Origin of the sequence: Phaeodactylibacter xiamenensis, assembly GCF_000759025.1 — a bacterium.
GTDB lineage: Bacteria > Bacteroidota > Bacteroidia > Chitinophagales > Saprospiraceae > Phaeodactylibacter > Phaeodactylibacter xiamenensis.
The window spans coordinates 1-57,671 of sequence record NZ_JPOS01000010.1 but is presented as its reverse complement, the minus strand read 5'-3'; the positions used below and the strand labels follow the sequence as shown (position 1 = coordinate 57,671).

35 protein-coding genes (1 of these 35 running past the window's edge) are annotated in these 57,671 nt (G+C 51.0%); 20 read left to right on the top strand and 15 right to left on the bottom strand.

Going from position 1 to position 57,671, the window contains the following annotated elements:
* The 5 genes in view from IX84_RS02710 to IX84_RS02690 are tightly spaced (at most 3 nt apart) and all read right to left on the bottom strand, a layout consistent with a single transcriptional unit that may run on beyond the window.
* Positions 1–235: the beginning of a GIY-YIG nuclease family protein gene (locus IX84_RS02710; RefSeq protein WP_044216362.1), read on the bottom strand. It extends 974 nt beyond the left edge of the window; 235 of the gene's 1,209 nt are visible here — the first part of the coding sequence; its start codon is at positions 233–235; its stop codon lies off the left edge, out of view.
* Entirely contained in the window at positions 228–2,279 is a 2,052-nt protein-coding gene (locus tag IX84_RS02705) for a DEAD/DEAH box helicase (protein WP_044216361.1), read from the bottom strand. The genes IX84_RS02710 and IX84_RS02705 overlap by 8 nt, the downstream gene beginning before the upstream one ends.
* Positions 2,276–2,455, bottom strand: coding sequence for a hypothetical protein (locus IX84_RS33830; RefSeq protein ID WP_044216359.1), 180 nt, complete (start codon positions 2,453–2,455; stop codon positions 2,276–2,278). The genes IX84_RS02705 and IX84_RS33830 overlap by 4 nt, the downstream gene beginning before the upstream one ends.
* 3 nt (positions 2,456–2,458) lie before the next feature.
* Complete coding sequence (locus IX84_RS02695) at positions 2,459–2,860, bottom strand: DUF1016 N-terminal domain-containing protein (RefSeq protein WP_044216358.1); 402 nt, start codon at positions 2,858–2,860, stop codon at positions 2,459–2,461.
* Positions 2,857–5,613 carry a class I SAM-dependent DNA methyltransferase gene (locus tag IX84_RS02690; protein WP_044216357.1) on the bottom strand — a complete coding sequence of 919 codons (2,757 nt, stop codon included), beginning with the start codon at positions 5,611–5,613 and terminating at the stop codon, positions 2,857–2,859. The genes IX84_RS02695 and IX84_RS02690 overlap by 4 nt, the downstream gene beginning before the upstream one ends.
* 192 nt (positions 5,614–5,805) lie before the next feature.
* On the opposite strand from IX84_RS02690, the gene IX84_RS02685 reads away from it, so the two are divergent.
* The 5 genes from IX84_RS02685 to IX84_RS02675 all read left to right on the top strand — a co-directional run bounded on the left by IX84_RS02685 (position 5,806) and on the right by IX84_RS02675 (position 9,697).
* Positions 5,806–7,509, top strand: a complete 1,704-nt coding sequence (locus IX84_RS02685; protein WP_202965196.1) for a DUF262 domain-containing protein — start codon at positions 5,806–5,808, stop codon at positions 7,507–7,509.
* 10 nt (positions 7,510–7,519) lie between these two features.
* Entirely contained in the window at positions 7,520–7,687 is a 168-nt protein-coding gene (locus tag IX84_RS33250) for a hypothetical protein (RefSeq protein WP_160213631.1), read from the top strand.
* 37 nt (positions 7,688–7,724) lie between these two features.
* Positions 7,725–7,877 carry a hypothetical protein gene (locus IX84_RS33245; RefSeq protein ID WP_160213629.1) on the top strand — a complete coding sequence of 51 codons (153 nt, stop codon included), beginning with the start codon at positions 7,725–7,727 and terminating at the stop codon, positions 7,875–7,877.
* A gap of 13 nt (positions 7,878–7,890) precedes the next feature.
* Positions 7,891–8,379, top strand: coding sequence for an anthrone oxygenase family protein (locus IX84_RS02680; protein ID WP_044216354.1), 489 nt, complete (start codon positions 7,891–7,893; stop codon positions 8,377–8,379).
* Between the two features lie 469 nt (positions 8,380–8,848).
* Positions 8,849–9,697 (top strand): NmrA family NAD(P)-binding protein, encoded by an 849-nt coding sequence (locus tag IX84_RS02675; protein ID WP_044216352.1) that lies wholly within the window; start codon positions 8,849–8,851, stop codon positions 9,695–9,697.
* Between the two features lie 274 nt (positions 9,698–9,971).
* On the opposite strand, the gene ccsA is transcribed toward IX84_RS02675, so the two are convergent.
* The 7 genes from ccsA to IX84_RS02640 form a co-directional block, all read right to left on the bottom strand.
* Positions 9,972–13,094 (bottom strand): cytochrome c biogenesis protein, encoded by a 3,123-nt coding sequence (ccsA, locus tag IX84_RS02670; RefSeq protein ID WP_044216351.1) that lies wholly within the window; start codon positions 13,092–13,094, stop codon positions 9,972–9,974.
* 19 nt (positions 13,095–13,113) lie between these two features.
* Positions 13,114–13,911, bottom strand: a complete 798-nt coding sequence (locus IX84_RS30600; RefSeq protein ID WP_052515708.1) for a GW dipeptide domain-containing protein — start codon at positions 13,909–13,911, stop codon at positions 13,114–13,116.
* Between the two features lie 118 nt (positions 13,912–14,029).
* Positions 14,030–15,667: a hypothetical protein gene (locus IX84_RS02660; protein WP_044216350.1), complete on the bottom strand. Its 1,638-nt coding sequence runs from the start codon at positions 15,665–15,667 to the stop codon at positions 14,030–14,032.
* 50 nt (positions 15,668–15,717) lie between these two features.
* The gene (locus IX84_RS02655; RefSeq protein ID WP_152604891.1) at positions 15,718–21,837 is read right to left on the bottom strand and encodes a hypothetical protein; all 6,120 of its coding nucleotides are present in this window, start codon (positions 21,835–21,837) and stop codon (positions 15,718–15,720) included.
* Positions 21,816–23,654, bottom strand: coding sequence for a cytochrome c family protein (locus IX84_RS02650; RefSeq protein WP_152604890.1), 1,839 nt, complete (start codon positions 23,652–23,654; stop codon positions 21,816–21,818). The genes IX84_RS02655 and IX84_RS02650 overlap by 22 nt, the downstream gene beginning before the upstream one ends.
* Positions 23,655–23,695: 41 nt before the next feature.
* Positions 23,696–25,024, bottom strand: a complete 1,329-nt coding sequence (locus IX84_RS02645; protein ID WP_044216348.1) for an NAD(P)-binding domain-containing protein — start codon at positions 25,022–25,024, stop codon at positions 23,696–23,698.
* Positions 25,025–25,042: 18 nt separating this feature from the next.
* Positions 25,043–25,912, bottom strand: coding sequence for a hypothetical protein (locus IX84_RS02640; protein ID WP_044216347.1), 870 nt, complete (start codon positions 25,910–25,912; stop codon positions 25,043–25,045).
* 321 nt (positions 25,913–26,233) lie between these two features.
* Between IX84_RS02640 and IX84_RS02635 the strand changes: the two genes are divergently transcribed.
* The 5 genes from IX84_RS02635 (at position 26,234) to IX84_RS02615 (ending at position 33,487) form a co-directional block, all read left to right on the top strand.
* Positions 26,234–26,932 carry a TIGR02117 family protein gene (locus tag IX84_RS02635; protein ID WP_044216346.1) on the top strand — a complete coding sequence of 233 codons (699 nt, stop codon included), beginning with the start codon at positions 26,234–26,236 and terminating at the stop codon, positions 26,930–26,932.
* Between the two features lie 86 nt (positions 26,933–27,018).
* Complete coding sequence (locus IX84_RS02630; protein ID WP_044216345.1) at positions 27,019–27,723, top strand: hypothetical protein; 705 nt, start codon at positions 27,019–27,021, stop codon at positions 27,721–27,723.
* Positions 27,710–30,478 (top strand): TonB-dependent receptor, encoded by a 2,769-nt coding sequence (locus tag IX84_RS02625; protein ID WP_052515706.1) that lies wholly within the window; start codon positions 27,710–27,712, stop codon positions 30,476–30,478. Before IX84_RS02630 ends, IX84_RS02625 begins: the two co-directional genes overlap by 14 nt.
* Complete coding sequence (locus IX84_RS02620; RefSeq protein ID WP_044216344.1) at positions 30,468–31,637, top strand: DUF4249 domain-containing protein; 1,170 nt, start codon at positions 30,468–30,470, stop codon at positions 31,635–31,637. Before IX84_RS02625 ends, IX84_RS02620 begins: the two co-directional genes overlap by 11 nt.
* Positions 31,638–31,675: 38 nt before the next feature.
* Positions 31,676–33,487 carry a hypothetical protein gene (locus IX84_RS02615; protein ID WP_044216343.1) on the top strand — a complete coding sequence of 604 codons (1,812 nt, stop codon included), beginning with the start codon at positions 31,676–31,678 and terminating at the stop codon, positions 33,485–33,487.
* 74 nt (positions 33,488–33,561) lie between these two features.
* Here the strand turns inward: IX84_RS02615 and IX84_RS02610 are convergent, their stop codons facing one another.
* The gene (locus IX84_RS02610) at positions 33,562–34,731 is read right to left on the bottom strand and encodes a Na/Pi symporter (protein WP_152604889.1); all 1,170 of its coding nucleotides are present in this window, start codon (positions 34,729–34,731) and stop codon (positions 33,562–33,564) included.
* A gap of 105 nt (positions 34,732–34,836) precedes the next feature.
* On the opposite strand from IX84_RS02610, the gene IX84_RS34775 reads away from it, so the two are divergent.
* The 7 genes from IX84_RS34775 to IX84_RS02575 all read left to right on the top strand — a co-directional run bounded on the left by IX84_RS34775 (position 34,837) and on the right by IX84_RS02575 (position 48,749).
* The gene (locus IX84_RS34775) at positions 34,837–35,136 is read left to right on the top strand and encodes a hypothetical protein (protein ID WP_238578220.1); all 300 of its coding nucleotides are present in this window, start codon (positions 34,837–34,839) and stop codon (positions 35,134–35,136) included.
* 107 nt (positions 35,137–35,243) lie between these two features.
* Positions 35,244–35,849, top strand: a complete 606-nt coding sequence (locus tag IX84_RS02600; RefSeq protein ID WP_044216337.1) for a Uma2 family endonuclease — start codon at positions 35,244–35,246, stop codon at positions 35,847–35,849.
* A gap of 166 nt (positions 35,850–36,015) precedes the next feature.
* Positions 36,016–36,597 carry a hypothetical protein gene (locus tag IX84_RS02595; protein ID WP_152604888.1) on the top strand — a complete coding sequence of 194 codons (582 nt, stop codon included), beginning with the start codon at positions 36,016–36,018 and terminating at the stop codon, positions 36,595–36,597.
* Positions 36,587–37,054, top strand: a complete 468-nt coding sequence (locus IX84_RS02590; RefSeq protein WP_044216335.1) for a hypothetical protein — start codon at positions 36,587–36,589, stop codon at positions 37,052–37,054. The genes IX84_RS02595 and IX84_RS02590 overlap by 11 nt, the downstream gene beginning before the upstream one ends.
* A gap of 683 nt (positions 37,055–37,737) precedes the next feature.
* On the top strand, positions 37,738–38,643 hold the full coding sequence (locus tag IX84_RS02585; RefSeq protein ID WP_044216334.1) for a hypothetical protein: 906 nt from the start codon (positions 37,738–37,740) through the stop codon (positions 38,641–38,643).
* A 373-nt stretch (positions 38,644–39,016) separates the two neighbouring features.
* Positions 39,017–45,814, top strand: a complete 6,798-nt coding sequence (locus IX84_RS02580) for a LamG-like jellyroll fold domain-containing protein (protein WP_044216332.1) — start codon at positions 39,017–39,019, stop codon at positions 45,812–45,814.
* Between the two features lie 61 nt (positions 45,815–45,875).
* Positions 45,876–48,749 (top strand): T9SS type A sorting domain-containing protein, encoded by a 2,874-nt coding sequence (locus IX84_RS02575; RefSeq protein WP_044216330.1) that lies wholly within the window; start codon positions 45,876–45,878, stop codon positions 48,747–48,749.
* A 39-nt stretch (positions 48,750–48,788) separates the two neighbouring features.
* Here IX84_RS02575 and IX84_RS02570 read toward each other — a convergent pair whose 3' ends face one another.
* Together IX84_RS02570 and IX84_RS02565 are read right to left on the bottom strand one after the other, a co-directional pair.
* Positions 48,789–49,151, bottom strand: a complete 363-nt coding sequence (locus IX84_RS02570) for a hypothetical protein (RefSeq protein ID WP_044216328.1) — start codon at positions 49,149–49,151, stop codon at positions 48,789–48,791.
* A 42-nt stretch (positions 49,152–49,193) separates the two neighbouring features.
* A complete protein-coding gene (locus IX84_RS02565; protein ID WP_044216326.1) occupies positions 49,194–50,108 on the bottom strand; it encodes a hypothetical protein in 915 nt (304 codons plus the stop codon).
* Between the two features lie 454 nt (positions 50,109–50,562).
* On the opposite strand from IX84_RS02565, the gene IX84_RS02560 reads away from it, so the two are divergent.
* From IX84_RS02560 to IX84_RS02550, 3 genes are all read left to right on the top strand, one after another.
* Positions 50,563–52,266, top strand: a complete 1,704-nt coding sequence (locus tag IX84_RS02560; RefSeq protein ID WP_044216324.1) for a tetratricopeptide repeat protein — start codon at positions 50,563–50,565, stop codon at positions 52,264–52,266.
* Between the two features lie 494 nt (positions 52,267–52,760).
* Entirely contained in the window at positions 52,761–53,195 is a 435-nt protein-coding gene (locus IX84_RS02555; RefSeq protein ID WP_052515704.1) for an NUDIX domain-containing protein, read from the top strand.
* A 368-nt stretch (positions 53,196–53,563) separates the two neighbouring features.
* The coding region (locus IX84_RS02550) for a LamG-like jellyroll fold domain-containing protein (RefSeq protein WP_044216322.1) at positions 53,564–57,671 on the top strand (4,108 nt) is incomplete at its 3' end.

Below are 57,671 nucleotides of genomic sequence, written 5' to 3'. Positions count from 1 at the left end.
TTTGGGCGCGGATCCGGTCGAGGCGTACGGCGTACAGGCGCTCGAAGATGTCCCGCTCTTCGCCGTGCTGTGGCAGCCGCCCGTGTTCTTCCACAAACTTCTGGATTTCCTCGAAACCGGCTATAATGCGCTCTTCCCGGGCGGTGTATTTTTTGACGGCCTTCGCCTCAACTTCTACGCCGAGTTCTGCCAGCAGGTCTTCATCTTCTTTCGTAAGCTTGTCTTTCTTAGCCATTCGATTGCTCTGCTTTTAGTCTTGCCAATACTGCGATGCCCTGTGCCATGCGCTGCTCCCAGGGGTCTGATGATTTCAGGTCGGGCAAGCGCCCGCGCTCCTGTTTGAATTGCAAGGCCCGCTTGGCCAGGTCACGGGCTTCGTCCAGGGAGATGTTGTGCTTTTTGGCGGCTATGACTTCTGCCATTGCCTTAAGGCTGCCCTCAGTCATCGCTTTGGAGAGGATAGAATAGGCCTCGCTAAAGGGGTTGATGCTGTCGATCCAGTCCACATTCAGCTCGCGCACGTCCATGGCGAATTTACGGATGCCGTCTATCAATGCGGTGTTGCCCTTTTCGCTCAGGCTTTTGTCGCCGTTGATAATCTCTTTGGCTTTTTGGGTCAGGTTTAGGGCGGCGATGGCGTGTTGCCGTACGGACTCGACATCTTCATTGTCCAGTTCCGGGTATTTGTCTTTGATGATCTTGCCCATGCGGATTTGGGTCAGCTCCTGTGGTACCACTTCTTCGTCAAATAATCCCCGGCCTACGGCTTCCTTGTCTTGTACGAAGGCGGCGATCACTTCGTTCAGGTCTTCCTTGCAGATGCGCTTGGCATCCTCGCTTTTAGGCTCGGTCAGCCCTTTGATTTCGATTTGGTATTGCCCGGACTCTTCGTTGAAGCCGATATTCTCCTTGTTCGGGCCATAACCTTCTTCCCCGTAATCGTAGCCCTCGACCGGGCCGCTGTCGGCTTTCTTGGGCGTGAAGTTGAAACGGGGCGCCAGTACCTGCTCCATCAGCAGGCTGGCGGAAATGGCTTTCAGGGTGTCATTGACCGCATCGGTCACAGCTTCCTCGGAGGCATCAGGCTCGGCGATCAGGTTGGTAAAACGGGCTTGGGTTTTGCCTTCTGCGTCCCGGGTGGCCCGGCCGATGATCTGCACAATCTCGGTGAGGCTGGAACGGTAGCCAATGGTCAAGGCGTGCTCGCACCATACCCAGTCGAAGCCTTCCTTGGCCATGCCCAGGGCGATGATGATGTCGACATAGTCCCGGTTTTTCTTGGCTTCGGGTGCGCGCAAGGCAGCGGCTACGCGGTTGCGCTTGGCCGGGTCGTCGTCGACCAGGTCGGCTATGCGGATGGTCTTGCCGGTGGCGGTTTTCACCAAATGGAAACCGGTCTCCGGGTCGGTGCCCTGCCAGTCGCCCAGCTCGTGTATGATGTGCTCCACTTCCTTGATCTTGTCGCCCATGCTCTCGCGGGAGTTGACGTTGGGGATGTGGATGATGGTCTTTTCCTCGGGATTGAGCACGGACAGTATCTCATCGGCGTAGGCCCCGCTGTAGAAATAGTAGCCCAGGTTGAGTGTCTTGAGGTGCTGATAGCCGTTGAGCTGCTCGTAGTAGGTGTAGGTGACGGTGTCGAATTTTGCCTCGTCCTCAGGCATGAGCACCGGATTGGCATCGCCCCGGAAGTAGGAGCCGGTCATGGCGACGATGTGGGTTTTGTCCCGCTCTATGAATTGCTTGAGCTGTGTGCCGAGCACGTTGTTCTCATCGGCGCTGACGTGGTGGAATTCATCAATGGCGATCAGGCGGTTGTCGAAGCACTCGATACCGAAGCGCTCTACGGCAAAACGGAAGGTGGCGTGCGTACAGACCAGCACCCGGTCTTCGCTCTCCAGGAAAGACTTTACGGCATTGACCTTGCTGCCGTCTTCCCCCGGTGCATTGCAGAGGTTCCACTTCGGTTCTACCTCCCAATCGTAGTAAAAGCCAAACTTCGTCAGCGGCTCATTGGCAAAGCTGGCACCGATGGACTTTTCCGGCACAGCAATAATAGCTTGCTTTATACCTTGCCGGTTCAGCTTGTCCAGGGCAATAAACATCAGCGCCCGGCTCTTGCCCGATGCTGGGGGCGACTTGAGGAGCAGGTATTGCTCGCCCCGCTTTTCGTAGGCTTTCTCCTGCATGGCGCGCATGCCCAGCTCATTGGAGGTGATGGAGCTGCCCGTGCTTTTGTAGGGAACGGATACGGATGGGATGTCTTTTTTAGGGGTCATGCTTGTACTTTTTTATGATAATTGCCAAAGGAGACGCTGTATCCAGCTTCGTCTTCAATTCTCATAAGTTTGAGATAATGTGACCAGCTTAGGAATGGTTCAATAATAAATAGCCATTCTTCTGCTGGTTCTTTTTTCTTTCTGCTACGTTGAAAAGCCTCGCCGATGCCCTGCATCGCCTACGTTTTTCGCCTTGCATAAAGAAAAAATAACGGCGCATAAGAAACAACTTTTATTATCGCACCATTCCTTAACCGAAAATCAGGACGTTCAGATTTCCGAGACAGTGTCTCGGATTTTGAGTACGTCAAATAGAACCGTCTCATGTTCTCCAGGTTATCCGTTGAAAAGCCTCTGCCAAAATCTTGAGACAAGCGCCTGGACAGCCCTTTTAGAATTCCTTTGCCATATTCTGCCCGCTCTTTTCCGCCTTGCTCATTTTCCACGATGATCCGCCCGATTTCGTAATAGGTGACGACCATCGTCTGATTGACCTGACTGACTACTTTTCTTCTCGCAAGGGAAAGCAATTCCCCTATTTGAGCGTAGAGCTTTTCTTCTAAATTACGGTGTGGGGTCATGGCCTATCTTTTTTTGCAGTCATTTCGGTGTACAGTTCAAAAAGCTTTTCCAGGCGCTCCGTATCGTTTTTGAAGCGCCGCCCGATGTAGATGCGCTCCAGCACCTCGTCGTTGCGCTCGTGGGCGTGGCGGAGGTCTTCGGGCATCTTTTCCGGGTCGTACAGATCGGCGATCGTGGCCGGGAAGTGGCGCTCGCGGGCCAGCAGGATGTCTTCGGCGCAGCGGGTGAGGTCTTCTTTGTTTTTGGTGGTCAGCTTGGGGACAGGGAAGGTGTTCCAGCCGAGGGTGTTGGAGTAGCGGATTCGGGTTTCCAATTGTCCGCAAACAGTAGCTATCCATACCAGGTGAAGTTTGGAGGCGATAAGGGCTAGGTTCCAGAGGGGGGCGTCGAACATTCCGAAAGCCAGATCAGTAATAATGGATCCTTTTGGCAAGATTCCGACAGGAAGGAATTCGCGCGATTCAGAGGAAACCTTTGGCATTATAATAATTTGCTCATCACCAAGTTGTTTAACCTCTTCAAATCTATGAGGCCATTCTGCTCCTCTATTTGTAGCTGCTTTAGGACTTCCTAGTCTTTTTTGGGCAACAGCCCTAAACCGATCTTGAAAATCAGCTATTTCCGAGGCTAATGATTTATTCTCGTCAGATACCCAGACACAATACCGTACATCACCTTTAATAAATTCACTGGAACCATAAACACGTTTAATGAATTGAATTGCTCTGTAATCCACATCAATTATGCGCCTAGCTTCCTCTGCATCAAAAAGTAGATTTCCTCCCTCCACAGGTTTTCCACCCGCCTCGATAATGCCGCGTGAATCCTGAACTGTAGATGACTTTTTAACTATAATATTTGAAGCTGGCACTAAATAAGCATTAATGTTTTCAGCCTTCTTTTCTATCGTTTCATTTTGTTCATCAAATGAAAATAAACGTCTCACTTTATTGGGCTGACGAGAAATCCCAACAATCACCACCGTCACCCCCGCATTATAACTCGCCAGATTCGCCCACTTGAAAGAAGTGTGGGCGAAACTGATTTCATGTTTCTTCTTGAAAATCAAAGGCCACAAAATCGGCACCTGTTGCCCCTGACAGATCGAATTGGTAGACACAAAAGCTGAAGCCGCATTGGTCTGCGTACCGTACTCCGCTGCTTTCATAAACCAGCCCGCTACATAGTCCAACGACTTCCAGGTCTTCGTGTACTTGGCAAAAATTTCTTTCAGGTCAGACTTTTGCTCTTTGGATTGCCAGGTCGAGCCCAAGTACGGCGGATTCCCACAAATAAACGTCTCCCCACCCTCATTCTCAAAGTCAATCTGTGCCTGTTGCAGGGGCGTACTAAACAAGTCGTCCCCACCCAATTCTACCCCTGTACCCGTAGGCGGACAGACCGTCAGCCAGTTGATACGCAGGGCATTCCCGCAGGTAATCCAGTTTTCCGCATCCAGCGGCAGGAACTCCGCCAGGGCCAGCTGCTGCCCCAGGTAGAGTACATCGCATTGGTACTCGGCTATGATAAGCGCAAGGCGGGCAATCTCAGCCGAAAAGCCTTTGATTTCTATGCCTCGGAAGTTGGTCAGGGGAATTTCGGTGGGGCGGTCCGGCTCTCCCCGCCTTCGGTTGATTTCGTGCTCAATTTCCCGCAGTTGCTTGTAGGCAATGACCAGAAAGTTGCCCGAGCCACAGGCCGGGTCAAAAACCCGGATACGGGCAATGCGCTTGCGCAGGTTGAGCAGTTTACGGGGGTTGTCGCCCGCTTCCTCCAGTTGCTCCCGCAGCTCATCCAGAAAGAGCGGATTGAGCACCTTCAGGATATTCGGCACGGAGGTATAGTGCATCCCCAGGGAACCCCGCTCATCCTCGTCCGCCACCGCCTGTATCATAGAGCCGAAGATATCCGGGTTGATCTGCTGCCAGTCGAGCCGCCCCACATGCAGCAGGTAAGAGCGGGCAATCTTGGTAAAGCGGGGGCAGTCGGTCGCCCCGGAAAACAGCTCCCCGTTGACGTAGGGGAATTTACGCGCCCAGGTACGGATGCCCTGTGCTTCCCGCTCCTCCGCTTTGACATCCATCGCCCGGAACAGCTCCCCGATGATCTCGTGCATATTGGAAGCATCCGGCGCGCTCATCTGCTCCACCGTACCCGTGAAGAGGTTGTCGCCCTCAAAAATATTCGTGTCTTCCGCAAAGAAGCAGAAGATAAGGCGGGCCATAAAGTGGTTCATATCCTGTTTGCGCTCCGGAGTCGCCCAGTCGGGATTGGCGCGCAGCAGCTCCATGTAGAGCTTATTGAGCCGCCCCGTAGCTTTGATGTCGAAGGAGCTTTCCCGTATCTCCTTCACCGTACTGATGCCCGCCAGCTCAAAGAAAAACGTAAAGTGCTGATGGAAATCGGGGTAAGCACAAGCCAGGGTTTCTCCGCTGTTGAGGTTTTCGGCCTGCAGCTCTTCGCCATCGGTAGCGAGTACGAATTTAGCTTTGTTTTTGGCGGTTTCCGGGGCTTCCTGCAGTTGCCGCAGCGTATCCGCTACCGCTCCCGGTTCGCAGGTCGCGATGTGGATGTTGTTGCGCTGCAGCACCCCGCCTTCCATCTTAGACTTATTGGAGTTGCCCTTCCGCAGGCGCTTAACGGTCGTTTCCTTATTCCCATAGGCTTCCAGGAAGGCAAAGGGGAACTCGTCTGGGTCAAAGGGTTGACTGACCAGCTGGGAGACGGCTTCTTCTATTTCTACTGCGTTCATGGTTGGCTCTGCAAATTAAAGGCGGTTGAGGGCTCCTCCGGTTTGGATATTTCAAACATGGGATCGTTGGGTTCGTCGTGTAAGGGTTGCCTGCCAAAATAGGAAAAACGGGGCAATTGCGCCTGTTTTTATTACGCTTTCCCTATTTTCACCCTATTAAACAGACGGTGACTGCACCATTAAGTGAGCGTGATGAACATAGGTGCCTCCAACAGAACCTACCGGCAGCTCATGGGAAACGGGCTGATTTACACCGTGCCCCGTTTTCAGCGCGACTACAGCTGGACGAGTACGGAGTGGGATGACCTGTGGCAGGATATTGAGGCGCTCTTTGAAGAAGGAGGAGAGCAGGAGCATTATATGGGGTATTTGGTCTTGCAATCGAGAGACAGCAAAAACTTTGATGTCATAGACGGTCAGCAGCGTTTAACGACTTTGAGCATATTGGTGCTGGCGGTTTTGGGCAACCTGCAGAACCTGATTGATAACGGTATAGAATCGGACCCGAATCAACGGCGCTTAGACCAATTGCGCAGTGCCTTTATTGGCTATCTTGATCCGGTTACGCTCATCCCCAAAAGCAAGCTCTACCTCAACCGGAATAACAACAACCTGTATCAGCGCTACCTGGTGCCGCTGGAACCGGCTCCAAGACGAAACCTGAAAGCGACGGAGCACCTGATGCGGAAGGCTTACGACTGGCTCTATGATCAGGTGAAAAAGCGCTTTGCCTCCAATCAAAAGGGAGCGGAACTGGCACAGTTTATTGATTCCTTATCGGACAAACTCTTCTTCACGGTCATCACGGTAAATGACGAGCTTAATGCCTACAAGGTTTTTGAGACCTTAAATGCGAGAGGGGTCAAACTCTCCTCGACTGACCTGCTGAAGAATTACCTGTTTTCGGTGGTGCACAGTCAGGGTGGCGATGAGCACGAACTGCGCGAAATCGAAGATCAGTGGGAGCGGCTGGTTGGGGTGATCGGTAACGAAAGCCTGCCCGACTTCCTGCGTGCCTATTGGAACAGTAAAAATCGGTTTGTACGCCATGCAGAACTTTTTAAACGGGTAAGGGAGCGGATAGCCGGAAAAAAAGCGGTCTTTGATTTGATCCGGGATGTAGAGCAAAATGCGCAGGTCTATGCCGCTTTGCCTCATGCGGAGGACAGCCTTTGGAATAGTGAGCAGGCTGAATATATCAAGTACCTGCGGATGTTCAATGTCCGGCAATTGTACCCACTGCTGCTGGCCGCTCACCACAAACTACAGCCGGGAGACTTTACGGGCTTGCTGCGCGCCTGTTGTATCATTTCATTCCGGTACAATGTCATCGGAAGTTTAGCGGCGAATGAGCAGGAAAGAGTGTATAACCGGGTTGCTGTGCAGCTTTCATCTGACGAAATCAGGGGGTTACAGCAAGTGCTTACCGCTTTAAAGCCCATTTATATTGCCGATGATAAATTCAGAGGCGATTTTACAGATAAGGTTATGCGGACGACTCAGGCCCGAAACAAGCGGATCGTCCGGTACATCCTGTTCGAGATCGAACGGCATACTTCGGGCAGCAGCTATGATTTTGAGAGCGATGCGTACAATATTGAACACATCATGCCGGAGTCGTTACAGGAAGCATGGGATCATATCGGCGACAGAGATCACGAACAGTTCCTGTACCGTCTGGGCAATATGACGATACTCAATAAAACTGTGAATCGAGAGATTGGGAATAAAGGGTTCAACACCAAGCGGGAGGCTTTTGCACAAAGTGAATTCAAAATCACCCAACGAATAGCCAGTGAGAACAACCGGTGGGATCCCGACCGAATCGTAGCTCACCAAAAATGGCTGGCCAGGCAGGCAACGGCTATCTGGAGGATCGCTCAGTTGAGTGACTGAACCAGAACACATGCCCGGCGACTACTTCATGATCCCCATCTCCGAAGTCAAAAACATCAACATTATACTGACGATTAAGTGGTTTGCCACAGCAAACCTACTCAATGCCTGCCTGCGTGTCGGTACTTCGGCAGGCAGGTCAGCATTTACGCTGGGAAGTGGCTTACGCCTGCCCTGACAAGCTACGCTTCGTCAGTGGCCTGTCCTGACAAGCTATGCTTCGTCAGTGGCCGATGTCGCAAACCACTTCGTATTGCGTATACAAGCAGGTCTTCGTCTATCGGCGCATGCCCAAAGGCAACGCCCCCCGGCTAACCGACCTGGAATACCGGACCCTGAAGCTTTGGATTGATGCACTAAACCTCTAAAACGCTTTTCAACATGGACTTTTCTATCAAATCCTTTATCCTGTTTACCGCAGTGGCCCTTACCGGGCTTTCGGCCGGCTTGTTCTACGCCTGGTCAGTATCCGTCATTCCCGGCACCCGCAAAATTCCGGACCCGGTTTACCTGGAAACCATGCAGTCCATCAACCGGGCGATCCTGAACCCGGCCTTTTTCCTGATCTTTTTCGGGAGCCCCCTGGCATTGGGCATCAGCACCTTTCAGCAGGCGGGCAGCGGCTGGGCATTCGGGCTGCTGCTTGGCGCAACACTGACGTACCTGGCAGGCACCTTCGGCGTAACCGCCCTGGGCAATGTCCCTCTCAATGACGCCCTGGACATCCTCGATTTGGTCGAGCTGAGCCAACAGGAAGCCGCCGATTTCCGGCAACACTACGAGCAAAAGTGGAACCGCCTGCATCAGCTGCGGATGGCCTGTTCGGTACTGGCTTTTGCCTTGTCGCTGTTAGCGCTTTTTAAAGTTTAAAATGGCAAGCAAGGCAGTTCGTTGTAAACGCTGTAAGGCCGCATAAAAGGTACGCATTTATACCCTGGTAACCACGCCGTATCGTATATCGACTTCGTAGAAGTCACACCCTTCTAACCTGGCCAACATCGCAGCAGATCGACTTCGTAGAAGTCGCATGTTATCCCAGCTTAGCGTTGGTACCCTGGTGGATTGAGTTCTAAATGCCTGACCACTTGTCCCAATAAGCTGTCAGCCAATTTGGACCAGCGTATTCACTCCTTTAAAATCAACTAATTCAATTTTTTAACCATCATGAGTAGTGTCAAGCAGGAACGATCAACACCAGATCCGCTACCTAACGCAAACGGATACCATTCCAACGGCTTTAGGGCCCCACCACGTAATGCGCTGTGGCCTTTGCGAGCCCCTTTGCGAACTTTGCGTGAACCAGCTACCTTGATACCCCACTCATCCAAACCCAACTCTTATGAAAAATTCAAGCAACATCCTCGTCATCGGCGGCACCGGCAAGACCGGTCGCAAGGTAGCCCAAGAACTGCAAAAGCGCGGTCAAAAGGTCCGCATCGGCGGCCGCAACAGCAACCCCGCATTCGACTGGAGCAAGCCCGATACCTGGGCAGAAGCTTTGGAAGGCATGGACAAGGTCTACATCGTTTTCTACCCCGACCTGGCCGTGCCCGGTGCCCTGCAAGCCATCACAAAACTCACGGAAATGGCCAAAGAGGCGGGCGTGCAAAAGGCCGTCCTCCTCTCCGGCAAGGGGGAGCAGGAGGCAGAACGCTGCGAACAGGTAGTGGCCCAATCCGGTATGGACTACACCCTGGTGCGCGCTTCCTGGTTCAGCCAGAATTTTAGCGAAAGCTTCCTGATGGAGCCTATCCTTGCCGGTTATGTGGCCCTGCCCATGCCTGATGCTAAGATCCCGTTTGTGGATACCGGCGACATCGCCGAAGTGGTGGTCGAAGCCCTTATAAACGATGCCCATAACGGGCAAACCTACGAGCTGACGGGCCCGCGCGCAATTACCTTCCGTGCCGCTGTCCGGGAAATTGAAGCAGCTACCGGCAAGTCCATCGTCTACCGCGCGGTTTCCCTCGAGGACTATAAGGCATCGATGGAGGCTGCGGGCCTGCCCGACGACTACGTGTGGCTGATCGACTACCTTTTCCGCGAAGTGCTCAGCGTACCAGCCAATCAGGACGTCACCCGCGATGTGGAGCGCGTGCTCGGGCGCCCGGCGACCGACTTTACCGCTTATGCGCAAAAAACTGCGGCAAGTGGGATTTGGGGGGAAACCGTCCCTCAATCGGTTTAATACGTGGGGGTTCATAACAAATTGCACTACTTGAATAGCTCGGCAGCATTCGTGGATAAGCTGGAGCAGAGCGGGAAGCTCTACCCCAGCAGCTATCGCGCTTAAATGCACAGAGGGTTGCCCCCCTGGTGTTAAACCCGGTGTTTACTTTCTGTTTTGTGTAATATGTTATACACACAATACGTGGAAATGCAAGGCTGAAGTGCTATTTTCAGCCTTGCCAACCAACTCCTTATCCTTATGGACCAGCCTGTTTTCCGAAGCGCAACCCGCATTAATGGTTATCAACCTTCATCTTTGCCTTGTTGTATTGCCAATTTCGCCAAAGTGCAAGCAGGCTGATCACCGTAAGGCAGATTACGGTATAATAAACAAAAGGTGGAATCGGCACAGGATCACCTGCTGCATAGGAATGCAGCCCGGATAAATAATAATTTACCCCAAAGTAGGTCATAATGACGGAAGCCCATCCAAACAAAGATGCAACGTTGAAGGCATAAGCCCCTCTGAATCCGGGAATGAACCGCATGTGGAGAATGAAGGAATAGACCAGAATTGTAACCAGTGCCCAGGTTTCCTTTGCATCCCACCCCCAGTAGCGCCCCCAGGATTCATTCGCCCATACGCCTCCGAGATAAGTGCCTACACTGACCATGACTAAGCCTCCAATGAGCGTCATTTCGCTGATTTGAGTCATCTCCCGAATCATCCGGTTCACGTTTTTGGCGTTTTTTGGCGTACGGAATATAATGAACACCAGGTTGATTAACCCGATTAATGCACCGAGCATGAGAAAGCCATAGCTGCCCGCTTCAAGCGATACGTGGATGGTCAGCCAATAGGATTTCAGCACCGGGACCAGTGGGGTGATTTCCGGGTCGAGCCAGCTCAAACCAGCTACCATCAGGATGGTGGAAGCCAGTATAGAGGTGGCGGCCAGACTGCCCAGTGATTTACGCCCGAAAAGAATACCAGCCAGTACTGTGGTAAAAGCAATATAAATCATTGATTCGTACCCATTGCTCCAGGGTGCGCGGCCGGAAACATACCACCGGAGCCCCAGCCCAAAGGTATGCATTGCAAAAGCAGCCAGGAATATACCTATCGCGATCCGGACCGGCCATTTTAAACCCAACCCGGGTTTGAATACTCTTGCAAAAAGCAGTCCCAGAAAAGCCAGGCCGAGCAGGGCATATACTTTTCCTAAATGGCTAAATACATTTAACCGGTTCAGTAGTATTTCTGCACTGATCTTTTGTTCGGAGGGCATCACAGCAGCGCCATTCTTGTATTGAAATTGGCGCAACTCATCAACTAGGCGGTTGGCCAGGTCCCAGTCGCCATCATGCAAAGCTGTTTGGATGGTGGGGACATAGGCGTCATAGAATTTCTTTCCGAACGAGGCCTCCTGTTGTCCGTGCCGGTGGGCATCATTGGGTGATTCCCAAAGGTTATTGGGGTCACCAGGTACCGGAAAGACTTTGAAGAAGCTGCCCGAAAATACCATGTTGCAGATGTTGACCCGCTCATCCAGTTTCATCATTTCCTTTTCGAAGACGCCGCGGTCCTTCTTAGGCGTATTGTAAGCTTTGCGAACGTGCTCCTGCAGGATATAATTACCATTTTGATCAAAGAAATCACGGTAGGCGGCAAGTTTGCCTTCCACCGGGATGAGCGCTTTCGTTTTATCGTGCCGCCCCATTTTGATGAGCGGCAGGTGGTACCAGTCTTTCGGGCTGGCCGTCATGCTTATGATAGCCTGTTCTGCACTAAGCCCGTAGATGGTTTCTTTGCGGGATAGCTTGCGCAAAATCTCACTGGCATAGGTATTCATAGGTTTCATTCGCCCTCTGTGGTCCTGCATAACCAGGCGTCCGAATTTTTCGGCATGCATAGTGGAAACCGGAGGGCCCAGTACATAGTTGGGGGCAGGGGAGGCCATAGCCAGATTGGAGGCAAGCATTAAAGGCAACAGGACCAGGGCTGAGGATGGTTTGCTTTGCATTTGCTTCAGGTTGCGGGCCAGTTGCTGAAAGCGGCTCTTCCTGCTAAAGAAGGTAAGTACCATGCCAATGGTGAGGACGGCATACCCCAGGTATGAAATCCAGGTGCCCCACCAATCGTGATTGACACTCAGGTAAGTACCCAGTTCATCCGGGTCGAAGGAGGACTGGAAAAACCGGTAACCATCGTAATTCAGGATATGATTCATGTAAATCCGCTGATCCTCCTGAATACTGTTGCGTTCGTCCAGCAGGGTCACTTCACTGGCATAGGAAGAGGCACTGTTGGTACCCGGGTACTTTTCAATGATGAAGTCTCGCAGCTGTAATGCAAAAGGAAGCTGAATGCGCCTGGAACCGTAGGCAACGGACAACTCGAGGTCGCCAAGCAGGAAGGTACGCGGGCGGCCTTCCACACCCTTGCTTCCAAAGATGTATTGCTCCTGCGTCTGTTTTCCATCGCTCACCCGGATTTGAATGCCGGCGGTGCTGTTGCTTTCCATTTTTTGGTTTGCGGAGGCCAGCTTAAGGTGCCCCGTTGGGGTAAACTGGCCAAAGACGAAGCTTTCCCGTGCGCTGGCGTAAAGGCTACGGAGCTTAAGGGGATGATAATGCCCGGCTTGCAAAGTGTCTCGCTGTTGAGTAGCCATGACCGTTTGAGTGAAAAGGGTGGGGGCTTTGAAGTAGGGCTGGCCGTTTTCTACCTTAATATTGAAGGCCTGTGGGTCCTCAACCTTTGTGAAATTGAATAGGGTGCCGCGAATACGGCTGCGTTGCCCTTCCTGAATGTAGTATTCTTCACGGCCGTTTGCGCCGCCAATAACGATTTGCAGGGTGGGAACACCCGCTTCGTCATTCAGCAGAAACTCTTTGGGGTTAGGCATGAAATCAGTCACCTCTACATCAATGGTCGTCGCCCCAAGCTGGTAGGACTCCTGAAAATGGTTATAGCCTAAACTGGCAAACAGTACAGGTTCGTCAAACCGGTATTGCCGGCCTTGCTGCCGGGCTTCAAAAATAAGGTAGGTCTCCGCGCTGAGGAAGGTATTTGAACTGCTACCCTCGCGGATATGCATCATGCCTTCAAAGCCAAAATAACGGGTGACAGCGGCACCCATGAATATAATGACGATTGCAGCGTGAAAGGAAAGCACAGCCCATTTTTTCTGCTGAACGAGGCGGTATCGAAAAATATTGACCAGAATAGTGATGCCAAACATTAGCATCAGCAATTCCAGCCACCAGGATTTGAAAACGACTTTTTGAGCGGCGCTCGTGCCGAAGTCATTCTCAATAAAGGTGGCTGCTCCAATAGCAACGGCGAAAAGAATCATATACAGCCCGGCTGCTGAAGTGGAAAACAGCCGGTTGGAAATTAGCTTTAATAGTTTCATGACCAGGGATAGTTTTGGGTTACCGGAGCACAGCACCTTCCATAATAATATCATACTGATAGCCGGCACCAAAGTCTTTGTTCAGGGCAATGGTCCCTTCCAGTGTGATGATGGCGCCCAGGGGGATATTCTCGGTTGTGGTGATAGTCAGGTCCAGCCCTTCGCCTGACCCATCCTGCAGGTGCACCCAGTTGCGGTTCATAATCATGGGGTTGACCTTTACGCACTTGCCTGTAACTTTTATTTGCTGGTTGTTGTATTTTTCCTTTTGGGCTATAAGGTCCGCAATGGAGACAGCACCTGCTGCGGGCTTTATGTCCTCAGGGCGTACTTCAAGATCGGTGGCCGCCGCCGCATTCATCTGTGCAAAGGCTTCATCCAGTACGGCTTCGCTATCCGAAGGCGCTTTCCAGAATTTGGAGACGAGGTAAAGCGTTTCGAAAACCCGGTTAAATTCCTGGCTGAAGAACTGCTTTTTGAGGAGGCCTCCTTTGAAGAAATAGGTTTCACCTTCAGTAATCTCTTGTTTAGATACGGCAACCCAGTATTGTTCCCCCTCTTCCTCTACGTGCAGGTAGGTATACCGGTCTGTATTCAATACCTCATTGACGGTCACCTGATGGGTGGCTTCTGCCGGGTTAGATGGCGTTTCAGTCGCTTCCTGCAGTGCCGGGATGGTATTCGAAGTTGTGCCTTCAGGGGTATCGGACGGTTCACTTTCGATAACTTTTGGTTGGCCTCCGCAGGCGGCCAGGATGCCGATCAGGAAGCCGGAAAGGCAAATGCTCAGTAATCTTCTGTAATTTAGAGAAATCATAAGTCTAATGTTTAGAATCGCGCAGCTGAGTAACCTGAGGGTTTGCTATGGGATTAGCTGGCTAATGGTGTTTTTGTTTGTTTAGTAAGGCCGTATCTTCAATAGCTGTGTCCTACACTCAAAACCGCTGAATAATTTTTGTATTAATGCGTTGATAGGGTTGTTCCTGTTCAATAAAAGTACCTTCATAAAAGACCAGCAAGCTCAACTGCTTACGGATGCGCAGCGAAAGGCTTGCGCCTGCAATTTTTTGGTCCACCTGTGAGCCTGTATTCTGGTACTCGTAATGTACCGTTCGGAAGTACACATCTCCATCAAGGCGTTTCTTAATGATTGGCCTGGAAAGGCGCAAATCGTAAATCTGGCTCTTGATGTAGTTGGTCTGTAAGAGGGTGGCCGAAAGAGATGCCCGCATGTTGAGCCTCGGTATTTTCGACCAAGTTAGGAATGCTCTCAGGTTTTTGGACTGATTTCGGTCACTCCTCTGAAATCTCCATCCGGTATTGACGCCCAGCGTGAGAAGTTTCGCCGGCCGCAGATTGATACTAAACCGCAGCCCCTGCCGTGTTTCATCCTGGATAAGCTGGTCGATAAAGCTTTTGTAAGATTCGTAGTAAATGACGTTGCGCCGGTTATCGTAGGACAGGGAAAGCCTGATTTTTTTGTTCACCCGGTAGCGCATAGACAGGTATAAACTGGTCAGGCGCAGTTTGTTTTGGACTTCACTGTTCAGGTTTTCGTAGAGATCGGCTTCCACCGAGGAGAACAAGTTAAAGCCTTCAAAGGGCGTACTGCGGTGCTGAAAATAAAGAAACCGCCGGTCCGTTTGCCCCTGATTGGTCTGTTCCAAAAAGCCAACGGTTGTCCGGTGGCTTTGTTGTTTGCCGGGCGCGGTCAGCGCCAGATAGCCCCCCGCTTCGAGTAGAGAAGGGTTGAAGCTGTAGTCGGAATAATCTGGTCTGAAGCCTGCGATCCCACCCAAGGTAAAAGCGCCGATTTGCTGCTCATATTGCAGTCCGTCAATGGCACCTACGCTCGACATATTCGGGTTGATCCGGCGGCCTAGCGTTAGGTTGGAGGTGGAGTCAAAATCATAGCGGACAGAAAGGGCATATACCTTGAGGGCATTAGATAAATTATCTTGTACCTCTTCCCACTCTCCCAGCGTATGCCTGAATGTGATGTATTGCTCAGTTGAAAACCGGGAATCCTTTAAGTGGTCACCCCGAAAAGAGAAAGCATAGCGCATCCGGTGCAAGTCACGGTACTCAGACCTACTACTGTAAGAAGCAGCGGAAAGCCGGGCCCTGATTTTTTCGAGGCTTCTGCCAGGCTCTTCCTGTTCCTGGTCTTCCTCTGGTACTAGTACCGGTGTAATCCCATTAACGGCCTCATCTTTCGGTACAGTGGTTTCAGCAGGCGCAACTGAGGGTGGGGGAAGTGATTCATCAACCGGGATTTTTGCATAAATCAAATCTTCCTTTTGAAAGGAAAAGTTTGCAAAGGGCGTGCAAACCGCAGAGGTTGAAGATTTATTATCCGTTTGCAATGCTGGCAGGTAGTGACCTTCCCGATTGATATAAAGGGTATCTCCTATAGTGATACCTTTTGTAGAAGAAAACTTGACATAGACATTTCTCGAAGAGAGAAAGGATACTTTACCGTTAATCCAGGTTACAGCGGCATCAGATCCCTGTCCCTGCAGCGTTGTCGCTACAAGAGAAAACCAAAATGCTATACCTAAGAGACTCCTCATTTCGCTATTGATCTTTGGTCTATGTATTCATCCTTAATTATCTAACTGTCTTAATCATCACCTGTGGGGTGACAGGCAAAACAGGCATTGTTTTCAAATATATACCCCGAAACTTCATCATGTTCATCAGCCAGGTCAGCGGCATCATTGTGGCAGTTGATACAGTCGAAAATGGCATAATTGCCTGGGGTGGTATGACAGTCTGTACAGCTATTCCACTCTTCGTCGTGCTTGCCACTGTAAATGGGGAAGTACATAGCGTCGTGATCAAAAGTAGAAGGTATCCAAGTGTTCTGACCATGGCAGGCTTCACAATCCGTAGGGAAGTTTGCTATGGCGTGATTGGGGTTATTCGTAGCGTTATAGTCATCGCTATGGCACCCGAAGCAGGTATTGGGGGTATTATTGTAATCGCCGTTATGGCAGTCGTTGCAGTTGAAGGCAATAGCGGCATGCGCGCCCACAAGCGGATAGTACTGGTCGTGGTCGAAAGAGGAAGGGATCCATGCACCTTCCGTGTGGCACTGCTGGCAGTCAGTTGAGAAATTAGCTGCTACATGATTGGGGTTGGTGACGGCGTTATAGTCATCGCTATGGCACCCGAAGCAGGTATTAGGGGTGTTATTGTAATCGCCGTTATGGCAGTCGTTGCAATTACTGGCAATAGCGGCATGCGCGCCCGAGAGGGGATAGTACTGATCGTGGTCGAAAGAAGAAGGCACCCACGCATTTTCGGTATGGCACTGCTGGCAGTCCGTAGGGAAGCTGGCTGCAGCGTGGCTGGGGCTGCTGGTGGCATTATAGTCATCGCTATGGCACCCAAAGCAGGTATTGGGGGTGTTGTTGAAATCGCCATTATGGCAGTCCACGCAGTTGTTGGCGATGGCGGCATGCGCGCCAGTCAGCGGATAATACTGGTCGTGTATATCAAAGGAAGCCGGGGCCCAGTCAGGAGCAGTGGTATGGCATGAGGCACAGTCCATAGGGAACCCAAGCGCGAGGTGGTTGGGGTTGTTACTCTGGTTGTAGTCATCAGCATGGCAGGCATCACAAGTGTTCGGGGTATTGTTGTAATTGCCCTGGTGGCAGGCAAAGCAGTCGTTCTCAATCGGCAGGTGAGCGCCGGTCATTGGGAAGTACTGGTCGTGGTCGAAAGTAGCGGGTACCCATGCAGTCAGCGCGTGGCAGCTTTCGCAATCAAGTGGGAGCTGAGCGTTAACGTGATTGGGGACAGTGGCGGCGTTGTAATCATCGATATGGCACCCGTCGCAGGTATTAGGGGTATTATTGTAATCGCCGTTATGGCAGTCGTTGCAATTACTGGCAATAGCGGCATGCGCGCCCGAGAGGGGATAGTACTGATCGTGGTCGAAAGAAGAAGGCACCCACGCATTTTCGGTATGGCACTGCTGGCAGTCCGTAGGGAAGCTGGCTGCAGCGTGGCTGGGGCTGCTGGTGGCATTATAGTCATCGCTATGGCACCCAAAACAGGTATTGGGGGTGTTGTTGAAATCACCGTTATGGCAGTCCACGCAGTTGTTAGCGATGGCGGCATGCGCGCCAGTCAGCGGATAATACTGGTCGTGTATATCAAAGGCAGCCGGGGCCCAGTCAGGAGCAGTGGTATGGCATGAGGCACAGTCCATAGGGAACCCAAGCGCAGTATGATCCGGATTTGCTGTGGAGGCGTAATCCTGAAGGTGGCAGGCGTTACAGTCTGTCGGGGTACCTGCATATCCGTTAGTGTGACATTCCACGCAAGTGGTACTTAGGTGTGCGCCCGTCAGTGGGAAGGCAGTAGCGTTATGGTCAAAGACATTTGCGGCATCTCCTGTAGGGTGGCAGGCCAGGCAGGCGGTGTTTTCATAAACATAGCCGCCCACACCTTGGTGATGGTCATCGGTCTCCGGATTTGTATGGCAGCCTAGACAGCTAAATTCAGCGAAAGATGAAGGATTGGTGTGGCATTCCATGCAGGTGTTCCACTCTCCTTCATGAGCACCACTGTAGATAGGGAAGTAGGGGCCATCGTGGTCAAATGAGGAAGCGGTCCAATCATTTTCAGTATGGCACTCCAGGCAATCTGTGGCGAATTGAGCTACAATATGGTCCGGATTTTCGGTATTATTATAATCCTCGCTGTGGCATCCGAAGCAGGTGTTGGGGGTATTGCTGTAGTCCCCATTGTGGCAAGCCGCACAATCATTAGCGATAGCGGCATGAGCGCCATTGAGGGGATAGTACTGGTCGTGGATGTCAAAGCTGGCGGGCACCCAGTCGGGCTGCGTAGTATGGCATTCGGCACAGTCTGTAGGCAGGCCGAGCGCTTGGTGGTCAGGGTTGACGGTAGTGGAATAGTCTTGTGCGTGGCACCCGTTGCAGGTGTTCGGGGTATTGTCGTAATCGCCGTTGTGGCAGGCCACGCAGTCGTCTTCAATGGCCTGGTGCGCACCAGTCAGCGGGTAGTGGGCGTCGTGGTCGAAAGAGGAAGGTGCCCATGTGCTTTCGGAGTGGCAGCTAGCACAGTCGGTCGGGAATTGGGCGGCTTGGTGGTCAGGATCAGAGGCTTGGTTATAATCATTGATATGGCAGCCGGCGCAAGTATTGGGCGTATTGTTGTAATCGCCGTTGTGGCAAGCTGCACAATCGTTGGCGATAGCGGCATGAGCGCCATTGAGGGCATAGTAGCTGTCGTGGCCATCAAAAGCAGCGGGGCTCCATCCGGTCTGGGTAGTATGGCAGGCTGCACAGTCGCTGGACAGGCCGAGGGCGTTGTGGTCCGGGTTGGCCGTAGCATTGAACTCGGTGGTATGGCAACTGGCACAATCTGTGGGGGTGCCTGCGTAGCCGCTGCTGTGGCAGTCAAGGCAATTGGCGGCCAGGTGCGCGCCGTCTAGTGGGAAAGCGGTGGTATTGTGGTCAAAGACGTTGTCGGCATCGCCCATAGGGTGGCAGGCGAGGCATGCGGTATTTTCGTACACATATCCGCCGACGCCCTGATGCTCGTCATCGGTCTCCGGGTTGGTATGGCAGCCAATACATGAGAACTCTGCATAATTGGCAGGGTTGGTATGGCATTCGGTACAGGTATTCCATTCGCCCTCGTGTGCACCGGAGTAGATGGGGAAGTACTGGGCATCGTGCTCCAGGGTAGAAGGTGCCCAGGCATCCTCGGAGTGGCAGGTGGTGCAGTCAGTGGGGAACTGAGCGGCAGCATGCCCAGGGTCCGTGGTATTGTTGTAATCCTCGCTGTGGCATCCGAAGCAGGTGTTGGGGGTATTGCTGTAGTCCCCATTGTGGCAAGCCGCACAATCATTAGCGATAGCGGCATGAGCGCCATTGAGGGGATAGTACTGGTCGTGGATATCAAAGCTGGCGGGCACCCATTCGGGCTGCGTAGAATGGCATTCGGCACAGTCTGTAGGCAGCCCGAGCGCTTGGTGGTCAGGGTTGACGGTAGCGGAATAGTCTTGTGCGTGGCACCCGTTGCAGGTGTTCGGGGTGTTGTCGTAATCGCCGTTGTGGCAGGCCACGCAGTCGTCTTCAATGGCCTGGTGGGCTCCGGTCAGCGGGTAGTGGGCGTCGTGGTCGAAAGAGGAAGGTGCCCATGTACTTTCGGAGTGGCAGCTAGCACAGTCGGTCGGGAATTGGGCGGCTTGGTGGTCAGGATCAGAGGCTTGGTTATAATCATTGATATGGCAGCCGGCGCAAGTATTGGGCGTATTGTTGTAATCGCCGTTGTGGCAAGCTGCACAATCGTTGGCGATAGCGGCATGAGCGCCATTGAGGGCATAGTAGCTGTCGTGGCCATCAAAAGCAGCGGGGCTCCATCCGGTCTGGGTAGTATGGCAGGCTGCACAGTCGCTGGACAGGCCGAGGGCGTTGTGGTCCGGGTTGGCCGTAGCATTGAACTCGGTGGTATGGCAACTGGCACAATCTGTGGGGGTGCCTGCGTAGCCGCTGCTGTGGCAGTCAAGGCAATTGGCGGCCAGGTGCGCGCCGTCTAGTGGGAAAGCGGTGGTATTGTGGTCAAAGACGTTGTCGGCATCGCCCATAGGGTGGCAGGCGAGGCATGCGGTATTTTCGTACACATATCCGCCGACGCCCTGATGCTCGTCATCGGTCTCCGGGTTGGTATGGCAGCCAATACATGAGAACTCTGCATAATTGGCAGGGTTGGTATGGCATTCGGTACAGGTATTCCATTCGCCCTCGTGTGCACCGGAGTAGATGGGGAAGTACTGGGCATCGTGCTCCAGGGTAGAAGGTGCCCAGGCATCCTCGGAGTGGCAGGTGGTGCAGTCAGTGGGGAACTGAGCGGCAGCATGCCCAGGGTCCGTGGTATTGTTGTAATCCTCGCTGTGGCATCCGAAGCAGGTGTTGGGGGTATTGCTGTAGTCCCCATTGTGGCAAGCCGCACAATCATTAGCGATAGCGGCATGAGCGCCATTGAGGGGATAGTACTGGTCGTGGATGCCAAAGCTGGCGGGCACCCAGTCGGGCTGCGTAGAATGGCATTCGGCACAGTCTGTAGGCAGCCCGAGCGCTTGGTGGTCAGGGTTGACGGTAGCGGAATAGTCTTGTGCGTGGCACCCGTTGCAGGTGTTCGGGGTGTTGTCGTAATCGCCGTTGTGGCAGGCCACGCAGTCGTCTTCAATGGCCTGGTGGGCTCCGGTCAGCGGGTAGTGGGCGTCGTGATCGAAAGAGGAAGGTGCCCATGTACTTTCGGAGTGACAGCTAGCACAGTCGGTCGGGAATTGGGCGGCTTGGTGGTCAGGATCAGAGGCTTGGTTATAATCATTGATATGGCAGCCGGCGCAAGTATTGGGCGTATTGTTGTAATCGCCGTTGTGGCAAGCTGCACAATCGTTGGCGATAGCGGCATGAGCGCCATTGAGGGCATAGTAGCTGTCGTGGCCATCAAAAGCAGCGGGGCTCCATCCGGTCTGGGTAGTATGGCAGGCTGCACAGTCGCTGGACAGGCCGAGGGCGTTGTGGTCCGGGTTGGCCGTGGCATTGAACTCGGTGGTATGGCAGCTGGCACAGTCTGTGGGCGTGCCTGCGTAGCCATCTGAATGGCATTGTATGCAGTCCGTAGTGATATGTGCTCCGGTTAGCGGGAATCCGGACTCATTATGATCAAAGCTGTTATCCTCGTCACCGGTAGGGTGGCAGGCCAGGCATGCAGTATTCTCATAAATATAGCCGCCGACCCCGTTGTGTTCCTCATCGGTTTCGGGGTTGATGTGGCAGTTGATGCAGGTAAAGGAGGAATAGTCACTGCTGTTGTCGTGGCAGTCGGTACATTTCATCCATTCCCCTTCGTGGGATCCGGAATAAATAGGAAAATGTAATGCATCATGGTCTGCGTAATTAGCGGGCATCCAACCCACATCAGTAGTATGACATTGGGCGCAGTCATTGGAGAAGCCGGCAGGCTCATGACGGGGTTCCATCGTATTTTCAAAATCATTCAGATGGCAGGATACACACTCGGGCGAGGTGGAGGTGAAATCCCCGGACGTATGGCACTGTGTGCAATCCGAAATGTCGTGTCCTGCTGTGAGCGGGAAAAAGCTGTGGTCTATATTGTCAGCTCCTCCCCAATCAAAGGCATCCGGGCGGTGGCATGCCGCACAATCGGTAGAAAATCCGGCATCCTGATGATTAGGGTTCGTGGTTGCATTAAAGTCATCGATATGGCAGTTGATACAGTCATTTCCGATCCGGTTGAACTCCAGGGTTGTAGCGGAGGTATGACAGTCTGTACAACTGATGGAAGCGTGTGCACCGAGAAGGGGGAACCCATTTTCCTGGTGGAGTTCTGTAATATTGTCCACGAGCCAGTTGGCTGGAGTGTGGCAGCGGGCGCAGTCGTTGCCTACGGTCATCCTGTGGATATCCGTGTGGCAATCCATACATTGTGTGTGGGCTTCCTCAAAAACCAGGGTTATGTGGCAGGCCCGGCAATCTGTGTATTGGTGTTGACCCGCCAGAGGGAATGCTGTGGTGTCATGGTTGAACCTAAGTGTGTCAGCATCAATACGCCAATTTTCAGAGGAGTGGCACTCCGAGCAATTGACCCTGAATTCAGGACCGTGAGGGGATTGTGCCTGAAGCGTAAGCCCCCACCAAAGCAATAGCGGTATTATTGATGGCAATCTACGCATTCGAAGCTTTTAAATTGATATTGAATAAAAGTTACTCCATCGTCCCCAATGGTTTTGTGGCAGTCCTGGCAAGCAAGCTCTGCATGGCGGCCTTCTAAAGGAAATTCGGTGTTATCGTGGTTGAAAAATTCGATATTCCAGCTTTCGAACCCGTGGCAGCGTAAACAGTCTGTAGCGCCATCTTTGGCAAACTGGTTGTTGTGTACACTGTCATGGCAAGCCTGGCATTCACCAGAGGTATTTTGAAAACCGGCATATCTGTTCAGGCTCGATTCATCAGCAGTATGGCAATCCAAACAGCCCTGACGGGCATGGGCGCCGGTGAGCTCAAATCCGGTTTGGCGGTGGTCAAAATGGTTGCCCTCCCAGCTTTGAGTGGAATGGCAGACCTGGCAATCCTGGCCCGGATAGAAGGTTTCTGCAATGAACCCCCTATGCACATCTTCATGACAGTCAACACAAGTCTCGCCAAGGTTCCTGAAGACCCATTGATCTTCCTGAAGATGACAGTCAACACAAGGCGTAGCAAGGTGGGCGCCATCCAATGGGAAGCGGCTTTGATTATGTGCTTCAAGAGTATATAGCGTAAGGTTAAAACCTTCCTCTGAATGGCATTCGCGGCAGTCCCTTTCCTCGCTATTGGGCTCCCAAGGCGTGAATGCCCCCTCGTGATAGTCGTCATGGCAGGCGGCACAATCCTCGTGCGGTACCGGCTCAATGAAGCTTCCGGTATGGCATTCGCGGCAGTCGACTTTCTGGTGCTTGCCTTTGAGGTGGAAAGCGGTGAGGCTGTGGTCGAACTCATTTTCATCCACCGAACTGAATGATCTTTCATTATGGCAGGCGGCACAATCAGTCCCGAACCGGTCCTCGTGTACATCCTCATGGCACTGATTGCACGCATTGGTTGCCACTCCAAGTTTATCCTGGAAGAGGGACGTCGGAGAGCGGTCCAGTTCATGGCACCCGGCACAATCGGTTTGCTGGTGCGCTCCCTTAAGCGGAAAGGGGGTCTGATTATGGTTAAAACGCTTTAGCTCAGAGCGGGAAGTAAAGGATTGTTCATTATGGCACTCCTTACAATTGCTGCCAAGGTTGCGCTCGTGGACATCTTCGTGGCAGCTATTGCAGTTGTGGAATTCCAGTCCGGTAAAAACCTGGAAGGGTTCCCCGTTAAGGATTGTTTCTTCGTGACAAGCGGCACAATCGGTTTGCTGGTGCTGCCCTTTAAGTGGGAAAAGCGTCTGGTTGTGGTCAAATTTTTCTGCCGGTGTGAATGCCGTTGTGGTATGGCATTGTGTACACTCTGTACTGGATAAGGTACCCTGGTGATAATCCTCGTGGCATTCTGCGCATCCCTGAGAGAGTCCCAGATAGGTATCTTCCCGGCGGCGCAATTCAGGATCATCGATGAAGTCTGGACGATGGCATGCCCGGCAGTCTGTGCGCTGATGCGCACCCGTGAGTTCATAACCCGTCAGGCTGTGGTCAAAGGCATCTTCATCAAATCGGACCATATCAAAATTGCGGCCATGGTGCTCGCTGTGGCACTCGGCGCATTCTTGCTGACGTACTGAGGGCGCTGCGTGGTACCCTTGTTTCTGACTGATCCGTACTGCAATTTCTTCATGGCAGGCCAGGCACTTTTCGTTAGAGACTTTTTTGCCCAAGGTATGGCACTGCGTACAATTGGTGATCCCTTCCAGATCGGCATGCGACCGGGTCAGGGCTCCGGGCGAAAGTTGTGCCTGAAGACCAGCTAAGGAGCTAAGTGTGATGCCCCAAATCAGGGTGATATGCAGTAGTTTCGTATTCATTGTGCTGCTGCCTGCAGGCAGCAATTGGGTTGTTTATACGCTCATCGATGTTTTTTCATGGTGTAACCAAATCTTTTTGTGATTTTGACACCGGCTTTCTGTAAGAACTGCGTCGGCAATTCTCCACCAGCAAAAATGTAAACGAGGTCATTCTCTAACTCCAGCTGTGCGCCGGTGATGCTGTCAGAAAGGCTGACCTGTTGTGGCTTTATTTCGGTCAGGTTGGTGTTGTACTGAATGGAAAGCTCCTTATTTTGGATCGCGGCCAGAATTTTTTCCCGGTTTTTGGGTTTGAGGCGGCTAAACTTGTCTTTTCTGTAAGAAAGGGTTACCTCATTTTGGTCCATTAGCAGCAGCGCCGATTCTATAGCTGAGTCGCCCCCGCCCACTACTATGATTTTCTTTCCGCTGATTAGCTCTGGTTCAAGCAGTCGATAAGCTACTTTCTCCGAGACCTCTCCGGGGATGCCAAGCTTTCGGGGGGTGCCTCTGCGCCCAATAGCGAGAAGTACATTTTGGGTAAGTAGCGTTTCGCCAGATTGAGTATTTACCCTGAAGTGACTGTTTTCTGGTACAATCGACTCCACTTTGGTTTTCTCGCGGATGGTGAGGCTGTTTTTAGAAAGCGCCTCATTCCAAATATCCAGGAGCTCTTGTTTGCTTGTATCGAACAGCTTAACCCTTCCATATAGTGGAAGATCCATCGGTGAGGTCATCACAATTTTGGACCGAGGGAAAGTGAAGACGGTGCCCCCAAGCGTATCCTGTTCAAGAGTAACAAAGTTCAGCCCGTGTTTTTTTGCAGTAAGAGAAGCAGAAATGCCTGCGGGACCTGCTCCTACGATTACCAGGTCCAGGGCCTGCCCGTGTTTTTCAAAGCCCTTTTTCATGATGTTTTCTACGGCCATTATACCCTGCTCCACGCTGTTCTTGATGAGCCCCATACCACCAAGCTCGCCGGCAATGTAAATCCCAGGGACATTCGTTTCGTAAGTTTCGCTGACATGAGGAAGGTCGACGCCGCGCTTCTCTGTACCGATAACCAGGGATATAGCTTCTACCGGGCAGGCATGAAAGCAGGCACCGTGGCCCACACAGTTGGAGGCATTAATCAGTGTGCCTCCTCCATTTAGGATGCCAAGGATATCCTGCTCCGGGCATACGGTTACACAAGCACCGCTTTTGATGCAGGTGTCGAGGTCGATGCGGGGGTGTAGGGAGACCGGCTCATGTATACCTTCCTGCTTTGCTACTTCAATTTTGGCCTCAACTTCCTGAGAGGCCTGCTTTAGCTTTCGCAAATACACCAACACAATCACCCCGCAGAAAAGCAGGACGAAGCCATAGATGATGATTTGTTCGAGTAGCATAGTTGCGGCAATTGATGGTTATAAAATCCAGGTATAGCCAAAAGCAAGTGTGATACCGATATGCAGCAGCACAATCGCCAGCATAATCAGGGCAAAGGGCAAATGCGCCACATGCCAGTATTTGAAGAGCTTTTGCATGGTATGCAGCCGCTCAATTCTGTTGTTGAGTGAAATTTCATTGCGGACCAGCTTCGTCACCTTTCTGATATCCAGGCGCGATAGCTGGTTTTGTTTGAGCAAATGCCTGACTTTTCGCAGCGTTCGGTAGTCTTCACGGTGTTTATGTATAATGCTGCTTGCCAGGTTGCCGTTATCTTGATAAGGCTTGACCTCCACGGCCTCCAAAATGACCGTATAGCTTTGCGCTTCGAGATGGTACTGCTCTTTTAGGATAGTACCAATATTGGTTTTCATTGCTTTGACTTCTCCCAGGCTCAGCGCCCGCCCTTCTATGGTGCGAGGGATTTGTATGTAAATGAAACGGCCGGCCACACCACTTGCCACAACCGCGACCATGCTCCAAAATGCAATAGATACAATACCTCCAAATTTGAATGCAGTGTGGAACAGGATCATTACAGGACCAAGGCTGCAAAGGAAAATATGAAACTCCAGCCAGTGCTTGAGACGCCCCCAGCGGGCCATAAACTTGTATCGCTTTCGGAAAATATACGAGGTAACCCCGATGAAGATGAGCAATGTACCCACAATCCCTAAACCATGGCCAAAAATGCCGCTGGGCTTGAAGTAGTCATGAGCGGTATGGTAAAACCGCTCTTCCAGGCTTGTGGAGTAATAGGATATGCCATAATAGGAGAGCACAACTGCTGTTAACAGTACGATACCCGCCATAGAATAGACATAAATCCGGTGTGTGACTGATGGCATAAGTGCATACCTGTTTGCTACAACTTGTAAGACATCTACTGATTAATGTGTGATGACTTAAAGTTGTGGGGTGTTTGAGGCTTTTGCCGGATTTAGTGTTATACGGTTTTCCAAATATAGCTGTTTTGTCAGAAAACTGTCAACGGAAGGGGCTTTTTATTGCTGAACGGGAATATTTACCCTCTGAATGAGGCTGTCAGACACCACTGGTCTCCTTTTTGATTGCAGATGCCGCTTCAAGCCAAAAGCTTAACAAAAAATTAGCCTCCCCCGCTCACTGCACATCAGAATTCCGCTTTTCTTTGCAAAAAATATCAAGCCATGATGGTACTGACCATTTTGGGGTGGGTGGTATTAGGATTTCTTCTTTTCGTCGCCCTGTACAGCCTCATCGGCCTCTTGTGCTTCACCATCCCCGTCAACCGGCGGTTCCGGAATGTCAGGCGGGACGTGGAAATTTTTGTGGTGTCCAATGGGGTGCACGTAGACTATATTGTGCCCAGCATTTCTCCGGTCTTTAATTGGAAAAAGGTCTTGGATGACCGCCATTACGACACACCATTTACCGAGAACAGCTACCTCGGCATCGGCTGGGGCGACCGCGGGTTTTACCTGGAGGTCGACGAATGGGCAAACCTGAAGCCAGGCGTCGCAGCGCGGGCCATGCTGATCCCTACGCCTACCCTCATGCACATTACTTCCCACCCGGAGTTGCCCAAAGACCAAAAACGCCTGGAGCGCATCCACCTGAGCAATACACAGTATCTGCAGCTGTGCAACTACATTTGCAGCTACTTTGAGGAGAAAGACGGTAAGGTTGTCCACCTGCCGGGCAAAGGCTACACGGCTAATGACAACTTTTACGAGGCCCGGGGTTATTACCATGCTTTCGGGACCTGCAACTTTTGGATCAACCGGGGGCTGATTCGGATTGGGGTGCGGGCACCCATCTGGTCGCACGGGGGCGCCGGAATCTTTTACCAGCTCAAAAAAGCCCTGCCGGAACCGTTACCGGCTTAACGCATGCAATACCTGATTGTCATCCGGCTAACCAATAAAAAAAATCTCATTTTAAGTTGTCCTGTGCTTTTTTATACCTTTAGTCGATGGACTACTGCGTACTACTACTGACCATTTTGGTATGGCCACTGGCGAATACCATGGGGCAAAGCACAGCCCTGGATGAATTTCTAGCTTGCGTGGAACAGCAATACGGGCCCGATGATCAGCTAATTAACGGCAGGCCCTATCAGCCTGTTAACCTCAGGCCGGAAGGGCATCCCTATTTTTACACCGATGCCTGGCAGCCGGGCATGGTTTACCTGGGCGGGCGTCCTTATGCTGCGTCGAAGCTCAAGTATGACCTGGACCGGCAGCAGCTGGCTATTCAGTATGACCGGCCTAACGGTACTTACCAGAAAGCAGTGGTTTCGCCCCTGCTGCTTGATTCCTTTCGCATTGGGGCTCACCGCTTTGTTAATCAACGCCTCGTCCTCCCCGGAACAGAAGCTCTTGGCTACCTCGAAAAAATATTTGAAGCGGAGCTGGGCTTTTACCGCTATCAGCAAAAGGTACTTACCGCCCCTTCCAGCAGCAAACCCTACGGGAAATATACTGGCCTAAAGGACGATTTTTACCTGCTCAAGGAGGGGCAGGTACACCACATTACTAAGCGCAAAGACTTTCTGGCCGCCTTCCCGGCGCAAAAATCTCAGGTCCGGAAGTACATGAAACAGCAGTTGCCTGGATGGAAAAAAATAACCGATGCCCAGTTTGTCCAACTCCTCAAATTCTGCCATGCCAAGCTCTAAATTGCTCGTTTTTCTTTTGGGCCTGGTTTGGTCTTCCGGCCTCTGCCAGGAGGCGAAGTGGCCCATAGGTCCTGCTTACAATGGGCTGGACTGGCCGGCGTTTGTCAGTAAAGTGGAGAAAGCCCACCCGGTGCGCCTTTTTTACGAGGAAGCGGATGTCTCTGACTTTCAGTCTCCGGAGCTGACCGGCGAGGTCCCTCTGCTGTCCTTTTTGCAAAGCGGGCTGCAGCAGTGCCGTATTGCTCACGATGGGATGGGGCATATCTTCATCAGCAGGGATGTGGAGATTGTTACGGAGTTGTCAACAGCGATTTACCCCAAAGTAGGCCCCCCCTCAGACCCGGCTGACACCCTGCCCGATCGATCGCAGGAGTTGGCGGAGACGACCAATCAGTACGTTGGGCAGGTCGTTGAGGTTGGTGAGGTAAGGAAAGGGGCCGGAAAGCAAAAAGTGACCCTTCGGGGCGAAGTCCAAAGCTTATCAGGCGAAGGGGCGTTGCCTGGGGCTACCATTTTGATTGAGGAGCTGGGCACCGGTGTGGCTACTGACGAGAACGGCGTATATGAGCTGGTCCTGAAAAAGGGGACCTACACCTTCACCGTAAGCCAGCTCAACCATACGGAGGAACAGTTTAAGCTCAACCTGCTGTCTGATGGGACGTATAACTTTCAGCTGGAAGGCAAAACCAACCTGCTCAAAGGCGTAACGGTGACCTCTAATAAATTTGATGGGGTACAGAGCACGAAGATGGGCTTCGAGCGGCTAACCACCAAAGGGATAGAGGAAATCCCCCTGGTACTTGGCGAAAAGGATATCCTGAAAGTGGCGAGCCTGCTGGCGGGCGTTCAGTCTGTGGGGGAAGGCACTGCTGGCTTTAACGTTAGGGGCAGCCCGGCAGATCAGAACCTGTTCTATATCGACAAGGTCCCCATTTACAATACCTCGCATTTGCTGGGCTTTTTCTCGGCCTTCAATTCAGACGCGATTAGCGAGTTCTCCATTTCCAAAAGCAATATTCCAGCCAAATTCGGTGGGCGGCTGGCTTCCATTTTCGATATCACCGCACTGGAAGGGGATAAGGAAAAATACAAAGTCCGGGGCGGTATCAGCCCGATTACCGGGAATATCCTGTTTGAAGGGCCGGTTCAGAAGGATAAGAGCTCTGTTATGGTCGCAGTGCGGTCCACCTACTCCAACTGGATTTTGAAGCGGATTCAGAACGATGACTTCAACCGGACCCGCGTCAACTTTGCCGATGGCATCGTGAAGTTTTCCCAGCAGCTGTCTTCCAAAAGCAGAATTCAGGCCTTCGGATACTACAGCTTTGATGACATCAACTTCGCTGGCACCACTAATTTCGACAACAGCAACCTGGGCGGCTCCCTGTCATGGAACCACTTCTTCAATGAGAAGATCAATATGAACCTGGCCGTCATCAACAGCCGCATGCAGCTTGGCGTGGCCGAGCGGGGAATCCCCTTCGAGGCTTACCGGCAGAACAGCGAACTTTTGCATCAGGAGGCTCGCATGGACTGGGCCTGGCGCATCAACCCCCGGCACGAACTGACCTTCGGTGCCAACGCCATTCTGTACAATAATGACCGGGGTACTTTCCTCCCTTCCGACGACCGGAGCCTGATTGAACCTATCGAGTTTGATGTGGAAAAGGGGCTCGAATCCGGCATTTACGTAAGTGAGGAGTGGCAGCCTGCCGCACGCCTCACCCTGACCGGTGGGCTCCGCTACAATCAGTACCATTACCTGGGGCCACAGGAGGTGTTCCAATACCAGGAAGGTGCAACCATCGCGGAAGAAACGGTGACGGACACGCTGCAATTTCAGCAGGGGGAGTCCATCGTCACCCACCACAATCTGGATTACCGGGTAGGGCTCAAGTACTCCATCCTGCCCAACCTCTCTGTGAAGGCATCCTACAACACCCTGCACCAATACCTGTTCCTGCTGTCCAACACCATTGCCCTGGCGCCTACAGACCGCTGGAAGCTGATCGATTACCATACCGAGCCGATGTCAGGGCAGCAAGCCTCCTTTGGGCTATATGGGAGTTTTGCAGATAAGAAATACAATTGGTCCACAGAGTTCTACACCAAGCAGGTCCGCGAGCTGGTGGAATACCGGGACGGCGCAAATTTGCTGGTCAATGAGTTTCCGGAGCGGGATATATTGCAGGGCGATTTGGATGCCTGGGGGTTGGAGCTGACCTTTAAGAAGCCCCGGGGACGCTTAAACGGCTGGGTCAATTACACCTATTCCCGGTCCAGGGTTTTAGTCCGGGGGGAAGACGATGCCAGCTCTATCAACTTCGGAAGGCGCTACCCCAGTAACTTCGACCGCCCGCACGTGGCCAACGTGGTCCTCAATTACAAATTCATCCGCCGGTTCAGCTTGTCTGCCAATATGGTTTACCAATCGGGGCGCCCCATCACCTACCCCACAAATACCTACACACAGGGCGGCTTCCGGATCATCAATTTCAGTGAGCGCAACCGGTATCGTATTCCGGACTACTTCCGGGTAGACCTGTCGGTTAAATTTGAGGGCAACCTAAAGAAGGAGAAGCTCCTGCACAGTGCCTGGGTCGTTTCGGTGTACAACCTGCTGGGGCGGGATAATGTGTATAACGAATACTTCCGGTACAACAACAATAACCTGAGAGGATACCGGCTGTCGATTTTTGCGAACCCCATCGTCTCCATTAGTTACCAGTTCAAATTCGGAAATTATGAGAACTAGAGCAGCCAACAGACGGTGCCGGTTTGGGCTGTGCCTGCTGGTGTTTGCCGCTTTTTTGACTACGTCATGCGAGGAAAGCTTCCTCCCGGAGCTGGAGGATTTCGACCCGGTGCTGATCGTGGATGGAGGCATTACGAGCCTGCCGGGGCCTTACACCGTAAACCTGACCCGCTCTTCGGGCATACTGGACAGTGATCAGGAAGCAGTAGGGGAGGCGGTGGTCACGATCCTGGCGGAGAGTGGCGAGCAGGAAGTCCTGACGGAAATCGAACCCGGGCAATACCGCACATCACCGGGTGGCATTCAGGGCATACCGGGCGAAAGCTACAAAATCAGCATTCAGTTGCCAAACGGCCGGCAGTACGAATCAGACTATCAGATGATGCCCGAGCCGGTTGCCATCGATTCGGTAGGGGCAGATTTGGAATACCAGTACCTGAGCATAGAAGAACCTGAAGTGCCCGGCTATCAGTTCCACGTTACGACAGAGCCAGCCGGGCAGTCGGAGAACTATTTGATGTGGTCCCTGCAAGCGACCTACAAATATCAGGCTGATTTCACGATCAACTACCTGTATGCTGGCGGTTTTCAGCCCTATCCGGATCCCACTGAGCTGCAGACCTGTTGGCGGACCGATCAGATCAATGAGGTCTTTACCTTCAATATGGCTATGCTTTCCCAGCCCGTTGTGGAACAATTGCCCCTGCACTTTGCGAGAGCAGATCAGCGGGAACTTTCCATCCGCTACAGCCTGCTGGTCCGGCAGTTTACCCTCAGCGCTGAAGCCTATACGTTTTGGAGTAACCTGCAGCAGCAGATTGAGAACCAGGAATCGCTATACAACAGTCAGCCGTTTCAGATCCGGGGCAATGTTTTCAATGTTGCCGACCCGGACGAAACCGTTTTAGGCTTCTTTATGGTGGCGGGACAGGATGAGCGAAGGGTCTTTATTGATCACCCCAGTGAACTGGAACTGGATTTTTCCTATTGCAGCCCGGATTATATGTCCCTGGGCCTCATTGGGCTGATCCACCCGGCCAACTGGCCTATTTATGTTTATGAGGACGAAGCGGGAGACCGGGCTTTGGCCAATGATGAATGCTTTGACTGCCGGAAACTTGGCGGTACGACAGACCGCCCGGGCTTTTGGCAAGACTAAATCTGCTGCATTTTTATTACTCAATTGCATTACAACCTATGAAACCGTCCATCACCATACTATTGTTTGCCTGTGTATTATTTATGGGGAAGCCTCCGTTGCCCGCTCAGGTGCCCTGTGGGGGAAGGTTGCTGCCGCAGGAGCAGATCGTGCTGCATCTCGACCGTAATGTATGTCTGGCAGGGGAGACCCTCTGGTTCAAAGCCTGGTGTTTTCTGGATGGTGAGCTGAAACGGTCCATGAGCCAGGTGCTGTACCTGGAAGTCTTTGATGAATCAGGAAAGGCGATTATCCAGCAAAAGCACCTGTTGAAGAACAACACTACCACGGGCTCCATTTACATTCCCGAAGATGTACCCGGCAAATACTACTTTTTAAAAGCCTATACGCGGTATATGCGTAATTTTTCCTCCGATCAATTCCATTACCAGCAGCTTGTTATCGCCAATCCTTACATTGAAAATGCACGGATTATTGCAGAGGACCCGGCAGTCATTGAGCAGGAAGCGCGCCTGTCTTACCCTGGAGAGGTGCGCTACGATACCGGGCAACAAATCCGGATCAGCTTAGCTCAGGAGCAAGTGCCCCCCCGCCAATCTGTGGGCTTTAGCATCAGCAGCCCGGAGCAACTGACCGCCTCCCTGTCCGTAACTGTCCGCTTGAAAGGATTAGGCAATCAGCCTGCCCAGCAGGTGATGCGCCGCAATGCGTGGCTACAGGCTTCCTGTGCGCAGGACCCCTACTGCCAATCCTATGCATTTCCAGTCCCGGGCAGTGATGCAGCCATTGAGGAATGGGCAGCAACCCCCCCAGTCCTTGATGGGGAGCAGTTGGAATGGCTCCCGGAAACCCGTGGGCTGACTATCAGTGGCTTTATTCAGAATGGCCAGGACGAACGGGCTTCCGGTATACCCCTAACGGCAGCTGTTTTGCAGCAGGAGCCTATGGTCCACATGGGGATGACCGATGAGTCGGGGGCATTTACGCTCAGTTTGCAGGCTATGCAGCAGCAAAAGGATGTGTTTGTGGGGACGCCTGAAGCCAATCACAGGGTCTTCATCCGCAATGATTTTGATACCGATCTCCCGGCTATAAGTGCGGTCCCCCTGCAGTTTGATTCCAGCCTTCATCAGCTTTTGTCCGGGTTGAACCTCCACCAGCAGTTAACCCGGGCTTACCCTGCGCCTACAACCGCGCCCGTATTCCAACCGGAGCCTATCGGTATGCCCTCCACCAATATTTTGGGCCCTGACCGCCGCATCGTTTTGGCAGATTACATCGAAGTGCCGACGATGGCGGAAGTATTCAATGAAATCACCACGGGGGTAACGCTGCGGAAAAGTGGCGGTGCAAACCGGCTTGGTGTTTTCAATCCGGAAGGCCAGGAATGGGTGGACGATCCGCTGGTGTTGCTGGATAATGTCCCGGTGTACGATATCGAAGCACTGCTGGAAATAGACCCGGCTTTGGTAGAGGCCGTTGAAGTATTTCATTCCGACTACATCATCGGGGACTTTACCGTGGAAGCAATTGTGGCAATTAAGACCCAAACGGACGACTTTGCGGGCTATCAATGGAGCGAACAGGTAGCCTTTACGGCTTTTAAGGCGTACGCGGTTCCTCAGCCATTTGAACAAGTCGTGGATACGGAGAAAAGCCACTATCCCGACTTCCGGCCCGTGCTGTACTGGAAGCCTGACCTGCAATTGAGTCCCGGGCAGCCGGAGGAGCGCATTACGGTCATCGCTCCCGACCGCCCGGGCGTGTATGAAGTTGTGGTGCAGGGATTTACCCCATCAGGGGAGCCTTGTCTGGGCTATGCTACCTTTGAGGTGGTGCAGGAGCGGTAGCCGGTTGCGCAGAAGGGGCTATAGAGAAGGCATCGTGCTGGTGAAAAAGCGTTAAGCAACACCAGCATCCAAGCCTACCTGGAAAACATCATGAAAATCATTGGCACCATAAAAAAGACCACCAGAATGTACATCAGTCCTACCATCCGATTGTTCTGAGACATATGACCTAATTTCTCTGCCAACTGCACGGGAATATTTCGGATGTACTCGATAGGGAAAAAAATGAAAACGCCCGCCAAATTGAAGATCACATGACAAATGGCAATAGCCAGCGCTATTTCATTCTGCGACAAGGCGGCAATCAGTGCGGTAATAGTCGTGCCTACATTGGCCCCAATAAGAAAGGGGAAGACTTTCTGAAGCGTAGCCCGGTTGGAAGCGACAAGTGGTACGGTCAAAGAGGCGGTAACTGAACTCGATTGCACCCCTGCAGTAATGGCAATACCCCAGAAAAGCGAGCGCAGGGGATGACCAAATATGTATTTGTCGACGACCTCTTGCGACTTTCCAATCAGAAAACTGCGCAGCACCACGGAAAACCCACGAAGGGAAATCAGCAGCAGTAAAAGGGAAAGGCCCAATACCAGCCATACGTTACTATCGAGACTGTCAATAATCCAGGCCGTAGACGGCTTGATCGTCGCACCTAAAATGCTGAACCCACCACCGGAGTTGTCGTAAAGGGGAACCAGCGCAGCAAGATAGGTGGCTGCCTGACTGAGATAGCCGGTCAGCAGCTCAAATGGTAATAAGAATATAACAACCAGAATATTGAAAAAATCGTGAACAGTAGCCGCACTGATGGCATGCCCGTACTCGTCTTTACTGTGAATATGCCCCAACGCCACAATCGTGCTGGTCACGCTGGTCCCAATATTAGCGCCCATAATCATGGGGATGGCATTTTGAAAGGATAAGGTACCTGCCGCAACCAGGGTAACGATAATGGAAGTGGTCGTTGAGCTGCTTTGCATCAGCGCAGTGGCAAATAACCCGATGAACAGGGAAGTGATAGGATTACTAGTCACTTTGAAAACATCAGCCACTAAATCCTTACTCATTAATTTAAATCCACTACCCAGCATGGATAAGGATAGCAAAAAAATGGATAAGATAACCAAAACTAGAGCAATACGGTAGGTTTTATTGAGTACTGTATTGTATTTCGATTCCATGGATTCAGAAAGGTGAAGAACGTGGGGATAGGATGAAGCACTTGCCAAAGTTAAGAATTTAAGCACGGTTTCGATAGTAAACCTATCGAAAAAGACAAGTGATTTTTAATGGAGGGAATGTGAAGTACCGCTCTATTGAAAATAATCCCCCGGCTTCTTCCCAAAGCGCTGATGGTACACCTTAGTCAATTAGCTGCCCGAGCTGTAGCCAGCCGCCGATGCTACTTCATTTACGGTAGCGTAGACCTGCCGTTCCAGGAGTTGCCGGGCAAGCTGAAGCCGGGCTTCCTGAATGTAGTTATTGGGTGTCAGGCCGGTAAGTTTTTTGAGCCTGCGGGCGAATTGCCTTTCGCTGAGGAAGACCTGCTCCGCCAGCAGGAGGGTATTGAGCTTGATTCCATTTTCAAGCGCTGCTTTGGCTGCCGTTTCCACCTCCTTCAGCCAGTCCTGATCGGCAGAGGTTGCTCCTGATTATCAATATTTTAAAGGCGTGTACTGTAAAGGTAGCAAGAAAGAATCCAATTGAAGATGAAGGAGAAAATGCTTACCTTTAGATCTGGCAGACCGGAGTAAATCAGATGGCGGAGAAGCAAATAAATTTATATTCAATTGCGGAATACTTAGAATTTGAGGAAAATTCTGAAGTGAAAAATGAATATGAGGCGGGCCGGATAATGGCAATGAGTGGAGGCACTTTGAATCATGGGGTAATTGACAACAATATAAATACCGAGCTAAACAACAGTTTAAAGAAAAAGGGATCAAATTGCATTGCAGTTAATGGCGATGTGAGGATTTGGATTGAAAAAGCAGATTCCTTTGTTTATCCTGATGGCATGATCATTTGTGGTAAAATTGAGACCTATGAAAACGATAAAAATGCTGTAATTAATCCTGTTTTGATAGTGGAAGTACTCTCTAAATCAACGGGAAGTTATGACAGAGGAGATAAGTTTCATAAATATTGCTCTTTACCTTCCTTTAAAGAGTATGTCTTGATTGATCAAAACAAGCCGGTAATTGATGTTTTATTTAAAGAGGATTCGAGCTACTGGAAAATGGCCACTACGATTGGGTTAGATAAGTCAATTATATTGAATTCTATTAATTGCGAAATTCAGCTATCAGACATTTACCAAAACACCCAAGGTCTGAATGCACCTCCATTTAAACTGGAACTTTAAATATCAGCAATTGATCAGATGCGGGTTTAGCATTTCAGTTGGTTTTATCTTTAGCTTATAGCGCTTGATGAGATGGCATTCAAGTCTACTGGAGTTCTAAGGTTGTTTTTGTCTCTTTCCGGCAATTTGTACTAGCTTTATGTGCTGTTGACCAGTCGAATAAATCATGTTTGCTCCGCCCCCTTCATCAAAAAGAGTAACTTCTTCGAGAAGTGATGTTCAGGTGTTTTCAGATAACGAAAACGGAAGTTCACCCAATGGCAGCAAGTGGCTTTTGCTGTTATTGTTGGGTGCCGTTTTAGCTTCAGGATACATCATCTGGAATAGTAGCAAAAAGATAGCCCCTGGTCTAATTGAGACACCTGATGGTGAAATTGTCTTATCGCCAGAAAGGGAAGCCAAACGAGATCGGGAACTAGAGGAGATTGACAATGCCATCCAATACGCGCTGGTGGCCACAATCGACGGGTATTACCCCTGCCTTTCTTGTCCTTTTGGAATTAAGACCATATATTTATACAAGGGGAATGTGTGGAAGTACGGGGTGACTCGCAAAGGAGAAGCCGAACGATACCCCGGAGGAAACTACGGAGCTGATAATTTGTTGTTTCTTCCGATGTTCGAAGGTACATATAGCGAGTGCCTAAAACGAGAGAAAACACTAATTTACAACTACCCGCTTCTGCCGGAAGCCATAGAACGCCAAGTTATTTTAGCACGACCACCGGGAAATAAATATGATAGCTGATAAAGAACAAAGACCTACGGCTGAAGAATTGCAGCTCAAGAGTGATGAACAAACCCTGTTCATCTCCGGTCGTATTTGGCACGAGCTGTACCCTAAAGCAGACCCCGGACTGTTTTTAGAAGCTTTGCGTCGGGAAATTGATCTGAGCAAATACGGTGAGGGCATCGCCAAGTTCTACTTCACTTTCGTTATCATGGAAGAACTCAGCCCGAATTTTTCTAATTGGGTGGGAAGTGACTACTATCCAGAAAAAGCCAGTATCGACATCGGCATCAGATTACCCTATCAGGATGTCGTAGACGGTGATGAAAAAGCCGTCATCAAACTAATGGAAAAGGCTTTGCTTGAGGGGATTGATACTATTGCTGAACACAAGCAGGAGTTCATAGCTCCTTTCGACTATAGGGCTTTTAAGAACGATGTTGAAGCTATTTTTGAAAATCCTGACTGGTATTGAGGATTTAGCTAAATAAAGAAGGAACGCAGATTAGCAAAAAAAGCAGCCAAGACTTAACCTGACTGCTTTTCCCTGGATTTTTCACTTGACAGACCACTAGGACTTGGGGCCTGTGTTTAATAGACTGATAAACAGTATTTTGGAAGATTTTTAAAAAAGCCTGTGAAATAGCTGTGAAGCTGCTGTCTCTAAAATCTTTTGGTTTAAACCTACAGTAGATTTATTACAGTAAATTTTGTAGGTCCCTGAATGGGCTTTTTCGCCAGCTCTGCATCACACGAGCCACCTGCTGGAAGGGCTTTTGAAGTGATTTTAACCTGCAATGGGTATATTCTTATTTACAGCATTTCATGTTTCCAGCCATTACTTTGTGGTTGTGCGACAAGGGACTGAATAAAGTGCTTTTTTGTGCCCAGACCGGTATGCACAGTTTGTAACACAACTCATGGTATATACAGAGGCTCGCTGAAGCTAAATATTGCGATTACGCCTTTAACGGCGCTAAGCAATGATTGTCAGTGGTTTTTGGCTGATGTAGTGCTTTTGATATGGTTTTTTTTTGGGTTGTAGTGGATTTGTGTTGGTTAACAGTTAAGGAAAAAGAGCGGGCAAGTTAAATATTAGCTTTCGAATCAAGATTCCAAGATTTTTCTGAATGCTAAACCAAACAATCATCTAATCTTATGAAAAACCTATACTTCATTCTCTGTTTACTTTTCGCAGGAAGTGCTACCGTTCAAGCACAAATTGCACTCAGCGTGCAAGGCACTGTACAAAATTTTGACGGCACTGCAGTCGACAACGGGGAGTACGACATCACCTTCAAACTCTATGAAACGGATGCCGGCGGCACCGCCATTTGGGAGACAACCGAGACGGTTAATGTTGTCGGCGGCGTGTACAGTGTGCTCTTGGGCGAAAGCACCCCTTTGGACATCCCCTTCAATACCACTTACCATCTGGGCATTACCTTGCCAGGTGGGCCAGAACTCATGCCCCGGGCACAGCTCACTTCTTCCCCCTACGCTTTATCCGTGGTTGGGCAGGACAACACTTTCCCCTCTACAGGTCCGGTGGGCGTGGGCACCACCCAGCCCGAAAGCCAGCAAGCCCTGCATGTGGTCGGCAATACCAAGTTGCAAGGCAACCTCGGTATCACCGGTACGGTGACCGGCAATAATGTAAACTTCACCAACATCAACACCACCGGATCCATCAACGCCGGTGGATCCATCAACGCCGATGGATCCATCAACGCTGGTGGCGATATTAGGGCCAATAACGGTAAGCCTGTTACGGTAGGTGATGAAAAACTGCGAATTATAAGAGGTAGTGTTAATGCAAATGGTACTATCGAGATAGGTTCTGGTTTTACCGTTAACTTGAATAGCAATACCGGTGTATATACAATTACGTTTAATTCTGCTTTTAGCAGTAGACCTGTTGTTACAGTATCAGGAGCAGCTCCTTTGAATTTACCAGCAGTGGATTTTATGACACCGAATTCATTTAGAGTGCAAAATTGGCAACCTAATGTAGGATGGGGGGGGCAAGCACCTTTCTTTTTCATAGCCGTTGGTCCCCGCTAGAGGACGTGTGTATAACAAATGGCACTTTTTGAAGAGATTGGCAGCATTTGCTGTTTGCCTTTTGAATAAGCTGGAGCAGAGCGGGAAGCTCTACCCCAGCAGCCATAGTAGCGCTTAAGTACAGAGGGTCGCCTTCCTGTTTTGTGCAATTTGTCATATACACCTAGTGGTCTGTCAAGTGTTAATTTATGGGTTGAGTGGGAGCGAATTTTGAGGCTAATCAAGGCGGATGTTCCCGCGCATAGCAGCGCTACGTAAGGGGTTATCCAACGAAGAGTAGCCTCAAAAGTCGCCGCAGGCAACCCCTAGTTTTAGCCTTGACAGACCACTAGAGGAAACCCTGAATGTCTTTCACTAGAAAAAACATACCTTTATGAAAAATATACTACAACAACTCTTATGGGTGAGCTTGTTGTCTGTCATCGGGCTTGCCCACGCATACGGGCAGAACAGCCCCAACTGCGAGACGTTCAGCGATGACGACTTCCTTATCGGGCGCGCCTTTTTTACCTACGGCAGCGCCAGCAATGCTTTCAGTACAACCAGCCGGGCTGATATAACTGTCGGGCAGCCCGTGGTGGACAATTACTTCGGGCAATTAAACAAAGGCTCCTATGGCTTTTGGTCTCGTTTCCTAATGCCTCCCGCTGCGCCTGCCGTCATGGCCAGTGAGGGCGACCTCGAAGACCGGGTACAAATTGATTGGGCACCTGACCCATTGAGCCCTGCCCCATCCAGCTACAAAATCTACCGCAATGGCTCCCTGTTGGCTACAGTAGATGGAGAAACCTTCTCCTTTCTGGACTTCAACGTCCTCGCTGGAAAATTTTATACCTATGAGGTTAGTGGAGTCAATACGTTTGGAGAGGGGAAACGCGGTTCTTCTCTCGGCTTTCTCAATCCCAATGGCGTGGTAACGGGCAAGGTGGAAACCTTCAGCGGCAACGCGGTACCGGGAGCTATAGTCACCCTCACGCCTACCCTTGGACATTCAATTGCCTTCAACGGGGCAGACGATATGGCTTTCGCCGAATACAACCCGGCTTTCCCCCGTCACGAATTCACGGTATCTGCATGGGTGAAGCTGGGGGACGGCAACGATAATGCAGGCATCATAGACTTCGGCAGCACCATCGGCAAAAACTGGTGGCTGCACACCCTTCCTGCCTCTTCCGGTAAAGGTATCCGCTTCGGCATCGGCCGGGATGCCGGTGATGTCACCGAGCTGGACTACGCCTTCCTGAGCGAAAACGAGGACGAATGGCACTACGTGGCAGCAAGCTACAATGGCGCATCTCTGCTGCTTTATGTGGATGGAGAACTGATCGAAACGGCGGTAGGTACTGTACAGGCGGATAGCATCCCGCTGTTCCTGGGTAAAAAGGCCGATGATACTGGTTTTTTTAACGGGCGTATTGACGAGGTGCGCTTCTTCGACCGGCAACTGGCTCAAACGGAGATCCAAATGTTCATGAACCGCACGGTGCAAGGCAATGCGCCAGGGTTAACCGGCTACTGGAAATTTGATGAGGGCGTTGGGGCCAAAGCATTTGATCAGAGCGCACTGAAAGCCCGCTTTTACTTTTGCGGTGCCGAATGGTCGGATGACCGCCCGGAAGTGGTCAATTCCGGGATCACAGATGAGAGTGGTTTTTACGAAATTGCCGGGATCAACTACGGCAGCGGGCAAACGTTTACGGCCCGTCCTTCCAAAAGCTTCTATCTGAATCAGTCCCTCGAATTCAATGGCGTCAATGGCAGTTATGCTGACCTGACAGATTTTGATATCAAAGACACCTCTGCCATTACCACAACGGTTAAGGCTTTTGACTTCAGCGGTAATCAGTCGGTACTCAGCAAAGCAGATGCAGGCGGCAACAACCTGTTTGCCCTCTGTCTCAATGCAGGGCAGCTTGAGCTTGTGCTCAACGAAACTTCCCACGCTTTCGGCCCGCTGGAAATGGGCTTCCATCACATCGCCGTCAACCTCATACAAGACGGCAGCACCCTGACCACCGAAGTCTACAAAAACGGCAACCTAATGGGTACCCACAGTTTCAGCGGCGTGGCCACCGATTGGGCAGGGCTTCCCTGGAAGATCGGCGCCAAAGCCGATGGGGCCAGTAGCCACCGAAGTTTTTTTACCGGCCTGATCGACGAGGTAGTTTTCTTCGACTCCACCCTTACGCTTCCGCAAATACAAGAGTATGCCAATATCGGCACAGATGTGAATAACCTCTTCCTGAAGTCCAATTTTAGCCTTAACGAAGGCGAAGGTTTACAGCTGGAAGACACCGGGCCCGCATTCACAGGGGAAGGCACCATTTTTGGTGCTACCTGGTCTACCGTTTCTTCCATTATGGAGACTATTGCGCATGAATTTACTCCTGCCAGCCGTCTCGTCACCCTCGACCCCAGCAATACCAGCGCAGATGGGATAGACTTCATAGACCAAAGTACCATCCCTGTAAGTGGCTTTGTCCGCCATGAGGGTACCACCTGTTTTCCTGAAGGCATTGAGATCCTCGTTAACGGACAGTCGAATGTACCCAAAATTCGGACCGATGAAAATGGCAAATTCGTGGCAGACTTCGAGCCCGGTGCGGATGTGGTGCTTACTCCTGTATTTGAAGACCACACCTTTTTCCCAGCCTTCTGGGAACTGGAAAACCTGAATGTGCCGGTATCCGGTATACTTTTCCAGGATCAGACCAAGCGAACGGTCACAGGGCAATTAGCAGGAGGCAAATGCCGCCGGTCTATCATTCCCGATGGCAGCATCGTGCGCGTTAAACTGTCTTCCCTCGACGGCTGCTACGAAGCGACCCAGCGCCTGGAAAACCCGAATGGAAAATTCACCTTCTCCAATGTACCCCCGGACTCCCTCACCATAGCTGTGATTGAGCATTCCAATCCGGTTATCTATGATTACTTTCAGAATCAGGGCGGGCGCACACTTGATTTGCGTATGAAAAGCGATACCGTTGATTTCATCTATCTGGCGCCCCCTCAGGTAGAAATGACACAACTGGACACCAACTCCTGCGGCGACCCCATGCTCAATCAGCTGCAAACCGCTGAAACTACGATCAGGGTGTTTGAGGCCTATGATGGGGGCGTATGCTATCTCGATACCGCCCTGATTACCATCAACAACGGAATTGCCAACCTTACCCAGTTCGACACTCTAATGACGGAAGGGAGCCTTGTGCATCAGTTTCAGGCTGATGCACCTAATATCGTGCCGCCCTTTCTCAAAACCCTTCAGGTAACTGCCGAGGCACACGACGAACAGGATACCAAAACCCAAAGTGCGGTTGTACTTGGCCGGCGGCCACGGGAAACAACATTCACTTCCACCGCGCCTGAACTACCGACCATCATTTTGAGAGACCCGCCGGGCGATGGCAGCCATTCTTTTTTGGAAGTCGGTGAAAAAACCTGCCAAAACTGGAAATTTAAGGCAAGCAGTGCGATGAATACAGACTTTGATCTTAAATTGCACCTAGGCCCTGATATCATGACAAACCAGGGAAGCCCGTTCTTCTCCACTGTACTGAAGGTGGATGTCACCGCAGATTTAGGGTTCCAGTTAGATGCAAGTACCACCTCCTACACTTCCAATGCAATGGAAACCTGCCTAACGGTAACAAAAAAATTTGCCACTAGCAGCAGTGAAGCTTTTGTAGGCAGCGATATGGGCGGAGACTTATATGTGGGTGGTGCTATGAACTTTATCTATGGTATCACCGATGAACTTATCTATGACACTACATCCTGCAGCTACCTTCTGGATAAAGGGCTTTATATATTCCCCGATGGTTTTGCCACTACGTTTGTTTACTCTGAAAATCAAATTTCAAACGTGGTCATACCTAGTCTCCTTACTATTGGCGATACAACTAGCGCCGAACGATGGCAGGAGATCATAGACCTGAATACTCAACTTAAGGAGGAAGCCATATTCGACCGAAACATCTCTTTTGATGCCGGAGTGACTTATAACGAATCACAAACCACTCAAGTAACCAAAGCTATTACCCATTCGTGGACTCAGAGTTTTAGCACCGGATTCTCAACAGCATTTGGCGTCAATGTTAATGGTCTTGGTTTGACAACAGGGCTTGCGATGTCCTGGTCTACAGAAACCTCTACCACGGCCACTAACACGACCTCTACACAGCGGAAGACAGGCTTTGTACTCTCTGATAACGATCCACTTGATAACTATACAGTCAATATCAAAACAGATCCAGCTTACGGCACCCCTGTATTTGACGTAGTCAGCGGTCAGTCTTCCTGCCCCTGGGAGCCCAATACTCAGCCACGCGATGGTGTAGATCTGTCGGTAAACCAGAACGTAGCGGTGAATGTGCCCATGAACGAGCCGGCGGTATTTACACTGAGCCTGGGCAATAACAGCCCAACGGAAGAGACACGTACGTACAACCTCTCCACTGATCAGACCAGCAACCCGGACGGGGCCGTCATCCGGTTCAACGGAGAGTCCAGTATTGATGTTACCCTTGCACCTTTCGAGAGCCGTGATGTTACAATGACTGTAGAGCGCGGGCCCAATGCCTTCTCTTACCAGGACTTATCGGTAGTTTTTAGATCTGCCTGCGACGGGAACTTTAGCGAGACTGAGGAATTTGACGTAGAGTTCTTGGAGCCCTGTAGCATGGTAGGACTCGGATTTCCGCTTCCCGGATGGGTCGTCACCCCCAGTAATGGTAATATACTCAATATTACTGTGAATGACTATGACACTGACGATCCCGATCTGGAACTCATCCGCGTGCAGTACCGCCGCTCTCAGGGCGATGGAGCGTGGATCAACATCGCCGAATTGCAAAAGAATGAATTGGGAGGTGTATTCACTATCGTCCCCTGGAATACGCAAGGGCTACAGGACGGGCTTTACGAAATTCGTTCAGTGTCGCAATGCTTTGGAGCACAAAACCCAGGGCTTTCTGACATCATAAAAGGCAAAATAGAACGTACCCCTCCCCGCCTCTTCGGCTTGCCTCAGCCTGCCGACGGCGTCCTTTCGCCGGGAGACGAGATCAGTATCACCTTCAATGAGCCTATTCGCTGCGACCTGCTCATACAGGCAGATGTTTTCAACAACAACAACATCGGCTTGTACAATACCGCAACCGGCGAGCTTATCGATGCGGTGATCAGCTGTAGCGAAGATAAAATCATTGTGGTCCCCAATGTGCCCAACCAATTTATTGAAAACCAGATTCTGCGCGTAGTTGTGGAAGATGTGGAAGACCAGGTTGGCAATATGCTGGAAGACCCTGTCAGCTGGGAGTTTTTTGTCAACCGCTCCACTTTGTACTGGGAGGTCAATCAAATTAAGGAGGTCATTCCGGAAGGCGATGTACTGGAGATCACCCGCAACATCCGCAATCAGGGGGGAGCCGCTGCTAATTTCACACTTACTGACCTGCCAGCATGGGTGGAAGCCAGCCCTCTTTCCGGCACAGTAGCTCCGGGCTCCTTCGAGACGGTCACTTTTACTTTCTCCTCAGACTTAGTCCCCGGCAGCTACGAGCAAATCCTGCCTATGATGACTGCCGAAGGGGATGAACCCCTGGATATCAATGTTCAGGTTGTATGCCCGCAGCCTGCATGGGAAGTCAACCCTATGGAATGGGCTTATTCCATGACGATGACACTTCAACTCGATATTGAAGGGGAAATCTCGACTGATAAACTCGACCTCATAGGCGCTTTTGTCGGTGGCGAGCTGCGCGGCGTGGCAGCCGTGGAGTACGTGCCGGAAGTAGAAGAACACCTTGCTTTTCTGACGGTTTACAGCAACAACCTGGTCGGGGAGACGGTCACCTTCCAGATTTGGGACGCTATGGAATGTCTGCTCTACGGCACTACAAACGAAAGCTTTGACTTTGTAGCCGACGATCTCATCGGTTCGCCCATCGTGCCGCAGGTCATCCATACGAACAACCTGCTGCTGCGCAAGATCCCGATCTTCCCGGGCTGGAACTGGATCTCTTACAATCTGGAGCTGCCAGACCCCAGCATCAATGCGGCTCTTTCGAGCCTGACGCGCCCGGAAGATGCCACCATTAAGGGGCAGACAAGCTTCAGCCAGTACTTCAACGGCGGCAGTGTCTGGGCCGGATCGCTTACGGCCCTGTCCCACCTGACGATGTACCAGTACAACGGCACCGCTTTCGACAGTTTGGAGATCCTGGGCAACCCGATAGACCCGGCTACGCCCATGAGCTTGTCCGCGGGCTGGAACTGGATCGGCTACCTGCCGCAGGCGGGCATGCCGGTCAATCAGGCCCTGGCATCGCTCAGCCCGCTCAATGGCGATATCATCAAGAGCCAGGCTGGCTTTGCCCAGTACGTTGCCGGCATAGGCTGGGTGGGCAATCTGGACTTCCTGAGCTCCCCGAACGGCTATCTGATCAACCTGAGCGAGGCGGGCACGCTCACCTACCCGGAGAGCTTCAACGGTCCTAATGAGGAAGCCTTCCGCAGCAATGAGGGCATCGAAGGTCGCAGCACTGGACAGTGGGAGGTAGACCCGCATCAGTATGAGCACAGTATGAACCTGATTGCTTTAGTCACGGATGCCGAAACGGGCAACCTGCTGCACGAAGGGGACGAGGTCGGTGCCTTCATCAACGGTGAGGTACGCGGCAGCGCGCAGCCGATCTACGTTGAGGCGGTGGATGCTTACCTGCTCTTTATGACCGTCTACGGCAACGCCGAGGGGGGCACGGTCACCTTCAAGTACTACGACGGTACAGACGGTGAAATCAAGGCCGTGGAAGAGTCCTTTGTTTTCATTGCAAACGACATCCTGGGCACGGTCAACCTGCCGGAGCCGCTGACGCTGCAGAGCGTGACCGCAACAGAGTCCCTGTCCGGGTCAGCGCCCCGCTTCGAGCTCTTCCCCAACCCGGCCACAGAGCGGGTGTACCTGAGCTTTGAGGCACCTGCCGCTGCCGATATTATAGTAGTCGTCACAGATGCGACCGGCCGGGAAGTGGCACGTATCGAGACAGAAGCTGCTGCCGGAGGCAACTTGTTGGAATGGCGGCCTAATAACCTGGCTGCCGGGCTGTACTTCGTTACCCTGCACAGTAATGGCCAGGTACAGTCTGCGAAATTGAATCTACGACCTTAAATAAGCCTGCTGCCTGTCGCGGGGTTACCTTGCGCGGGCAGCAGCTCAAAAGCATCATCCAATGCGATATATATATTTTATCCTATTGATGGCTGTTGCCTTCAGGGCATCCGCGGGCCCGCCCGACTGGACAGCACCGGAGCCCGGGGTGTACGGCTACTCGGCAAGCATCAATGCAGCCCTGGTCATCGATGGAGCGCTGACGGCGAATGCCAATGACCTCATTGCTTTCTTCTCCAACGGGGAGCTGCGGGGCGTGAGCACGCCGGTAAGCATAGGAAATCAGGTCTTCCACCTGTCTACGGTTTTCTCCAATACTGCTATAGGGGAGGAGCTACAGGTGCGGGTCTACCATGCGGCTACCGATGGGGTTTACATCGCGCAGCAGCCCTACGCTTTCGTCCATCAGGGCGTGAGCGGCAGTTTTGATGCGCCCTACGAAATTGAAGTCTTCACAGACGGTGATGCGCCCATCGGGCTTCAGGCATTGCCGGCACAACAGACCTTGCAGGGCGTGCCCTTCGCGCCCCTGGGCCTGCAGCCTTTTCTGGAGCGGCAGGACAACGACGGCATTACCTGGTCGGCGGATTTCAACCCGCACGTCCTGACCTTTTTTAATGGGGCAGAGCTGACGCTGATCCCAACAGACCCCGCCTGGTTTGGTTCCACCACAGTCACGGTGCGCGCCACCGAGCAGACGCCCAACGCTTACTTTGCCACCGCAGAACTCAGCGTCACCGTTGAGGAAGCCTACGCCGGGCCGCAGTGGGAGGATATCCCAACACAGAGCGCGGAGCCGCAGGCCGGCTTTGAGCTGCTGAGCCTGCCCGGCTTCGAGGCGGGCTATGGCGGCCCCTGCCTGGACTACAGCCTGACGCCTGTACTGGCTACGGCAGGCAGCCAGCCACAGTTGCCCGCCAGCTGGAGCACTCCTCTTTTGCAACAGCCGTTCAGCATGAACCTCTCTGCCCGGGCACAGTATACGCCTTGGCTGCCGTTGGGCGATGAAGCCGACCGCCTGGCTTTCTTCATCAACGGCCAGCTGAGCGGCACAGCTGCCCCGGAGCTGGTCAACGGGCAGGCGTACTACTTTGCCACCGTGTACCATGCCATGCCGGAAGGGGAAATGGAGGTGCGCTACTACAGCGCAGCCCACGAAGCCCTCTTTACCTTGCCCGTTACGCTCAGTTTTGGCGGCAACGGGCAGCTGGGCAGCCCGGACGAGCCGCTGGTGCTCGATTTCTCCCCCTTCTTCTTTGAGCTGGACGAAGCCGGGCAGCTGGGCATCACGCCACAGGACACGGCCTTCCGGGGGGCGCACCCTTACACCTTCCTGGCAGCGGACTGCGACTATCCGGAGGCGCTGCAGGACACGGTGTCCACGCAGCTGTGCTACGATATCGACAGCGATCAGGACGGGCTATGCAATACGCTGGACCCGGCGCCCTTCGACCCCTGCTTCCCGGATTACGAAGCGCCGCCCCTGCACGTGCTGGACAGCAATGGAGACACGCTCACGAGCAAAGGCGTGCTGGAAGTGGGCACTGATCCCGGCGATTGCGGCTATTCGGCTATTTGGCAGGCTTTTTCCATTGAGGACTGCTCTGGTGTAACGGTAACTGCTACGTTAGACAACCTAGAGGGCCCCTCGGCCGGGCAGCTGGAAACGGTGCTGATTGATGCGGCCACCGGGCAGTATGCCCTCTACCTCACCGTGCCTCAGGGCACCTATGAGCTGGAAGTCGTTGCCACCGATGATTATGGCAACGCGGAGGATTTCACCTACACCTTTATTGTAAAGGACGAGGAAGCGCCGCAGCTGGCCTGCCTTGATGTAGAAGTGGCCCTGAGCTACGATGGCACCGGAGAGCTGCTGGCCGACGAGGTGCTGGACTTTGCCAACAGCAGCGACAACTGCGGGCTGGACTACAGCACGCTGATGATCAGCCAAACGGCTTTTGACTGCAGCGGCCTGGGCATACAGAGCGTAGAGCTGACGGCTTCTGACATACATGGCAACAGCAGCAGCTGCACGGCGCAGGTGGAAGTGCTCATCGGTGGGGTCATCCCGCCGCCCTGGGGCACAGCCGATATCGGCATGGTGCCGGGCAGCAGCGCCTATGCTTATAGCCCTTGTGCAACAAACGATCCGTCCAAAGGGCATTTTACCCTTAATACCACTGGCTACAACCCTATTTCCGGGAATACGGACCAGCTGGCGGGCGTGGTGCAGGAGCTGTGCGAAGGGTCCGGCATCCGCGCTGAGGTACAGTCGGTAGGCCCGGATACGTATGCAGGTATATTCATGCGCAACAGCAGTGCGGCCGGGTCGCCAATGGCGGGGCTGTTTACCAACCTGACGCCTGTGCTGCGCTGGGAGAGCCGCCTGCAGCCCAACGGCAGTAAGAGCGTTACACCCTTTGAGCCAGCAGCAACCCCGGTAACGCTGGGCATGCGGCGGCACAACGGGCTGCTGCAGGCTTTCTACCGCATCCCCGGCGGGAGCGGCTGGCAGTTGATCACACAGATACAAGACCACCTGGAGGAGTGTGTGGAAGTAGGCTTTGGCGCCTTCAGTAACGACCCGGGCGGAGCGGCTACCGCCGTTATTGGCCCGGTGAGCACCATAGGCGCTTCCAATAGCACCGAATTTGGGGGCAGCCCGGCCATGGAGCTTACAGGCAATTCTGGCACCGGGCAGCTGGCGCTTTGGCCCAATCCGGCCTCCCGGTCGGCCACTTTATCGCTGGGCGCCCCGCTGGAAGCACCGGCGCAGGCCCGCCTGATAGACGGGCTGGGGCGCCTGGCAAGGGCATGGGCACTGCCTCATGGAGATACGCAGCATCAACTGGATGTGGACGGGCTGCCCGCAGGCATTTACTGGTTAAAAATTGATGGGCAGCCAGATGCAAAGCGGTTGGTGATTAGCAGGTAAGGTTTCAGAGGTGCTAAAAATGCAGGTATTACCAGGAAATCAAAAACTGGTAGTACCTGCACTGCTCCAATAGTCACTCGTTTTGCATCCATTATTTCCCCTCGATTCCTTTATCGGTAAGTGGCCGGGCTGTAGATTTGTTGAAGCTAAGGCTGTTTTAACTTCGATCTCTATGTCCGAGAACCCTGAATCAATCAAATCTTGCGGTGAGGCATTCTCAACGTTTACCTTATCGAGTTCGACCTCATTCTCTTTCTTGCTTTTAACGGATTCACGGTGTTTGATAAAATCCGGATCATTATGAAGCTCCTCCAATGGTAATTCGCCCCTTTCTAAAGCTTTGGCCCCTTTTTCTGTCATTTGCACCATACCCCTTTGAGGATAGGAAACAAACTTCGCCATCTCCAGGTATGATTTAAAGATAGGCTGTTCCCCCTGTAAGGATTAGGGCACATCGGATTTTAGCTCCTGTTCCATACGCCTGAGCTGTGCGTATCGGTTTTCGCACGTTCGCAGCTGCTCCCATTCGTGAACGACGCTGTACGGAGTTTCTAACAAGGCCTGCCTGACGAAAAGCGGAGTGATGTCCACCGAGTACAAGGGGATAGCCAGCACATCAGCGTGCAGCTGGCTTAGCACAGTATCTTTGCCAAGCAGCTTTTTGACGGCGTTCATTAGCATATGCGTGCAGTCAGAAACAGCATTGTAGCCACTTAGAGACAAGGCTTTGGCAAGGTTCGTCCCGCCGTCAGTGATAAAATAGGCAACGTTAAGGCGGGGCAGGCGGCTGAGGCTGCGGGACAGGAAGGCGGCTACGGCTTGGCCTGTCCATGACGGCTGCACTTCCAGCCCTAAGACGGTGACATCCTCGGCGCGCAAAGGCTGGCAGTGGCTCTGTCCAGCTTCGATTTTGACACCTGGCAGGAGCAGCAATTTTTCACGCCCGATCTGTATGCTTTCATCGAGCAAGGCCACATAGTCACCGCTAAGCCGGGCGGCTTGCTGAAGCTGGAAGTGCCCGCAGCGCATCACCCAGCGGCGGACGCTGGTATGGCTTGGAGTGCCGAAGCCCCAGCCTAGCAGCCGCGCCACGAAGCCGACCGTTTTAGCTGCACAGCGCAGAGAACCATTAGCATGCACAACGATGAAGACGGCCAGAGCGATGAGCTGCGCCGGATAAGTATGCCCGGGGACACGCAAGGGAGCAGCTCGGGCTTCGAGCTCGGCGACTTTCTTTTCCAGGGCCGCTGCCCGGTGCTGGCTGCGCCGAAGCTGCGCTTTTAGTAAGCTGCGGGATTTAGTGCCCTTTAATGCTGTAGTTTTCCAACGAAGTACCTTAGCTTTGAGTCGTGCTCGCATCTTGTGCTTTTTGTCTGGTAACTCAAAGCTAATGGATAGCGGGCACACTTTTATCGGCTACTTTCTGCTTCAGGCATTGAGCGGTAAAGGGAACAGCCTATATCTAGTAGTATGATCCAAAACCAGGAATTTAGTGTTTTATTGATCGATACGAAAGCTTTCGGGGAGTGTTCTGCCAGTGGGTAAAAATTGGTAATGCCTTGGGTAAGCCTGTTAGTTTCGCCCATTTCGTACTCAATGAACTATGTCAAAAGAAAACGGTCACAATAAGATTGAACGCTAAACGTAAGAAAGCTAGGTGAGATCATGAATACTTGGTGAAGGTCCTTTCCGCATGATCAACCTTTCGATCACCATATGCAATCTGTTATTATGGAAATGGAATTTTGGCATTTTCTGTATATTAGCGATTCAAAACGCTATGGACAACTCTTGAAAAAGAAGTTGTTCGCTTATGGGAATAAAGTTACTTGTATCAATTTTACGGTATTACTTTAGACTAAAGGTGCTGTTTGTTCTGCTGTTTTGCGCTTGTCAAGCACGGGGCAACGATCAGATGGATGGAAGAAAAGGTGGGCGGTTTAATGTTGTGGAAGAAGCACAACTGCTATTGGCAGCTGCAGATAGTAATATGCAATCCTCGCCGATGCTTGCGTTGGAATATTCGGTTAAAGCGGAGGTTCTTGCCCGCCGGGCTAGTGACAACCAATTGTTGTCGTTAGCTTTGATGAAGAAAGGGATGGCCAGCTATTATGTAGGAAACTTGGGTGGCGCTGCGGAGTCTCTGATTGGGTGTAAAAACCTATTATCAAATGAAGGAGGAGATAAGGAAATGCTGGGCAGGGTGTATAATGACTTGGCTGCGGTATATCGTTATAGTGGATTTCAGCCAGATTCTGCCTTAGTTTACTACAAGCGTGCCATTGATGCATTTCGGGAAGCAGCTGAGACTGAAGAATATTCGGTCTTATATGCAAAAGAACTCGCCGCGATTTACAGTAATATGGGGCAGATGTATGTGGAAGAAGAAGCTTACGAGCAAGCTATTTTCTATCTCGATCGAAGCTTGACAGCCCTCTCCCAAAAAAAAGGGTACGATCGGGTTAGGGCAGCTACTAAAATAAGCTTGGTCGATGTGTGGTCGAGTATGGGCAAAACGTTGGGTGCTGATAGCCTGCTTAGAGAGGTATTGTCAGCTACCCAAGAAGAAGAAGATTGGGTGTTGCATAGCGTTGCTTTATTTTATAAAGGGAAATTACTGGAAAGGGTAAATGAGTTAGACTCCGCTTACCTGTTTTATGAAGGGGCTCTGGCAGAGGCACAGTCAGCAGAGGTGTGGACCTCCGTAGACAAAATTGCTTTAGCCCTATCTGATCTCGCCTGTAGAATGAACAGGCAAGAGGATGCATATGAGTATCTGCAACTGGTTCAGCATGCAAAGGAGAAAATGCGTCGAGGGGAAGCAGCTTTGGCACTGTCAAAAATGGAGCTGGAGGAGAAGTATAAAAAGTGGGAAGAGGAGGTAACCTCGCAGATGGACCGAAGTCGAGTCAGCTATCTTATTGTTTTGGGCCTGGCTTTTTTAGGTGGGCTCATACTTCTAAGCCTTTATATCGCTATTGTCCGAAAGCAAAGACTCGCACAGCTAGAATATTTAGAATCGGAGTTAGTAAAGAGGCAGTTGGAAACAGAGCGGGAACGACTTGCTACCGAGGTAGAGGACACAAAACAGAAACTGGCTCTAAACCTTCTGGAAAGGATGTCCGCTAACGAGATGGTAAATGAGACGCTTCAAAAACTGATGGAGGTTTACCGACAGGTGCCAACTGTAAGTAGCCGAAACTCACTTCAGGCTATCTCTAATAGCTTACGTAATATTCAGGATCATTCCCTTTGGGAGGAGTTTGAGTTACTTTATAAGCACTCAAATAGCGACTTTTTTGAAGCCCTTGCAGGTCTTGGGCTGACCTCCAATGAGCGTAGGTTGTGTGTATTCCTGCGAATGAATATGGCTACTAAGGAAATATCTGCTCTAACCGGGCAAAGCACAAAAGCAGTGGAAGTGGCCAGGACCCGGCTAAGGCGTAAGCTTGGGTTGACGAATACAGATGTCGATCTGTCTGAGTACCTGATGTTGTTAGTGGAGGAAAGTGCGTAAGCACAGCCCCTAAAGGGCTGTATAGATTTGATTTTGTGGTGGTATACTTCTATAGTTTAAGCTGAGTAAGGTCTCGTAGCCCTGATTTCGGTGATTTCATGAGTTGCTCCTCTCCATTCTGCCGTTTCAGAACAGGCAGCTCGGTAGGCTTTCATCTATACTTGGCAAGTGTGTTGATTGTAGATTCCCTGAGTTTACCCTATGTTGTTGTATTGCGGCGAAGAGCAACAGGTTCGCGCTATCTAATAAAGGATGATATAACCAAGTATATATGTAGTTAATCAAGTATACTTGTCTCATAAGATTTTTTATAGATGCTTGGGGTGTAATAGTTTGATAGTTAGTTGTTTGCTCGTAAATCAGTGGAGATGTAGTGTCGTTAGAGTTGGCTGTGTAGTGGATTTGTATTATAGGGCATTGTATAGGATGTCTTGATTGTTGACTACCTTGCCGGCAGATTAATTTTTCATTTCTTTACCCAAAATCAAAGTGATATGCTACAGCTATTAGCTCCAATTTATATGAAGACAATAGGCCAAGTAGTCCCTACAGATTGGTTCGCCCCAAGGTATCCGGTTTCTGTCAAAGGGATATGCCGTATAGATGGCAAAATTGTTTTGTTAAAGAACGAAAGAGGGCAATGGGACCTGCCCGGTGGGAAGCTAAAGAAGAGAGAGACGATAGAGCGCTGTTTAAAGCGTGAGATGAAAGAGGAGTTGGGCATAGCGGTAAGTAATGTTGGTGTAAGCATTGCTAAGACTATAAAAGTTCTGAATCAGGTGACGGTCCTTATACTCATCTGCGAATGTAAAACTGATGCTACGGTAGAAGATCTTAGTTTTAGTTATGAAAGCTTTGGTCTGGGCTTGTTTTCTGATGATGATGCTCTACATCATGCAAGCCACCTGTTGGGAGGGCTTTTGAAGTGATTTTGACCTGCAATGAATACATGCTTTTTTACAGCATTTCATGCTGCCAGCCATTAGTTTATAGTTGTGCGGCAAGAGATTGGATAAAGTACTCCTCTATGCTCAGCCTGGTATGCACACTTTTAGCACCCCCCATGGTATATCGAGAGGCTTGCTGAGACTAAATGTTACGCGAACACACTTGAAGATGCTAGGTGTTGATTATTAATGGTTTGTGGGTAATGTAGTGCTTTTGATATGGTCTTTTTTTGTTGTTGTAGTGGAAATGTATTAGTTGGTGAATCAGAAAGAGGTGAGGGTAAATTGAATATTCGTTTTCGAATCAGAATCCCAAGATTTTTCTGAATGCTAAACCAAACAATCATCTCATGCACAAACTTGACCAAAGTAAAAAGAACGCCTGGCTAAGGCGAATTATTTGGCACCCGAGCGGTGGGGGTAAGCGGTTGATCTCACCACTTGGGAAAGCGACCTTGTTTTTGAAAGAAGTAACTTTATTAGCTCTGCTTTTATTGCTAGGCACTACAGCTGGCAATAATTTGTTTGGGCAAATTAGTATGCCTGAACCGGATGATGGTCCAGGTAATGCACTGCATTTTGATGGTTCAGACGACCGTGTAATTGTACCGGCAGGTGTCTATTTCGATGATAATACTTTTACAATAGAGACCTGGATGAACCCGCATGGGCTTAGAGGGTGGTCAAGGATATTGGATTTCGAAGAGTCCGGGGTTGGTAATAGAGTGGTTATCTACACCTCTCAGGGCGATACCCGTAGGGTATATGTTGAGGTATTCAATGGAGGGGCTAAAATTATTGAATTTGGGGCAGAAGATGCATGGGAAGAAGATCACTGGGTGCATGTAGCTTTTGTGGTAGCAGATACTGTCGCTTCTCTTTATTTGAATGGGGAGTTGTCGGCTTTAAGACGTTTTACGGGCAGTGTGCCGGCTGCAATGCGGGATTTAAATTATATCGGGGCTTGTAGTGGTGGTTATTGCGAAGCCCCTGTAGTTTTCGATGAATTTAGGATTTGGTCAGATAGCCGGACAGAAGAAGAGATTCGGAGCTACATGTATAGTGAGTTGGATACAAGTGGGTTGACTGATTTGGTTCTTTACTACCAGTTTAATCAAGACAATGGCACGCTGATTCCTGATCTGAGTGGCAATGGTCGTGATGGTACTGTAGACCGTTTTGCATTGACAGGTACCACTAGCAACTGGGTAGAAAGCTATGCAATGGCCATTCCAAAGAATACAGCTGCTACTAGTATAATGGACAATGAGTTTACTGCTGAATGGTCACCAATTGATAACGGGATAGCAGAGCAATACATCATTGATGTTTCAACGTCCTATGATTTTAGGTCAGGGACCTTTGTTCCCGGTTATGAGAGTTTGAGCGTAGGGCTTGATACAATGGCCGTTATTACAGGTCTTGATCCTAATACGTCCTATTTTTGGAGGGTTAGGGCTGATAAGTCATCTGTTGCCGGTCAAGGCGCATTTACCCAAACACAAATTACTTTTACAGAAGAAAATATGTCAAGCCCGGGGTTCGCTCTGGATTTTGAGAGCTCTTCTACTAAGCCGTACAACAACATTGTTGTAGGCGATGGGGTTTATTTTGATGGGAACAGCCTGACTATAGAGGCAATGGTGTACCTGGATTCATTTTCCAATTTGAACCCATTAATGGAGTTTGGCTCAGCTGCATACAATGAAAGTGCCTCTATATTTTTGAATGATGGAGGTAGTAGCTCGTTTCAAGGCTGGCCCATTTTTTATTTGTACGATAGGACTGACCGAATACTTAGGTTAATTAGTAATGAGAAGCTGCCGCTGAAAAAATGGACTCATTTTGCGGTAGTAGTTGATGGTAGTATGGCTTATATGTACATAGATGGAAAAGAAGTTGGCTCCTCATCCGTTACAGGGGATTTCAAATCTGTCATCAGAACCTCTAATTTGATAGGAGGCTCTAAAGGGGGGGGAGACTCTCCTGATATTATTTTAGATGAATTTAGAGTTTGGAGCAGGCCATTATCTCAAGATGAGTTGATTGCTAATAGTAGTACAGAACTTAACCTTCCGGTTCAAGACCTTGAGCTTTATTATCGATTCTCCAGAGATAAAGGTGAAGGGGTCAAGGACTATAGTGGGAATGGTCGGCATGGAGTATTGAAAGATTTTTCTTTTTCAGGCACAACTAGTAATTGGGTACGCAGTTATGCTTTGGAAAGACCTTTTAACCTCAGCACTACTAATATTGGAGCCTCTAACTTTACAGCTAACTGGACTCCGCCTAATGGGCTGGAAGTAGATAGGTATCTTCTTGATGTTTCAGATGTAATTAGCTTTTCAACATTTGTATCAGGATTTGAAGGTAGGGATGTTGGCAATGTTACATCATTTGATGTGGCAGGATTGAACCGTGGCGCAAATTACTATTGGCGGGGAAGGGCACTAAATGACACAATCGCGGGACCTGGTCAGAACAGTCTAGTTGATACCGTTACTGCCCTTCGGACAGGTATCATTTCGGCAGGGCATTATGCTCCCGGCGATACGGTTCTCATACCCTACTCTTCTTCACTTGATATTGCCTATTCTGCTACAAATTCTATTGAGGCACAGATTAGTGATTCATCAGGTAGTTTTTCAACTCCCATAACAATAGGTTCTGTAGTTACCAGTGATTTGATCGGGGTAGTAGAAGGTATTATTCCCATTGATGCCACACCGGGGACAAAGTACAGAATAAGAGTGGTGAGTACAGCTCCCGAAGTTATCGGGACAGATAATTTCTTTGATATAACCATTTCTGATGCAGATCAAGATGGTGATGGAGTTATTGATTTTAAAGATGGAGACCGAGATAACGATGGCTTATCAAACTTGGTTGAAGTCGGAGAAATCTTCACCTTTACTGGAAGAGATAGTGTAGTTACTATACCTGATGGGGCAGTTGGAATGCGAGTCAAGGTATGGGGGGCTGGTGGTGCTAATGAAGTCGGGGGGCCTCAGACGGCAGGTGCAGGTGGTTATACTTATGCGGAGTTTGGGAGCGATGTTGTTGTACCTGGTCAGCAGCTGTCTATCATGGTTGGTGAAGGTGGCAACCGTTTGTATGATTTCTTTGATCACCCTGGTTCGCAGGATGGTGCTTATGGCTTTGGAGGTTCAGGGAACCACGATGGAGGAGGTGGTTTATCAGGGGTATTTACAGGAAATGCGGCTGTTTTGTCTACGGATCAAAACAGGGCTTTAGTAGTCGCTGGCGGCGGCGGCGGCGGAGACTGGAGTGGGTTCCCCAATGAATGGGCTAGTGGTACTAATGGCAATGGATTACGCTCCGGAGGTATTTCAGGCTCAATGAAGGGGTCAAATGACCAGGATATCCCTTGCAGGAATTATTATAGTGCAGGCGGGGGAGGCTATTATGGTGGCTCAAGAACCCGATATAATGTAGGTCCTAACTTTTCTTGTAACCCAGACTTAGCCTCAGGCAGAGGAGGTGCTGGTTTTGTGTCCCCAATGGCAAAGTTTGGTTCTATTGAAGCTACTCCGGACGGCAATCGATTCCCGCCAAATATCAACGATCCATTTTATATACAAGATGTTGGTGTAGGGGCAACAACAGCGACCAGAATTGGAGGTAATGGGTTGATTATCATTTTTTGGGAGATAGACCTGGATGATGATGGCTTGTCTAACGATATGGATAATGACAGCGATGCGGATGGTTGCCCTGATGTAGTAGAGGGCTATGGGTCCTTCACTTTTGATCTGGACAATGATGGTTACTATGGTGTGGATTCGGCTCTGCAAGTCAATACATCGGGTATGGTACTTGGAGCGCTTTATCCGGAATTGGACACAAATGTTGTTTCCGCAGGAACAGCATCGTCTTTTGACTCCCAACCTGTAGATCTTGACTTTACCAACTCAAGTGATTATAAGATTGGGGCTACTGTTAGCCCTGGGTCAGGTACTCCTATTTATCAATGGGAATATAGTACTGACGATGGAAATGTTTGGAAAGATGTAGTAAACGATACTCTTTTTAATGGCTTTACTGGAAGTCAGTTGGACACCCTGTCATTCGATACCATCCCTCCAGGTATTCTATTGAGGGCCAGCTATCGCCTTCGTGTTACAAGCGATGATTTTTCTTGCCCAATCTTTTCTAATGCCGTGACATTGAATATAGATCGCGATGGCGATGGCATTGATGATGCGCTTGAGGACGAAGGGCAGACGGACCCGCTGAACCCCTGCGACCCCGCGCAAGACCTTGGCTATACGGGCTACGATGCGGACAACGCGATCTGGGCCGCTGGCGACTGTGACGGCGACGGGCTGATCAACAGCCTGGAGCACGAAATGGGCACCGACCCCTACAATGTGGATACGGATGGAGACGGCATCGAAGACGGCTCCGAGGACGGAGACAATACCGACCCGCTGGACC

Excerpts from the sequence above, each read along its gene's own strand:
- IX84_RS02705 (WP_044216361.1), bottom strand. The coding sequence starts at position 2,279 with ATGACCCCTAAAAAAGACATCCCATCCGTATCCGTTCCCTACAAAAGC.
- IX84_RS33830 (WP_044216359.1), bottom strand. The coding sequence starts at position 2,455 with ATGCAGGGCATCGGCGAGGCTTTTCAACGTAGCAGAAAGAAAAAAGAA.
- IX84_RS02695 (WP_044216358.1), bottom strand. The coding sequence starts at position 2,860 with ATGACCCCACACCGTAATTTAGAAGAAAAGCTCTACGCTCAAATAGGG.
- IX84_RS02690 (WP_044216357.1), bottom strand. The coding sequence starts at position 5,613 with ATGAACGCAGTAGAAATAGAAGAAGCCGTCTCCCAGCTGGTCAGTCAA.
- IX84_RS02685 (WP_202965196.1), top strand. The coding sequence starts at position 5,806 with ATGAACATAGGTGCCTCCAACAGAACCTACCGGCAGCTCATGGGAAAC.
- IX84_RS33250 (WP_160213631.1), top strand. The coding sequence starts at position 7,520 with ATGCCCGGCGACTACTTCATGATCCCCATCTCCGAAGTCAAAAACATC.
- IX84_RS33245 (WP_160213629.1), top strand. The coding sequence starts at position 7,725 with ATGCTTCGTCAGTGGCCGATGTCGCAAACCACTTCGTATTGCGTATAC.
- IX84_RS02680 (WP_044216354.1), top strand. The coding sequence starts at position 7,891 with ATGGACTTTTCTATCAAATCCTTTATCCTGTTTACCGCAGTGGCCCTT.
- IX84_RS02675 (WP_044216352.1), top strand. The coding sequence starts at position 8,849 with ATGAAAAATTCAAGCAACATCCTCGTCATCGGCGGCACCGGCAAGACC.
- ccsA (WP_044216351.1), bottom strand. The coding sequence starts at position 13,094 with ATGAAACTATTAAAGCTAATTTCCAACCGGCTGTTTTCCACTTCAGCA.
- IX84_RS30600 (WP_052515708.1), bottom strand. The coding sequence starts at position 13,911 with ATGATTTCTCTAAATTACAGAAGATTACTGAGCATTTGCCTTTCCGGC.
- IX84_RS02660 (WP_044216350.1), bottom strand. The coding sequence starts at position 15,667 with ATGAGGAGTCTCTTAGGTATAGCATTTTGGTTTTCTCTTGTAGCGACA.
- IX84_RS02655 (WP_152604891.1), bottom strand. The coding sequence starts at position 21,837 with ATGCGTAGATTGCCATCAATAATACCGCTATTGCTTTGGTGGGGGCTT.
- IX84_RS02650 (WP_152604890.1), bottom strand. The coding sequence starts at position 23,654 with ATGAATACGAAACTACTGCATATCACCCTGATTTGGGGCATCACACTT.
- IX84_RS02645 (WP_044216348.1), bottom strand. The coding sequence starts at position 25,024 with ATGCTACTCGAACAAATCATCATCTATGGCTTCGTCCTGCTTTTCTGC.
- IX84_RS02640 (WP_044216347.1), bottom strand. The coding sequence starts at position 25,912 with ATGCCATCAGTCACACACCGGATTTATGTCTATTCTATGGCGGGTATC.
- IX84_RS02635 (WP_044216346.1), top strand. The coding sequence starts at position 26,234 with ATGATGGTACTGACCATTTTGGGGTGGGTGGTATTAGGATTTCTTCTT.
- IX84_RS02630 (WP_044216345.1), top strand. The coding sequence starts at position 27,019 with ATGGACTACTGCGTACTACTACTGACCATTTTGGTATGGCCACTGGCG.
- IX84_RS02625 (WP_052515706.1), top strand. The coding sequence starts at position 27,710 with ATGCCAAGCTCTAAATTGCTCGTTTTTCTTTTGGGCCTGGTTTGGTCT.
- IX84_RS02620 (WP_044216344.1), top strand. The coding sequence starts at position 30,468 with ATGAGAACTAGAGCAGCCAACAGACGGTGCCGGTTTGGGCTGTGCCTG.
- IX84_RS02615 (WP_044216343.1), top strand. The coding sequence starts at position 31,676 with ATGAAACCGTCCATCACCATACTATTGTTTGCCTGTGTATTATTTATG.
- IX84_RS34775 (WP_238578220.1), top strand. The coding sequence starts at position 34,837 with ATGGTACACCTTAGTCAATTAGCTGCCCGAGCTGTAGCCAGCCGCCGA.
- IX84_RS02600 (WP_044216337.1), top strand. The coding sequence starts at position 35,244 with ATGGCGGAGAAGCAAATAAATTTATATTCAATTGCGGAATACTTAGAA.
- IX84_RS02595 (WP_152604888.1), top strand. The coding sequence starts at position 36,016 with ATGTTTGCTCCGCCCCCTTCATCAAAAAGAGTAACTTCTTCGAGAAGT.
- IX84_RS02590 (WP_044216335.1), top strand. The coding sequence starts at position 36,587 with ATGATAGCTGATAAAGAACAAAGACCTACGGCTGAAGAATTGCAGCTC.
- IX84_RS02585 (WP_044216334.1), top strand. The coding sequence starts at position 37,738 with ATGAAAAACCTATACTTCATTCTCTGTTTACTTTTCGCAGGAAGTGCT.
- IX84_RS02580 (WP_044216332.1), top strand. The coding sequence starts at position 39,017 with ATGAAAAATATACTACAACAACTCTTATGGGTGAGCTTGTTGTCTGTC.
- IX84_RS02575 (WP_044216330.1), top strand. The coding sequence starts at position 45,876 with ATGCGATATATATATTTTATCCTATTGATGGCTGTTGCCTTCAGGGCA.
- IX84_RS02570 (WP_044216328.1), bottom strand. The coding sequence starts at position 49,151 with ATGGCGAAGTTTGTTTCCTATCCTCAAAGGGGTATGGTGCAAATGACA.
- IX84_RS02565 (WP_044216326.1), bottom strand. The coding sequence starts at position 50,108 with ATGCGAGCACGACTCAAAGCTAAGGTACTTCGTTGGAAAACTACAGCA.
- IX84_RS02560 (WP_044216324.1), top strand. The coding sequence starts at position 50,563 with ATGGGAATAAAGTTACTTGTATCAATTTTACGGTATTACTTTAGACTA.
- IX84_RS02555 (WP_052515704.1), top strand. The coding sequence starts at position 52,761 with ATGCTACAGCTATTAGCTCCAATTTATATGAAGACAATAGGCCAAGTA.